Source organism: Marinospirillum alkalitolerans (assembly GCF_045055655.1).
Lineage (GTDB): Bacteria > Pseudomonadota > Gammaproteobacteria > Pseudomonadales > Halomonadaceae > Marinospirillum > Marinospirillum alkalitolerans.
The window spans coordinates 227,071-283,829 of the sequence record NZ_JBANFI010000004.1 but is presented as its reverse complement, the minus strand read 5'-3'; the positions used below and the strand labels follow the sequence as shown (position 1 = coordinate 283,829).

The following is a 56,759-nucleotide window of genomic DNA, read 5'->3' as shown; positions in this document are numbered from 1 at the left end:
CTGCACTGCACAATAAGTCTAATAGTATGCAGGTATAGTGATTAACCTTCTACCTCACCACGTAGCCATTCCACGGTGAAATGGGCCGAGGCATCCTGAGCCAGCAGCTGATTGAGCTCAGGCAGTAATAAGGTGAAGTCATTAGCGAGAGTATAAGGCGGATTGATCACCAGCATGCCACTGCCGGTCATGCCAAAGCCAGTGGTATCTGCGCTGATGCAATGCTCGATGCGTAGGAGGCGGGCGATCCCTGTGGCTTTAAGATCACGGCAGAGCTGCTCTACCTGCTGACGCTGAATCACCGGATACCAGAGTGCGAAGACACCTGTGGCCATACGCCGATAGGCCTGAGCGATGGCCTGTACAACCTGCTGGTACTCGTCTTTGATTTCATACGAAGGATCAATCAGGATTAGGCCGCGCCTTTCTGGAAAAGGCAGGCTGGCCTTCAAACGTGCGTAGGCATCTTGTTTTTCGATGTGAGCACGTGGGTCATCTTGCATCAGCTGGGTGAGTTGTTGCCAATCCTGCGGATGCAGCTCATTGAAAAGCAGGCGATCTTGCGCGCGCGTGAGTTTTTGAAGCCAAGCGGGCGAGCCTGGGTAGTGGCTCAGCTCATGGGTTGGGTTGAACTCTTGCACCAAGGTGCGAAAGCGCAGCAGCAAGGGGTGCTCGATGTGGGTTGCCTCAATCAGGCGTGCTATGCCTTGCTGATATTCGCCGGTCTTTTGTGCTTCGTTGCCGTGCAGAGCATAGAGGCCTGCTCCTGAATGGGTATCAAGGCAGGCATAGGGTTTGTCCTTCTTGTTGAGGTAGTCCACAAGATAGACAAGCACAAGATGCTTAAGAAGGTCGGCGAAATTGCCTGCGTGAAAACTATGTCGATAACTCAGCATCGTGGGTCTCGCTGGTGAGCCGCGCTTGGTTTACAAAGACAGGCGGCGCAAAAAAGAAAACCGCTCAGCCTGTGAGCGGTGTGTTGCGATGTTGCGGAGGCTTCCTAGGTCCAGCCTTGCTCTCTGGCATGCGCATCGAACTCGGTAAAGCCACCAATATGCTGCTCATCAATAAAAACCTGCGGCACAGTGTGGACAGGTTTGCCAATCGTGTGTTCGAGATCAGCCTTGCTGACACCTTCGGCCATCATATCAACATAGCGCCAGGTGGCACCTTTGCTTTGTTCTAGGTGGCCTGCAAGCTGCTGCGCACGCACGCAAAAGGGGCAGCCGGGACGACCAAAAATAACGATGTGCATATCCACCTCTGTTTTACCAAGTCAAAAAAGATCTACGCTGTCGAGTTGTTCACTCTTCAGGAGATGATGGCGGCATTCTAGCAGAAGCGCCAATCTAGAAAAACTAGAAGACTGATCAAGATCAGCTATGACAGTGCGCCCAGCCTTCTGTGAGGGAAGGATCGATTTATTTCTATATTGGTATTATTATGGCCGCGTTTTGAATTGAATAAATCGATTGACTTGTTTTCTTGACTGTCTGATTTTTTATGATGTCTTTTTGTAAAGGAATATTTTCTTGCTGGCCACTGAATTAGCTTGATCTTAATTGCTGTATGTGGGTAAGTGCCTTCGGATTGTTTTAGTGGGTCTTATCTTGTGTTGAAGTTTATACATTATATCCAGGCTCACATTAAAGGAAGATATATGTCATTTTCTGATTTTCTTAAAATGCCTTTTCGCCAACACCATTCCTCGTCTTCTTCGCAGGATTCAGATTCGATGTCGCAGGTGAATGAAGGTGAGACGTTTGAGTTGTTTCTTGCGTTGCGTCATGCCGATCTCAAGCGGGTATCGAAGGCATTAGAAAAGGGGGATAACCCTAACCATCTGGTGCGTGGTGAGATGGTGAATGAGACGATACGTTTAGATGATGAATTGTGGCTGAATCAGCTCTATACCCCGCAAAGAGTGAGCGAGACAGATCTTGAACAAAAGAAAGCCTTCTTTGGTTTGCTGCGTGAAGCAGGCTTGAAAGCGGATTTAACCACTGAATCTGGCTTTACGGCTTTGGATGTCGCCTTGCAAAAGCGTGATGCGGCGATGGCCCGTTTTCTGATTGAGCAGCAGTGGATGGGGCCTATGACGTCCAGAACCCTCTCTTTGCTGCTGATGACCTTGCGTGATGCTGCGCTGATCCGCGCTCTATGCGCTGAGCAGACCACGCCTCCACGGGTTGAGACGGCGATGCTGATTGATTTCTTGCAAAATCGCCCCACTCAGACCCTTGATGAACAGGAAGTAGCGGTGCTGGACTTAATGGTGGAGTGGGGCCTTGATCTGGCTGCCGAGCACGAAGGGCAATCCTTGCTTGCGCATGCCTTGAGTGATCGCCATATCCCGATTGCGCGTGCGTTATTGGCACGGCGTATGGCTCTTGGGTTAGATCCGGAAGCCCTGGCTTTAGCGATCCGCACCATTAACGATGAAGAGCTGGTAGGCGATTTAGTGGCCATGCAGCCAGAAGTGGAGTTTCCCCATATTCATCGTCGTGACTTTACCCAGCAATATGCTGCCGCGACACCCATTACACTGGCTATCCATCACCGCCGCTGGAGTTTAGCCCTGTATTTAATGCAGCGTTTTCCACAGATGCGTGCCTGGTCTGCTGAGCGGCATTTAGCGCTGGATGTGCTAGAGACGCTGCAGGATCAAGCCTGGCCCTTGTATGAGGCGATATTGGCGCGTGAAGTTGATTTAGAGCGCCGAGTGTATGTGAATGAAAAAAGGGATTACGAATGGACTTTACTCTGCGCTTTAGCACATCGTTATGCTTGCAAGCGTGAATTACAAACGCTTTATCTTTCTGCTATAGAGCGTCTTTTAAAAGCAGGGGCTTCAACCTCAGAGTTATATGGTTTCCATCCTGATACCGAGAATGGCTTTAACAATGTGACGCCCTTATTTGCCTTTGTGCTGGGAGATGCCAAGGATCATGGGAATGACTTCACCTATTGCCGTCTGCTATTTGATCTCCTCTTTGACTATGGTGGCAGTGCAGGTGTCCAACAAGGCTCAATGCATGAAACGGCTGTGCAGACGATAGTGCAACGTAGCTATGATTTCTTACCAGAAAAAACCGCAGTCGAGTTTCTGGACTATATCTGGCAGCGTGAAGGGATCGATCTCAAGCAGGTGAATACAGTCGGGAACAGCCTGCTGCTCTCTGCGGCTATGTGTGGTTGGTCTAAGGTGATTGCTTGGCTGCTGGATCATGGTGCTGATTTACACTATGTCGGTGGTTTTGATTATTCCAATGCGATGCATAAAGCCTTATCGAACTATGATGATGTTCAACCAACCCGACGCTTGGCGACGGTGCGGACGCTGCTTGATTATGGTATGGATATTGAGCTGCCCGATCCAGATCCCGAATCTCAAAACACCCCTTTAATGACGGCTTGTCAGTTTGGTATCCAGCTGGTGATTGCTGAGCTGGTTGCACGCGGTGCGCAGGTGAATGCCATCAGTGCAACGGGGATGACGCCCTTGGTGGCCGCCATCACCAGCCAGTACTGCTACGATGTGCACCATTCAATAGAAGGCAGCAAGGCACAGTTGGTACGCTGGCTGGTTGAAAAGGGCGCGGATGTGAATCTGATCACCGATCGACGTGCTCATCCGCTGATTGAGGCTTGCTGGGCAGGGCGTAAGGTCATTTTTAAGGAGTTGCTCCAGCTGGGTGCGGATCTTTATTTGGTTGATCCAGGTTTACGGACACAGCAGACAAGTATCGGCTTTATTCAGCCTGAGACCTTGGGCAGCCAGGGTATGAATACGCTGGGTTATCTGCTCCAACAAGAGCAGCAGGCCGGGCCTTATCTTGATGTGATTACTGAGCTGTTTGGTCATCAGCTGCTTGCTGCTGCGCAGGCCGATATGGCCGCTGGGCGCTTGCCTCAGGCCCCAGAAGGCTGGCAGCAGGGAGTGGTGAAGACGTCTAGCGCGCCTGTCGTGCCTGTTGCCCTAGAGGCGATTCAGACGGAGATCAATTTAGACCTGTCTCTCCCCTTTGGTTTGTTGTTTAAGCGTGCCGTCTCTATTCAAGGGGTGCAGTATCACCTCAGCCTTGATGAGCTGGAGCCGCTGATCGGCCTGTTCACTGCGCAGTGTGGTGATGTGGATTGGTCGCAGCCGAGTGCTTGGGCTTTGCTGATTGAGGCCGCCTTACCGCAGCGGGTGCCCTCGATCGCTTCTTTGGTGGTGATTGATCCAGCACAGAAGTGGACGCTCTTCTTGCCAGGTGAGCTGATTCAAGAGGCCGAACAGGTGCAGGATCTGGATCAGGCTTTGCGTGATCTGTTTGCCACCCCAAGAGCACTGCTTGAGGCCTTGCAAGCCATGAAGGGGCAGCTGGACCCAACTCGCCTGCTGGTGGAGCCAGTGGTCGAACCGAGTGAGGCAGCTGCGCCGCAAGTGCGGATGCCTGTTGCGCAGATGCTCAAGCGTAGTCAGTGTTTTGGCTTGCTGACGATAGATTTTCATTTGCAGAACGCGCCTTTGGATCAGATCAGTCGCAGTCTTGGTAAGCTGGTGGGGCAGGAGATCAGTGGCGAGCAATGGGCGCAGTTGATCAAGGCCCTGGCCGAGCAGCAGTTGGGGGCGATGGCGCAAGAGCTGAAGCTGAACGCGATCGGGCCGCACTTTCATGTGGTGATTGATGCGCAGAGCCCAGCCGGAGCTGATGTGGCTGCAGGCTTTGATGCGCTACTTGAGAGCCTGTTTACCAGTGAAGAAGCTTGTATTCGTCAGCTTTATGCGGTGAGTTCTGCGTTAGAGTCCTAAGCGCAGCGTGAGACGGGGAGCCTTGGCTCCCCTTTTTATGGTCTGTTGATGGGCTGTTGATGGTCTGCCTGGCGCGTCCTGATGCAGGCTCGATGAGCGCAGAGAAGAGGGGGTTCGCTGCTTTATTTGAGCTGCTGCAGGCGCAATCGATTGGCATTGCTGACCACCGTGAGTGAAGACAGGGCCATAGCGGCAGCAGCATAGGCCGGGTTCATCAGCCAACCTGTCAGCGGAAACAGCACCCCAGCTGCCAGCGGAATCCCCAGCGTATTGTAGATAAAGGCACCAAAGAGATTTTGGCGGATATTGCGCAGTGTGGCGCGAGAAATCAGCATCGCATCCGCAACGCCATGCAGCGAGCCGCGCATCAGCGTGATCTGGGCGCTTTCCATGGCGATATCCGTACCGCCGCCGAGGGCAAAACCGACCTCCGCCTGAGCCAGAGCTGGCGCATCATTAATGCCATCGCCAACCATGCCTACCTGAAGGCCAAGGGCTTGCAGCTCCTTCACCTTGGCGGCCTTTTGCTCAGGTTTGACCTGTGCAAAAACCTCATCAATACCCACCTGGGCGGCCACGGCTTGGGCGGTGCGCTGGCTATCGCCAGTCAGCATCATCACCCGCACCCCCGCGGCTTGCAGGCGCGCAATGGCAGCGGCGGAATCGGGTTTGATCGGATCAGCAACGCCAAACAGGGCGGCAGGCTGGTGATCGATGGCAATAAAAAGACAGGTCTGGCCCTGATCTTCCATCGCGCTGGCCTGCTCCAGTACGGCAGCGGGCAGGGTGATGCCTTGCTGCGCCATCAAATCACGATTGCCGATGCACCAGCTTTGTTGATCGATTTCACCGATCAAGCCCAGCCCAGTGAGAATCTCAGGCGGTGCCGTTGTGGGTAGCGTGAGGCCTTGAGCTGCACGGACGATGGCCGCACCAAGAGGATGCTCAGAGGCGCGCTCCAGTGCCGCCACGCCAGCCAGTAGCTGCTGATCGTTGAGCTGAGTGGGTGCGCTGTCTAGGCGTCTTTGCTCAATCAGCTCAGGATGTCCTTGGGTGATGGTGCCGGTTTTATCGAGCAGGATGGCTTGTAAGCGGGTCGCCTGTTGCAGGGCATCGCCTTGGCGGATCAAGACGCCTTGTTCGGCCGCTCGGCCAATGCCGACCATGATCGACATTGGCGTTGCCAGACCCAGTGCGCAGGGGCAGGCAATCACCAGCACCGCCATGCTGGTCATCAGAATATAGGCGCTGGTGGGCTCTGGGCCTATCCACCACCAGATCAGCGCGGTCAACAGCGCCAAGAGCACCACAACTGGCACAAAAACGCTGCTGATTTGATCGGCCAGCTTGCCGATGGCGGGTTTGCTGCCCTGTGCTTGGCGCACTTGTTCGATAATGCGGGCCAGGGCGGTTTCTTCGCCAACCTTACGCACGCGCATGATCAGGCTCCCGCCTTGATTGACGGTACCGGCATGGAGCCAGTCTTTTTTCTGCTTGCTGACAGGCAGCGGCTCACCGGTCAGCATGGACTCATCGACCTGAGTCTGGCCTTCCATCAGTTGGCCATCCACCGGGATGCGCTCTCCGGGGCGAACGCGCACTTTATCGCCGACCTGAATCGAGGCGAGGCGCATGGGTTTTTCATCCCCTTCAGGGGTGATCAGCCAGGCGGTTTCTGGTTGCAGTTGGAGCAAGCGGCGCAGTGCCTGCGAGGCCTGACCACGCGCACGAGTCTCTAAGGCGCTGCCCAGATTCACCAGGCCGATAATAAACGCAGCGGCCTCGTAGTAAACATGGCGGCCTTGTTCGGCGACCAGCTCAGGCCAGAGCACCAGTAGGCTGGAATAGAGCCAAGCCGCGCCAGTGCCCAGTGCAATTAAGGTGTCCATATTGGCGCGGTGATTTTTGAGTGCAATCCACGCGCCTTGATAGATATGGCCACCGCTATAGATCATCACGGCCAGCGTGGCCAGGCCGATCAGCCCCCAGGTGAGGCGGGCTTCTTCTAGCATTGGCAGGTGGCCGGTGAACATCAGCAGCATTTGCGGGATACCCACCGCCAGTGCGACCCAGCTTTGGCGCCAGACCTTCTTCAGCGCTTGGGCTTCTTCGGCTTGGCGCTCTGCTTCGCCATAGTGTGCATCCATCGGTGTGGCGCCATAGCCAGCCTGCTCAATGGCCTGCACCAGCTGCGCCGCTTCGACCTCGCCTTCAACGCGTGCGCTGCGATCGGGCAGGTTGACTTCCACCTGCGTGACACCTTCGACACGGCGCAGGGCCTGCTCGACTCCGGCAACGCAAGCCGCACAAGTCATGCCGCGCAGGGCAAGGCGAATAGACATAAAAGCTCCTTCAAGCGGTGCGTGAATTGGGTTTAGGCTTCTTCGGCCTCAAAGCCGAGTTGATCAATCAGTGCGATGGCTTCTGCTGTGCTGATGCGGCCATCGATATGGGCTGAGTGTTGCGTCACCTCAACTTGATCAACATCATCACGAGTGATGAAGGCTTCTGTCACCTTGTTAATGCAGCCAGAACAGGTTAGACCCAAGAGTTCAAGTTCAACTTTTGCCATTTGCGTGATCTCCATGCAAAAAAAAGAGCAGTATAAAAGAAAGGGCCAGTATATAAGCAAGCCAGGATAAAAGCTTCAGACTGTCAACTGCGCCTGACGTTCCGCCTCCAGTAAGCTGATCATCTGTTTGGCCGCATTAGAAAGCGTGCGCTCGCGGTGATACAGAAAGCCCAGCGGTCGGGTGATCGGTGGGTGGGCCAGCGGCAGCACACTCAGGCTGGTATCGATCAGTGTCTCTGGCAGCAGACTCCAGCCCAGACCGATCGACACCATCATTTTGAGTGTTTCCATATAGTTGGTCGAGAGGGTGACATTCAGATCGAGATCCTGCTCGTGAAAAACCTGCTCAACGATGCCGCGCGTAAAGGTTTGGCGGCCGGGGAGCACAGCATCATGGTGAGTCAAATCACTGAGTTGCAGATGAGAGAGTCGGCTCAAAGGGTGGCCTTGTGCGACCACAAAACGCAGTTGATCTGTCCAGACGGGCACCACCACTAAAGAAGGATCGGGCACAGGAGCCAAGGTCACGATGGCCAGTTCCAAATCACCGCTGATGACGCCGCTATAGGCCTGTTCGGAATCCTGAAAGCGCATATCCAGCTTGACCTGCGGATACAGCTGAGTGAAGCGCTTCAGCAGCGGGGGCAGGCGATGCAGACCAATATGGTGGCTGGTGGCCAGAATGAGTGGGCCTTGAACCTCGCCGCTCAGATTGGCGAGCAGGCGGCGTGTGTCTTCGAGCTCGACCAGCAGGCGGCGCGCGCGGGGTAGCAGTGCGAGGCCAGCTTGAGTCAGCGTGATGCTGCGGCCAATTCGGTCAAAGAGCTTTTGATGCAGCTGTTCTTCAAGGCTGGCTATCCGCTTGCTCACAGCCGGCTGCGTCAAGTGCAGGGCTTGGGCTGCACGCGAGAAGGAGGCCTTTTCGGCAACCTGAATAAAGGCTTGTAGGCTATGTAGATCCATTCTTAATGGTTATCCAGTTTATGAGAATGATGAATTGGCTTTATTCAATCACAGTCGATAAGATACAAGCAAGGGTCGGCAATCAGGCCCACTATTGAGGAGAACAAAAGATGGCACAAACCTTATATGACAAATTGTGGGCCGCCCATTTGGTGAAGCAGCGCGATGATGGCACCGCCTTAATCTATATCGATCGCCACCTGTTGCATGAAGTGACCTCGCCTCAGGCTTTTGAAGGCCTGCGCTTGGCGGGTCGTCAACCTTGGCGCTTAGGTGCCAACCTCGCCACGCCTGATCATAATGTGCCGACAACACTGACTGAGCGCGCTCAGGGCGTCAGCGGTATTGAAGATGAAACCTCGCGCATTCAAGTGCAGACACTGGATGATAACTGCGATGAGTTTGGCATTACTGAATTCAAGATCAACGATGTGCGCCAGGGTATTGTGCATGTGGTTGGCCCTGAGCAGGGCGCGACCTTGCCAGGCATGACATTGGTCTGCGGTGATTCGCATACCGCCACCCACGGTGCTTTTGCTGCTTTGGCGCATGGCGTGGGCACGTCAGAAGTTGAGCATGTGCTGGCCACCCAGTGCTTAATTCAGCGCAAGATGAAAAACATGCTGGTGCAGGTCGAGGGTGAACTGCAAGCTGGAGTGACGGCCAAGGACATTATTCTGGCCGTGATAGGCGAGATCGGCACGGCTGGGGGCACAGGCTATGCGATGGAATTTGCTGGCAGTGCGATCGCGACCTTATCGATGGAAGGCCGCATGACCATCTGTAATATGGCGATTGAAGCTGGCGCCCGTGTTGGTTTGGTCGCTTGTGATCAGATCACGCTTGATTATGTGCAGGGCCGCCCCTTCGCTCCACAAGGTGAGCAGTGGACGCAGGCTGTTGCCTATTGGAAAACGCTGCACTCAGATGCCGCTGCCGTGTTTGATCGTGTTGTGACTTTGGATGCTGCGCAGATCGAACCGCAAGTCAGCTGGGGTACCTCGCCAGAAATGGTGGTGCCTGTGAGTGCTTGTGTTCCTGATCCTGCCCAAGCGGCGGATGAAACCCAGCGCCAAAGCTGGCTGCGTGCACTGGAGTATATGGGCTTAAAACCCCAGCAGAAGATCACCGATATCCAGCTGGATCGGGTGTTTATCGGCTCTTGCACCAATTCACGCATTGAAGATTTGCGTGCAGCCGCAGCGGTTGCCAAAGGGCGCAAGGTGGCTCCCAGCTTGAAGCAAGCACTGGTGGTGCCAGGTTCGGGTTTAGTCAAGCAGCAGGCAGAGCAAGAAGGTTTGGATCAAATCTTTATTGAGGCAGGTTTTGAATGGCGTGAGCCAGGCTGCTCCATGTGCTTGGCAATGAATGCGGATAAGCTGGGCCAGGGCGAGCATTGTGCCTCGACCTCGAATCGTAACTTCGAGGGGCGTCAAGGCTATGGTGGCCGCACCCATTTGGTCAGCCCAGCGATGGCTGCTGCGGCCGCGATTGCAGGTCATTTTGTTGATGTGCGTGAATTCTAAGCGAGGAGCGAAAAATGCAGAAATTTACTCAGTTACAAGGTTTGGTTGCTCCCTTAGATCGCGCCAATGTGGATACAGATTTAATTATTCCCAAGCAGTTTTTAAAGTCCATCAAGCGGACCGGCTTTGGCCCGAACCTCTTTGATGAACTGCGCTATTTAGATGAAGGTTTTCCCGGTCAGGATGCCAGTCAGCGCCCAATCAATCCGGATTTTGTGCTCAATCAGCCGCGTTATCAGGGCAGCGAAATTCTGCTCAGTCGTGCCAACTTTGGTTGTGGCTCCTCGCGTGAACATGCGCCGTGGGCCCTGGTTGATTTTGGCTTTCGTGCGGTGATTGCCAGCAGCTTTGCCGATATCTTCTTCAACAATGCACCCAAAAATGGCCTGTTGCTGATCCAGTTTGACGAAGCCACGATTGAGCGTCTTTTCCAGGAAGTACAGGCGCAAGAAGGCTATCGCTTGCTGATCGACCTGCCCGCTGCACAGGTGACGACACCCTCAGGTGAGGTGTTGTCTTTTGAAGTCGATCCCTTTCGTCAGCATTGCTTGATCGAAGGTTTGGATGATATCGGCCTGACATTGCAAGATGCGGAAGCCATCAAGGCCTATGAAGCCCAGCGTCGCCAAGTGACGCCGTGGATTTTTAACTGATTCAGCGTGATTCTGTCATGCGCGAGCGACTGGTTTAAGGCCACTGATTTAAGAGCCGCTGATTTGCGAATCACAGAATTGCGAACCCTTTAATTGTGAGAGAAAAAACAATGAGCAAAAAGATTTTGGTTTTACCTGGCGATGGTATCGGTCCTGAGATCACCGCGCAGGCCGTGCGGGTTCTTGAGGTCTGTCGAGATACTTTTGGGCTGGCACTGAGCTGGGAGGAGGGCCTGATCGGTGGTGCGGGTTATGAGGCCACAGGTGAGCCCTTGCCTGAGCAGACGCTGGCACAGGCACAGGCTGCGGATGCGATTTTGCTTGGTGCGGTGGGCGGCCCTCAGTGGGATAAGCTGCCAGATATTAGCAAACGTCCAGAGCGCGGCCTGCTGGGTATCCGTAAGCAACTGAATTTGTTTGGCAATCTGCGTCCTGCTATCCTTTACCCGCAACTGGCTGAAGCTTCAAGTCTGAAGCCAGAAATCGTATCTGGTCTGGATATCATGATTGTGCGCGAGTTGACTGGCGGCATCTACTTCGGCCAACCCCGGGGTATTCGCGAGCTGGAAAATGGTGAAAAGCAGGGTTTTAACACCTATGTGTATAGCGAAAGCGAGATTCGCCGTATCGGTCGGGTGGCTTTTGAACTGGCCCGCAAGCGCAATAAGAAGGTGTGTTCAGTGGACAAGGCCAATGTCTTGGAAGTCACCATGCTATGGCGTGATGTGATGGAAGAGGTCGCCAAGGATTATCCCGATGTCGAGCTGTCGCACATGTATGTTGATAACGCCGCTATGCAGCTGGTGCGTGCGCCAAAGCAGTTTGATGTGGTGGTCACTGGCAATATGTTTGGCGATATCCTGTCTGATGAAGCAGCGATGCTCACTGGCTCGATAGGTATGCTGCCATCGGCTTCGCTGGATGAGCAGGCCAAGGGCATGTACGAGCCTTGTCACGGCTCTGCACCTGATATTGCAGGCCAGAACATCGCCAATCCGCTGGCGACGATTTTGTCTGTTGCGATGCTGTTGCGCTACTCCTTTAACGAAGGCGAGTTGGCGCAGAAGATCGAGCAGGCAGTCAGCGATGTATTGGATCAAGGCTTGCGCACAGCCGATATCCTGTCTGCGGGCATGACCCAGGTGGGTACGGATGCGATGGGCACAGCCGTCGTTAACGCGCTGAAGGCTCTTGCACCTTAATCTCGTTGAGCTAAAAGCCGAGCATTGATACCGCCGCCTTGGCCTCATTTCTATAGCAGATCAAGGCGGCACAAAGAGGACATAAAGAAGATGGCAAAATTGACGGTGGGTTTGGTCGGCTGGCGTGGCATGGTGGGTTCAGTGCTGCTTCAGCGGATGCAAGAAGAAGGTGATTTTGATCTGATCGAGGCGGTGTATTTTACCACCTCTCAGGCTGGGCAAGCGGGGCCTGATGGCCAGCCTCTGCAAAGTGCGACAGATCTGGATGCGCTGAAAAAACTGGATGTGATTCTAACTTGTCAGGGCGGCGATTATACCCATAGCGTGTATGGCCCCTTGCGTGCTGCTGGCTGGCAGGGCTATTGGATCGATGCGGCTTCAAGTCTGCGTATGGCCGATGACAGTATTATCGTATTGGATCCTGTTAACCGCAGCGTGATTGATGCTGGTTTGCAGCAAGGTATCAAAACCTTTGTTGGCGGCAACTGCACAGTGAGCCTGATGCTGATGGCCTTAGGTGGGCTGTATGAAAAAGGCATGATCGAGTGGATGACCTCGATGACCTATCAGGCTGCTTCCGGTGCGGGTGCGCAGAATATGCGTGAGCTGCTTAAGCAGATGGGAGCCTTGCGTGATGCGGTGGCACCTGAGCTGGCCAATCCCTCTTCCGCGATTTTGGATATTGATCGCAAGGTGGCGGCCGCGATGCGCTCAGCTGATTTCCCGACAGATCAGTTTGGTGTCCCGCTGGCGGGGAGTCTGATTCCTTATATCGATAAGCAGCTGGACAATCGCCAAAGTAAAGAAGAATGGAAAGGCCATGTTGAAACCAACAAGATTCTTGGCCTGAACGCTCAGCCGATCCCGATTGATGGCTTGTGTGTTCGCATTGGTGCCATGCGCTGTCATAGTCAGGCGTTCACGATTAAGCTCAAGCAGGATGTACCTTTAGACGAGATCCATGATCTGCTCGCCCAGCATAACCAGTGGGTCAAGGTTGTGCCCAATGAGCGTGAGGCTTCTATTCGTGATCTCGGACCCACAGCGGTGACCGGAACCCTGAGCGTGCCAGTGGGTCGCTTGCGTAAGATGAATATGGGGCCAGAGTATCTGTCGGCCTTTTCTGTTGGCGATCAGCTTCTTTGGGGTGCGGCCGAGCCTTTGCGTCGTATGCTACGGATTCTGCTTGAAAACTAGCCAAGCGCACAGGTGATTCAGCACGAGAATCCACGCTGAGTCGGCAAGGCATTGATCAACGGCAGCTTCGGCTGCCGTTTTGTTAATTTGACCATGACAAAGTGAGCAAAAACTGTTAAAAAAAGCCATCATCGATGTAAAGAACCGTGAATGAACCCGCAGGCAGCTCTGGTCGTGAGTGCCGAGGGTGTTCAGAAGCGAGGCACCGAGACAGTCATTGCGCTGCTAGGCCATAGATCAGATCAGTTAGGGGCAGGATATGCAAAGGAAGTCTTTGATAAGGGGTTCGCGGCCATGGGTAGGGATTGCGGCAGGATTGCTGCTGACGCCCATGGGCTTGATGGCAGCTGAACAGGACGTCGGGCTGGTCCCCAGTGAGCGCGCCCTGTCGGCCGAAGAGTGGCGCACAGCCTTGGTGTCAACGCACACCCCAGCTGGGCGTCGAGTGCAAGTTGGGCCACGTGACACGCTGTGGAGTCTGGCGCGTGTGCATCGTCCCGCGAATGACATCACTATCAAGCAAGCTATGTTGGCGATTCGCGATGCCAACCCTCATGCCTTCCCCAGTCGCAATATTAATGAGATGGAAGCCGGTTCCCACCTGATCATTCCTAGCGCTGCCGCCATGCGCAGTCGCACAGCCGCTCAGGCCGAGGAAGAGGTTCGGCGTCAGAATCAACTCTGGGTATCGAGTCGTGCTCCTGAGCCGCCTGCTCCTGTTCGCCCAGCGGCCAGCCGTCCAGCGCCTTCGGTCGCGGCTCCAGCTGCTCAGCCAGCTGCTGAGCGGCCTGTTCCATCGGCGCGGCCTGCTACCCCAGAACCGAGTTTGCAGCTTTCCGCTGCGGCTGCCGAGGCCACAGAGTTGCGCGCCACGCAACAGCGCCTCAATGCAGTGGAAGAAGAGCTGCAAGGCGTTGAGCGTGAGCGGGATGAGTTGGCCGAACGTCTGGCGGATATGCAACAGCAGGTCAATACCTTGCAGTCATTGATTCGCCTGAAGGATGATCAACTGAGTGATCTGGAGCAGCAGCTGATCGATCGGCCGCAGGTGATCGTAGAAGTGCCTGCGCCCCAAGCTGAACCTGTGCGTGTGCCTCCTGTGGCGGCGGCACCACTGCAAGGTTTAGAGGCCGTGAAAGCGCAACCTCTGCCCTATGCGCTGGCAGGGGGTCTGGGCCTGGTGACCCTCTTGTTATTGTGGGGTCTGCTTGCAGCACGTCGTCGTTTGGCGCAAGCGGAGCAGGCGGCTCAGGTCGCGCAAGAAAAGCATAAAACGCTCGAAGAAGATCTGCTGGCGGCGCACAATGCCACCTCTTCTGATTTTGATCTGGATGTGCACGCCCATCCTCTGAATGAACTGGATGAGCTGGAAGCGGGTGATGAGCTTCAGGATCTCAGCGCGGAGCTGGATCAGGACCCCTTGTCCGATGCCGCTTTATCTTCGCTGACTCAGCCGGCGGCATCCGCTGGGGATGACACAGCATCCTTGGCAACAGAACAGCCCATCGATCCACTAATTGAAGCCGAATCCCTGATGGCTTATGGCCGTTTAGAGCAGGCTGCGAAGCTGCTCGAAGCGGCGATTGTGGCCCAGCCAGAGCGTGAAGACCTGCGCCTCAAGCTGCTTGAATTGCTGGTTGAGCTTGATGATCAACCACAGTTTGCTCATCAACATCAGGCTCTTGTGCAAGCGGGTGTCTCTACAGCAGCCATGCATAAAGCGGAAGATCTGGCGCGCTTGATGAGTCAAGCCCAGCAGGAGGCCATTGAGACGCCTGCTGAACCTGCTCTGTCTGAGCCACAAGAGCTGGATTTAGGCGAAATGGATTTAGGTGAAATGGCTTTTGACGAACTGGATCTTGAGGAGCTGGATCTGGCTGACGCTAGCCCCGCTCAGGAGCCTCATTCCAGCCAGCCGATCAATGCGCCAGAGTCTGATGAGTCGCATGCGGCAGATGCCAAGCTGGAGACGTTCGATCTGGATGCTGGGGATTTCAGTGATTTGGATTTAGGCGAGGTTGATTTGGAGGAACTGGATCTAAGCGAGTTTGATCTAGAGACTCCAGCTGCTGACGAGCGCCCTGCAGCCGCACCCGAGGCGGCGCAAAATGAATTGAGTGCAGATGATGAATTGGACCTGCTTTTGGCCGCCACACAAGAGGAGGCACCCGCACCCGCCGCCTCAGTGGCAGTAGAACCAGAGGCAGCCGATTTCGATTTTGAATTAGACTTGGATCAGCCCCTTGAGGCGCAAGAGTTAGAAGCTGATTTGGTTGAGGTTGCGGATTTTGATCCGGTGCAGCCCAATCAGGAGGCCAGTGATTTTCTGTCAGCGCTGGATGGATTAGATCCAGATGATCAGAAGGCTGAAGTGTCGACTCAATCAGTGGCGGATCCTCAAATTGATGCGGAATTGTCCGCCTTGAGTGAAGATCTGTCCGAGTTGGAAAGCTTGATGATTCATGAAGATCTGCAAGGTGCCGATGATCTGGTGGAACTAGAAACACCCGCAGCCCCCGCTGAGTCTCATCCGTTGGAAAGCGATCCACAGATTCAGCCGTCGTCAGCTCAGCAGCAGCCAGAGCAGGATTGGGATCTGGAGCTGGCCACTGATCAGCTCGATGGTCTGGATGCACTGGGTGATCTGGATGATTTAGACTTCGCTGCAGAAGAGAGCGAATGGACCACTCAGCTGGATCTGGCCACAGCCTATATCGAAATGGGCGATAAACAAGGTGCGCGTGATATCCTTGAGAAGATAGTCGAGCTCGCCGATCCAGACCATGCCGCGACGGCGCAGCAGATGTTGGAGCAACTAGGATGATCAAAACCTAAGATGTCGTTTTTTACCCAACCTTCAGAACGCCCCCTTCCAGCGGGGCGTTTTGCCTTAGCTGTAGAATACCAAGGTAGTGCCTATCATGGCTGGCAAACCCAGCAGGGCGTGCCAAGCGTGCAACCTCTATTAGAAAAAGCCCTGACGCTGGTCGCCCAAGAGCCCATAAGCGTGATGTGTGCTGGCCGCACGGATGCCGGTGTTCATGCTTCTGCGCAGGTGGTGCATTTTGATAGTCCCGTTGCGCGCTCCGAGCGGGCATGGGTGCGTGGTGGCAATAATGCACTACCACCTGATATTCGTGTCTTGTGGGCCCGTTCTGTCCCTGAGCATTTTCATGCGCGCCATTCGGCTTTAGCGCGGCGCTATCGCTATGTCTTGCATAATCACATTAACCGTCCAGCCGGTCTGCATAATCTGGTCGCTTGGTGTCATGATGCGCTGGATGTCGAAAAAATGCAGGCCGCTGCAGATTTGCTCGTCGGAGAGAAGGATTTTTCCTGCTTTCGCTCCGCCAAATGCCAATCGCGCATTGCTTGGCGACACATGCACTTTGTGCGTGTTTATCGGCGCGGTTACTGGATTATTGTTGATATTCAGGCGAATGCTTTTTTACATCATATGGTGCGTAATATTGTTGGCACCTTAATGAAGATCGGCACTGGCGAGCGGCCGATAGAGTGGGTGCAAACGCTCTTAGAAGCCAAACAGCGTGCGCAGGCGGGGATGACGGCACCTGCTGAGGGTTTGTACCTGATTGGCGCGCTCTATCCTGAGCGTTACCAGCTCCCTCAGGGGCCACTGGGTCCGCACTTTATGACCCTGCTGGCCGATGAAGACCCTGATGCACCCTATCCCGAGTTTCTGCCCAGCTGGCATCGCAGCGATTTAACGCGCAGCCAATCTGATTTGTATGTGGCTCGCCACCATCCTGAGGCCCTGAGATAGGGCCAATCAATTTTGTTGATGCCTTTTGTCTTGTATCAATGTAAATAAATCTGGCTTCCACTCTTCACTCATCAGACGCTTATGGTAGAGTCTAGTGATCAGGTTCAAGCTTGCTCTTCGCTACTAGGAAGCTGGAGATAGCGCATTGATCAATCAGGAATTTTTATGGCAGTCGTCAGAATTAAAATATGTGGTCTGACTCGTGTAGAAGATGTGCGTTTGGCCGCACGCCTTGGCGTTGACGCACTGGGTTTTGTCTTTTATGCGCCAAGCCCACGCGCGGTGACGCCCGAGCAGGCGCAGATCTTGGCTGCAGCGACACCGCCTTTTGTGACCCGGGTCGGTTTGTTTGTCAATCCTAGCGTGGAGCAGGTAGAGCAGACGCTGCGTCAGGTGCCTTTGGAGCTATTGCAGTTTCATGGTGATGAGCCAGAAGCCTTTTGTCGCCAATTTGGTCGACCCTATATCAAAGCCTTGCGTATGCGTCCTGATGTTCAGCCTGAGCAGGCCGCTTTGGCCTGGCCGAGTGCGCAGGGCTTTTTGTTGGATGCCTATACGCCGGGTGTGCCGGGAGGCACAGGCGCTTGTTTTGATTGGCAGCGTGTTCCACGCAGTCAAGCGCAAAACTGGATAGTAGCCGGTGGCTTGGATGCCGAGAATGTCGCTGCCTGCATCGCGCAGACCCAGCCTTATGCTGTCGATGTTTCAGGTGGTGTTGAGCAGAGTCGGGGTATAAAATGCCCGACTCAATTAGAGGCCTTTATCAAGGCTGTCCGATGTTAAGGGGTAAAGTGCGTGTCTAAATTTGCTGATTTGCTGAATCTGCCCGATGCCACCGGCCACTTTGGGCCCTATGGTGGACGTTTTGTCTCAGAAACCCTGAGCTTTGCTTTGGAACAGCTCGATGAACAGTATACGCGTCTGAGCGCAGACCCAGCTTTTCAGGCTGAGTTTGATCGTGATCTGGCGTTTTATGTGGGTCGTCCTTCTCCGCTGTATCATGCAGAACGCTGGTCGAAGCACCTTGGTGGCGCGCAAATCTGGCTCAAGCGTGAAGATCTCAATCACACTGGCGCGCACAAGGTCAATAACACGGTCGGGCAGGCGTTACTGGCCAAGTATTCAGGCAAGCCGCGTGTGATTGCTGAGACAGGTGCCGGTCAGCATGGTGTGGCAACCGCCACTGTAGCCGCACGCCTTGGTCTCAAGTGTCAGGTGTATATGGGCGCAGAAGATGTCAAGCGTCAAGCCCCGAATGTCTATCGGATGAAGCTGCTGGGGGCTGAGGTGATTCCGGTGCAATCTGGCTCCAAAACCCTGAAAGATGCCATGAATGAAGCACTGCGTGATTGGGTGACCAATGTTGATGATACTTTTTACATCATCGGCACGGTGGCCGGCCCTCACCCCTATCCCAAGCTGGTGCGCGATTTTAATTCGGTTGCTGGGCGAGAAGCTCGTCAACAATGCCTTGAGCAGATTGGCCGCCTGCCAGATGCCTTGATTGCTTGTGTGGGCGGTGGCTCCAACGCGCTGGGTCTTTTCTATCCTTTTATGACCGATGATGACGTCAAGATGTATGGTGTTGAAGCGGGAGGCGATGGCTTGGAAACAGGGCGTCATGCTGCACCGCTGAATGCTGGTCGCCCTGGTGTCTTACATGGTAATCGAACCTATTTGATGGAAGATGCTGCGGGTCAGATTATTGAAACTCACTCCATCTCTGCTGGTCTGGACTACCCAGGTGTTGGCCCTGAACATGCCTATTTAAAAGACAGAGGGCGGGTGCAGTATGAAGTGGCCACTGATGCAGAAGTGATGGATGCTTTTCAGGATCTTTGTGCCTTTGAGGGCATTATTCCGGCGCTGGAATCAAGCCATGCTCTGGCCTATGCCAAGCGCTTAGCGCCCACCTTGAGTGCAGACCAGCATCTGGTCGTTAACCTCTCAGGTCGTGGTGATAAAGACATCATGACTGTGGCTGCCCTGCAGGGTATCACCCTTTAACTTGGCTGGAGAAAAGTATGAGCCGTATTCAACAGACCTTTGCTCAGCTGAAAACCCAGCAGCGTAAGGCTTTGATTCCCTATATCACTGCAGGCGATCCTGCGCCTCAGTACACTGTGGGCTTGATGCATGCCTTGGTCGCTGCCGGAGCCGATATCATTGAGCTGGGTGTTCCTTTTTCTGATCCTATGGCCGATGGTCCGGTGATCCAAAAAGCCTGTGAGCGTGCACTCAAGCATGGCACCACCAGTCGAGATATCTTTAAGATGGTGGCGGCCTTTCGTGAGCAGAATCAACACACCCCAGTGGTGCTGATGGGCTACCTGAATCCGATTGAAGCCATAGGTTATGGTGCTTTTGTGGATGAAGCTGCCCAAGCCGGTGTCGATGGTGTGCTGGTGGTCGATCTGCCGCCAGAAGAAGGCGTTGAATTTGCTGCCTTGTTAAAAGCACAAGATCTGGATGCCATCTTCTTGTTAGCACCAACGACAACGCGTGAGCGCGCGGCCAAGATTTGTGCTGCTGGCAGTGGTTACCTCTACTATGTGTCCTTGAAAGGGGTGACTGGCTCAGCGCAGGTCGATGTGGCTGCAGTCGAGGCCAAGCTGAAAGACTTTGCTGATCTGACCGAGCTGCCTTTAGCGGTGGGTTTTGGTATTCGTGACGGCCAAACAGCGGCGGCCTTAGCCAGTGTCTCTGATGGTGTGATCGTCGGAAGTGCCTTGGTGAGCCGAATAGCCGAGCTGGCCGATCGGCCAGAGGAGATCGCCCCTGTGATCAGTGGCGTGCTGGCTGAGATGCGCCAGGCCTTAGATGCTTGAGTGATTCGCCCTGTGCTGAAGACAGGGCAGTCGGTCAGTCAGGGTGGAAAAAGTTACACTCTGGCTGGCCGCCTGCGGTAAAATACCCCGATAGATTGTTTGTTCATCTCTAGATTGACCCTCTTGATAAAACAGGATGACCTGCTGTATGAGCTGGCTAAATCGTATTGTTCCCTCCATTATTCGTTCCGAATCCGCTGATCGCAAAGCCAATGTGCCAGAGGGCTTGTGGCGCAAATGCCCTAAGTGTGATGCAGCACTCTATCGCCCAGAGCTTGAAAAACACCAGCATGTCTGCCCCAAGTGCGATCATCATATGCGTATTACCGCGCGTAAGCGTTTAGATGCTTTCCTTGATGCAGGCACCGCTACAGAGCTGTTTGCTGAGCTGGAGCCAGTGGATCGTCTGAAATTCCGTGATACGAAAAAATATAAAGATCGCCTCACTGCCGCGCAAAAAAGCACCGGTGAAAAAGACGCGCTGATTGCCATGCGCGGTCAGTTGAAGACCCAACCTGTTGTTGCTGTCGCGTTTGAATTTAATTTTATGGGCGGCTCGATGGGCTCTGTTGTGGGTGAGAAGTTTGTGCGCGCAGCTGAGTTGGCCTTACAGGAAAAAATCCCTTTGATCTGCTTTGCTGCCTCAGGCGGTGCGCGGATGCAGGAAGCGCTCTTCTCTTTGATGCAGATGGCCAAAACCTCGGCGGCGCTGGAGCGTTTAAAGCAGGCAGGTGTGCCTTATATCTCTGTGCTGACTGATCCTGTCTATGGTGGCGTTTCGGCTTCGCTGGCCATGCTGGGTGATTTAAATGTTTCTGAGCCCTTTGCCTTATGTGGTTTTGCCGGTCCGCGTGTCATCGAGCAAACTGTGCGCGAGAAGCTGCCAGAAGGCTTCCAGCGAGCAGAGTTCCTACTCGAGCATGGCACCGTTGATATGATTATTCATCGTCATCAGATGGCCGATAAGCTGGCGGGGCTGCTCAGCAAAATGACCTATTACCGCGCGGCCTAAGCAGTGAAACCTGTCTTCCCGCAAGATCTGGCCAGTTGGCTGGATCATCTGGAGCAGCTGCATAGTCAGGAGATCGATCTTGGGCTGGAGCGGGTGCATCAAGTCGCCCAGCGTCTTGCCTTGCCGCTGCGCTCTGAACAGCGCCAGGCCCAAGTGATCATGCTGGCCGGAACCAATGGCAAGGGCTCAACCCTAACGCTGACTCAGGCCTTGGCTCAAGCCGCCGGATGTCGGACGGCCAGCTATACTTCTCCGCATTTTCTGCACTTTAATGAGCGTATTCAGCTGGATGGCCAGCCAGTCAGCGATGCGTTGATTATTGATGCTTTTGTTCAGATAGAGCAAGCTCGTCTAGCGCCCACTCCCATCTCGCTAAGTTACTTTGAGTTTGCGACCCTTGCCGCTCTCGTGATTTTTAGTGCCAGTGATGCTGATCTATGGCTGCTGGAAGTCGGTTTAGGCGGGCGTTTGGATGCAGTGAACCTGGTCGATACGGATCTGGCGATCATCACCACAGTCGATTTAGATCATCAGGCTTTTCTCGGTGAGACGCGTGAGGCGATAGGTGCAGAAAAAGCAGGCATTCTGCGCCCTGGTCGGCCAGTTGTCTTGGGCAGTCGTGTGATGCCACACAGTGTCCTCCAGCAGGCTGAGCAGCTGGGTTGTCCTGTCTACCAGCTGGGTAGGCAGTTTGAACATCAAACAGCACCCGATACATTAACTTGGCAATGGCAAAGCAAGCAGCCTCAGTCTTGCCGTTGGGATGCCTTACCGATCAGTCCCTTGCCCTTGGATAATCTGGCCAGCGCCTTGCAACTGGCGGCGCTCAGCGGTTGGCAGTTGGATCAGCAGCAGATTGCGGAAGTCATCCGCACGACCCAGTTGACTGGGCGTATGCAGCGTCTTGGACCTTGGTTGTTGGATGTGGCACATAATCCCCATGCAGCCCATTATTTGGCACAGCGCCTGAGTCAGGCTCAGCCTGTTCGGCGCTTGGCCTTGTTGGGTGCGATGGCGGATAAAGACCTAGAGGGCGTGCTGGAACCTTTACTGCCTTGGATCAGCGCTTGGGTCGTCACGGCCTTACCCACACCACGCGCTTGCTCCGCAGCTGAGTTGGCTGCACAGGTTGAGCAGCTGGGTGGGCAGGTCCTTTATCTTGGCGAGGAGGCTTCGGGCGAGGCAGTGCATCGTTTCTTGGTCGCTGAGCTTGAATCTGGACGTTATGACGAGGTGCTGGTTTTCGGATCCTTTTTCACTGTTGCCCAGCAGTTGCATTGGCTCAGTGGTTCAACGGAGCAGGTCTCATGCGCTACGGCCTGAAGGAGCGTCTGGTCGGTGCGATTGCCCTGATCGCTCTGGCGGTGATCTTCTTGCCTTTTTTGTTGCAACCACCTGGCGAAACCCTACAGGAGGGACGTGCGCTGGTGCCTGCGCCGCCTCCTTCTTTGGTTGATGAGAGCGAAGCCCGTTTACCCCCTGTGCCGCCATCGAACGCAGCCAGTGTTGATCCGGTCAGTGTTGAGTCTGCGCCGCCGCGCGAGGCCCCAGCAGAAACCAGTCCCCAGCGCTTTGTTTCGCCAGTGGCAACAGCACGTTCCTCCCACTCGGGTTTGGCCTTGGCGGAATCTGGTCAGGCCGAAGCTTGGGCGATTCAGGTGGCGAGTTTTGGTGAACAGGCCAATGCCGTGCGTCTGGTGACACGCCTTGAAGCGCAGGGCTATCGTCCCTACTGGCGTTCTATTCGCTCTATGGCCGTGGTGTTTGTTGGCCCTTATTTAGATCAGGAAGAAGCACGCCGTCAGCAGGATCGCCTGTTGCAAGACAGTCAACTGAGAACCTTGCTGGTGCGTTATGTGCCGGTGCATGAAGCACGCGCGCAAGGCAGCTTACCTGAACAAAACCCACCTCAGTAATGGATGAGAGGCTGCTATGAATTATCTTGATCTGGCCATTGTATTATTGCTTCTGGCCTCGGTCTTACTGGCCTTTTGGAAGGGCTTCGTTGAACAGGCCCTGTCTCTGGCCGGCTGGGTTGTGGCCTTTTTGGCTGCGACCCATCTTGGTCATGAGGTCGCGCCGGTCTTTGCTCATTTTCTTGCTGATCCTGGTCTGCAATTGGCGGTCGCCTATCTGGTGATCGCACTGGTTGTGTGGCTGGCCAGTAAGGTGGTCAGCAAAGCTTTGGCCACACTGGTACAAAAGATTGGCTTAGGTAAGCTCGATCGCTTGCTTGGGATCCTCTTTGGTGTGATCCGTGGTTTCGTATTGGTTTTGCTGCTGGTCGCCATCGCCAGCCTGACCGATTTACGCTTTCATAATCAGTGGCAAACTTCGCAGTTGATGCCTTATTTCGAGCAGGTTCGAGATAGAGCAGCTGCCCATCTTGATGACTATATCAGTGAATAGGTGAACGCTTCATGTGCGGAATTGTAGGTGTCATGGCTAATGAGCCAGTGAATCAAATGTTGTTCGATAGCCTGACTGTGCTTCAGCACCGGGGTCAGGATGCTGCAGGAATCATGACCTGCGACCGTGGCCGTTTTTATCTGCGCAAAAGCAACGGCATGGTGCGTGATGTTTTTCGCACGCGGCACATGAAGCGTCTGGTCGGCGAAATGGGCATTGGCCATGTGCGCTATCCCACAGCAGGTTCATCTAGTGAAGCTGAATCTCAGCCCTTTTATGTCAACTCGCCCTATGGGATCGCTTTGGCGCACAATGGCAATCTGACCAATTCAGAAAAACTGAGTGAAGAACTCTTTCGCACCGATCTGCGTCATATCAACACCAATTCAGATTCTGAGGTGCTGCTGAATATCTTTGCTCACGAGCTGGGCAAGCAAGGCATGACCTTGAGTGCGCAGGATATTTTTGCGGCCGTCAGCCGTGTGTATCAGCGCTGCGAAGGGGGCTATGCTGCGGTGGCGATGATCAGTGGTTATGGTCTTCTCGGCTTTCGTGATCCTAATGCTATTCGCCCCATCGTTTTTGGTCGTCGCCTGACACCACAAGGCATCGAGTATATGATCGCCTCAGAAAGCGTGGCACTGGATGCAGCTGGCTTTGATCTGGTACGCGATTTAGCACCGGGTGAAGCGATTTTTATCGATCAGCACGGCCAGCTCCATAGTCAGGTTTGCACCCCTCAGGCGCGCCTCTCGCCTTGTATCTTTGAGCATGTCTATTTGGCTCGCCCTGATTCGATCATGGATGGCATTAATATCTACCATGCGCGTATGCAGATGGGTCAGAAGCTGGCAGAGAAGATCCAGCGTATTAAGCCTGATCATGATATCGATGTCGTGATTCCGATCCCTGACACCAGTCGTACCTCAGCATTAGAGCTGGCGCAGCATCTGGGTGTCACCTATCGCGAAGGCTTTATCAAAAATCGCTATATTGGCCGCACTTTTATTATGCCGGGCCAGACCCTACGCAAGAAGTCGGTGCGTCAGAAGCTGAATGCGATTGGCATGGAGTTCAAGGGTAAAAATGTGCTGCTGGTGGATGATTCCATCGTGCGGGGCACGACTTGTAATGAAATTATTATGATGGCGCGTGATGCGGGTGCGAAGAAGGTGTATTTCGCTTCTGCTGCGCCGGCTGTGCGCTATCCAAATGTCTATGGTATCGATATGCCTGCGGCAAAAGAGCTGATCGCGCATGGCCGTACTGAGGACGAAGTCGGTGAATTAATTGGTGCAGATTGGCTGATCTACCAAGACTTGCAGGATCTGGTGGATGCCTGTCAGGAGCTGAATCCAGCGATTCAGGATTTTGATTGCTCTGTGTTTGATGGGCGTTATGTCACAGGTGGTATTGATCACGCCTATTTAAATCGTCTCGAATCTCAGCGCAATGATCTGGCCAAGCAGGATGCAGGTGATAACGCGGCTATTGAGTTACATAACGATCCTGATCAGGAGTAACCATGAACGATTCTGCCTCTTGGGGCGCGGCAACGCGTGCTTTACGCACTGGGCATCAGCGCACTGAACAGCGTGAACATGCTGAGCCGATTTTTACCACTTCAAGCTATGTTTTTGACTCTGCTGCCCATGCGGCAGAGTGCTTTGCCAACGAAACTGGCGAACATAACATCTATTCACGTTTTACCAACCCAACGGTCAGTATTTTTGAACAGCGTTTGGCGGCGCTAGAGGGCGCAGAGCGTGGTGTGGCGACCAGTTCGGGTATGGCGGCGATTCTGAGTGTTTGCCTGGCTTTTTTGGAGCAGGGCGATGAGGTGGTCTGCTCACGTAGTGTCTTTGGTTCAACGGTTGGCCTCTTCAGCCGCCTAATGAGCCGCTATGGCATCACCACGCATTTTGTGGAGTTGAATCAGATCAGTGCCTGGGAAGCAGCCTGCAACGCACGGACCAAGCTTTTCTTTGCTGAAACCCCCTCTAATCCATTATGTGAGCTGGTTGATCTCTCTGCGCTGAGCCAGTTAGCTCGGTCGCGTGGTGTCAAGCTGGTGGTGGATAACTGCTTTTGTACACCCGCCCTGCAGCAACCTCTGGCTCTGGGAGCCGATATCGTTGTGCATTCGGCCACTAAGTACTTGGATGGTCAAGGGCGCATGGTGGGGGGCGCGGTTGTTGGCTCGCAAGAAGATATGGCCGCTGTTTTCGGTGTCGTGCGCACGGCTGGGCCTTGTATGAGCCCATTTAATGCCTGGGTTTTTCTGAAGGGGCTGGAAACCTTAGCGCTGCGCATGAAGGCCCACTCAGAAAATGCACTGAATTTGGCGCTCTGGCTTGAGCAGCAGCCTGGCGTGGCGCGGGTGCACTATGCGGGTTTGCCTAGCCATCCTCAGCATGCTTTGGCGCAGCAGCAGATGCGTGCTTTTGGTGGCGTGCTGTCTTTTGAGATGGCCGGTGGACGCGAGGCCGCTTGGCGTGTGATCGATGCAACACAGATGCTTTCGATCACGGCAAACCTTGGCGATGCCAAAACGACCATTACCCATCCAGCGACCACCACCCATGCTCGCGTTGCACCAGAGGCACGTTTGGCGGCGGGTATTACTGATGGTTTGGTGCGCATTGCCGTTGGTTTAGAAGATCTGGCGGATCTCAAAGCTGATCTGTCACGCGGCTGGATCGCCTAGGCGAATGCCTCTTCTTGCCGTCATTAATTTTGCTTAAGTGAGTTAAAAAGTGGCTGTTTAAGTGGATCCTGCCTAAAAGGAGACCGGCTATGCCGCGTGCTTTGCCTGCTTTTTCTTGTCCGCTTCAGTTGCTGGATACCTTGGAAGCTCGCTTTCCCTTAGCGGAGGCGGGCAAGGATCAACCCCAGCATCTTCAGATCTGGTTGAAGGCCTGTGCTGATTATCTGGCTGTGGCACCGGATCAGATTGAAATACGCTGTGACTCTTTATTGCAGGCCTTGGCAGCCCAGCCTGAACGCACGGCCATCTTAGGTACGGCCTTGCATCAGTGGTTGTTACAGGTCCAGCTTTATCCTGCGCTGGTGCGTCTTGGTATTCCGTCTCGACGGGGCCTGGTGCGCGAGCTTTTTGCCCGCCTTTATGATCGTCTCAACCCGCCCCCGCGTGATCTGGGCAGTGCTTATGATGCCTTGGCACTGCTGCTCAGCGGGCACGCCAGTCATCAGGGTTTGGCGCAGCTGAGCACTGACACTTGGCGACGTTGCTATGCCTTGTTGTGTGCCGGTGTGGATGCTGAACTCCTTGAGCAGACACGGCGACACTGGCAGCAGGATGCCCTCTATGCGCTGGAGATGTTGGCGATCTGGGTCGCTGCTGAAGAGATCGAGCCTGAGCTGATTCGTATCGATCCGCGCTTGGTCAATATCGACTCAGCCTTTATTGCCTTACAGCGCGAACTGCATCTTTTTGCTCAGCATCAGCTGTTGGAGATGCGAGAACCCGGACAGCCTGAGTTTGATGCAGGCCATCTGTGGGTGATGCTGGATCAGTGCCATGATCAGGTTGCGCGCTTGCGCCGCAAGGGTGCTGGAGCAGCGGGGTTTAATCTTGCGGTGGCCCATTTGATCGAACGTCTTGAGCAGACCTTGCAGCGCCTAGAAAGGCTCTTATCGCTGCTGGCGACGCGAGACCCAGAGCAGCGCTTGGCTTCGGCTCTGGCACTGTGGCAGCAGCTGGTGAGCGCCACGCTTGAAAAACGCAGCCTGAGTCGTGTTTGGGCTAAAAGTGTGCAGCTGCTGGCCAAAAGCATTACCCAAAATAAAAGCGATCATGGTGAAGAATATATCGCGCGTGATGCCAGCGCCTATTGGCGTTTGATGCGTTCTGCCGCTGGCGCGGGTGTGATCATTGCCTGCATGGCGCTGATCAAAATTCAGATAGAGAGCTGGGGCTGGGCGCCCTTGGCACAGGCCTTGGCAGTCAGCCTGAACTACGGCCTGGGCTTTGTGCTGGTGCATCTGTTGCATTTTACTATTGCCACCAAGCAGCCCGCCATGACTGCCGCCAGCTTTGCCGCTGCGGTGGAGCAGGGAGAGCGAGGGCGTGCGGCACATAAAAAGCTAGCCAGCCTGCTGATTGATGTGAATCGCTCCCAGTGGGCGGCTGTCTGGGGGAATGTCAGCACCGCCGTGCTGGTCGCCGTGAGCCTCGCTGGACTCAGTCTGGTGTGGCTAGAGCGACCGCTACTGGATATGCAGCAGGTGGCCTACCAGCTGGCTGCGATTCATCCCTTGGCCGGTTTGGCGCTGCTCTATGCGGCGATTGCTGGGGTGTGGCTCTTTTGCTCTGGGGTCATTGCTGGCTATTTTGATAACCGTGCCGATTATCTACAGCTGCGTGTGCGCTTAGAGCAGCATCCGCGTTTGGCGTGGTTGCAGCCTGAACGCCGTGCCAGATTCGCGGCCTATCTGCATGAGCACTCAGGGGCGATACTGGGCAACTTTTTGTTTGGCATGATGCTGGGTATGACAGGCTATCTGGGTTATCTGCTGGGTGTGCCTTTGGATATCCGTCATGTGGCTTTTTCTTCAGCCAACCTAGGCTATGTCTGGGTGAGTGCGCCGCTCTCTGTCTTGGAGCTGCTGCTGAATCTATTCTTTGTACTGCTGATTGGCTTTGTGAATCTCTGGGTGAGCTTTGTGCTGGCGCTCTTGGTGGCTTTGCGTTCACGCGGCGTCAAAATGGGGCGCTGGTCGAATCTGGCCCGCAGCTTGATCGATCAGATCAAGGCGCAGCCTTTGCGCCTGTTCTTTCCTTTGGTGTCCTCACGCGGGCGTGATGATTCAGATGCAGCATCGCGCTAGGCGATGCGAGGCTAAAGGGCCAGTGCCACTCGCTGTGTCGGTCTGATACAACGAGTGGCCTGTGCTGCACTAAGCCAGCTTTTGTGCTAACAGCTGGTTGACGGTTTGTGGATTGGCAGTGCCTTTGGAGGCCTTCATCACCTGACCAACAAAGAAGCCAATCATCTTGCCGCGCTTATCTGGCTCTGCGCTGCGATACTGCTCAACCTGAGTCGGGTTGTCAGCAAGGACTTGGTCGATAATCGCCTCGATGGCGCCGGTATCGGTGACCTGCTTCAGGCCGCGCGCATCAATGATCTCATCTGCGGTATGGCCTTCACCTGACCAGAGGCCAGCAAAGACCTGCTTGGCAGCCTTACCATTGATGGTGTCATCCTGTAAGCGTTTGATCAGACCCGCCAGCTGCTCAGGGGCAACAGGTGCCTGCTCGATATCCAGACCTTCACGATTGAGCTGGGCAGCCAGTTCTCCGGTGATCCAGTTGGCCGCTAATTTGGCATCGCCACACAGCTCAACCACCCGATCAAAATAGTCAGCCAGCGCACGGCTGCTAGAGAGCACGCCGGCATCATAGGCTGATAGGCCCAGCTGTTCAGTAAAGCGCTGGCGTTTTTGCTCTGGCAGCTCTGGCAGCTGAGTGCGCAGATGCTCGATATAGGCGGCATCCAGAACGACGGGCAGCAGATCCGGGCAGGGGAAGTAGCGATAGTCGTTGGCTTCTTCCTTAGAGCGCATCGCACGGGTTTCATCCAAATCAGGATCGTAGAGGCGAGTTTGCTGAATCACGCGGCCACCGTCTTCGATCAGCTCAATCTGACGCTGAATCTCATGGTTGATGGCTTTTTCAACAAAGCGGAAGGAGTTGACGTTTTTGATTTCGCAGCGTGTTCCGAGTGCCTCTTGCCCCTTAGGGCGAACAGAGACGTTGGCATCACAGCGCAGCGAGCCTTCAGCCATATTGCCATCGGAAATACCCAGATAAGTCACCAGCGCATGAATCGCCTTTAAATAAGCGACGGCTTCTTTGGCTGAGTTCATATCAGGATCAGAAACGATCTCCAGCAGGGGGGTGCCAGCACGGTTCAGATCCACGCCGGTCATGCCATGAAAGTCTTCATGCAGGCTTTTTCCTGCATCTTCTTCAAGGTGGGCATGGTGGATACGAATGCGCTTGGTGCCGCCATCTTCCAGTGGGATATCAACATAGCCAGGACCCACAATCGGTTCTGCCATCTGGCTGGTTTGATACCCCTTAGGTAGATCTGGGTAAAAGTAGTTCTTGCGCTCAAAAACTGAGCGTTGTGGAATGGCCGCATGGGTGGCCAGACCAAATTTAATAGCCATCTCAACGGCTTTTTCATTCAGTACGGGCAATACCCCAGGCAGGCCGAGATCAATGACGCAAGCCTGGGTGTTGGGCTCGGCCCCATAGGTGGTGCTGGCGCCAGAGAAAATCTTGGAGTGTGTTGCAAGCTGGACATGGACTTCAAGCCCGATCACCGCTTCCCATTGCATAGTTGCTCACCTTTATCTTTAAACAGTGCTGGATGACACCAGGCTTGGTGTTTGTAAGTGGAAATCTGTGACCTTTTGCAGCTGATGCGCCACGTTCAGCAGACGGCCTTCATCAAAATGGTTGCCAATCAGCTGTAGACCAACGGGGCGGCCTGCAACCTGACCAACGGGTGCCGAAAGGGCGGGCAGGCCCGCGAGGTTGACACCAAGGGTGTAGATGTCTTCAAGGTACATCTGCACTGGATCACTGGTTTTACTGCCCAGATCAAAAGCAGGGCTGGGTGTGGTTGGCGCCACCAGCAGATCCACTTCGTTAAAGGCTTTCATAAAATCTTGCGTGATCAAACGGCGTACCTGCTGGGCCTTGCGATAGTAGGCGTCATAAAAGCCTTCCGACAGGGCGTAGGTGCCCACCAGAATGCGGCGCTGGACTTCCTCGCCAAAGCCTTCACTGCGTGAGCGCTTGTAGAGGTCTTCTAGATCTTTGGGATCGGCGCAGCGGTGGCCAAAGCGGACACCATCAAAGCGTGACAGGTTGGAGCTGGCTTCTGCGGGGGCGATCACATAGTAGGCAGGAATCGCCATGCGTGTGAGCGGCAGGCTGACTTCTTTAATTCGTGCGCCCAGTTTCTCCAGCTCACGGATCGCAGCTTGAATGCGCTCTGCCACTTCAGGGTTAAGATCCGCGCCAAAATACTCTTGCGGCAAGCCGAGTGTCAGCCCCTGAAGGGGTTCATCGAGCAGGCTCTGGTAGTCAGGAACGGCGCGCTGGATGCTGGTGGAGTCCTTGGGATCAAAGCCCGCCATCTGCTGTAGTAGCAAGGCGCAGTCTTCTGCAGAGCGTGCCATAGGGCCTGCCTGATCCAAGCTGGAGGCATAGGCAATCATCCCCCAGCGTGATACGCGTCCATAGGTGGGCTTAAGGCCAGTGATACCGCAAAAAGCTGCCGGTTGACGAATCGAGCCGCCAGTATCCGAGCCAGTCGCGGCTGGGACCATGCGCGCAGCCACGGCCGCAGCGGAGCCACCTGAAGAACCACCGGGAACAGCTTGGAGATCCCAAGGGTTTTTACAGGCACCGTAGAAGGAGTTCTCGTTGGAGGAGCCCATGGCAAACTCATCCATATTGGTTTTACCGATCGAGATGGCTCCGGCCTGTTCAAGCTTCTCGACCAAAGTGGCCGAGTAGGGCGCAGTGAAGTTATCGAGCATTTTCGAGGCACAGCTGGTTTTAACGCCCTGAGTGCAGAAGAGATCCTTGTGTGCAAGCGGGATGCCGGTCAGCGGTGTGGTGTCTTCAGCCGCGATACGGCGATCTGCCTGCTGGGCTGCGGCCAAGGCCTGATCTTCAGTGAGGGTGATCAGTGCATTGATGCGTGGATTAAGTTGCTGGGCGTTTTTTAAAAAAGCCTGGGTCAGCTCGACGCTGGAAAACTTACGCTCGGCAAGGCCCTGGGCTAGTTGTTGAAGGCTGAGGTCTAGCATGCAATGTCCTAAAATCGGTTAGTAAAGCTGCAGCAGTTTAAGCAGCTGAGTCCAAGAAGGGGTAGACATCATTCGATGACGCGCGGCACCAAAAACAAACCCTGCTCGACAGCTGGAGCCTGGCTTTGTAGCAATTCGCGCTGATTCACTTCAGTGACTTCATCAATGCGCAGCCTTTGGGTGGCATCCATAGGATGGGCCATCGGCTCGATATCTGTGGTGTCCAGGCTTTGCATCTGATCCACCAGATCAAGAATATTGGCTATGGCTTGGGTGGTAGTGGCGGCCTTGTCTTCAGCAAGGCTTAAGCGCGCTAGATGGGCGGCTTTATATACATCATCAGTGGTTAACATTCACGGATCCTCGGCGTCTAGGTGTATCCAAGCTCAAAGTTGTTAAGAATAACATATTTACCCAAGACACACGGTGTTGATATTGATCAGCCAGATGTCGCTTTATCGGGGTTTTTTAACGCATTTTTGTAACGGCTATTTTTATCTGCCGCGTTTGCCTGTAAAGTTGTTGCCCTGAACCCACTGGATTGCTAGAGTTCCGCCAAGTGTAGGGATTCATTAGGATAGGTCACCATAAGCATGATTAAACGTCTCAGAGGCTTTTTCTCCAGCGATTTGTCAATCGATTTAGGAACAGCAAACACTCTTATTTATGTTCGCGGCAAGGGTATCGTGCTCAACGAGCCTTCGGTTGTTGCCGTTCGTCACCATGGTAATCAGCGCAGTGTGGCCGCGGTTGGTTTTGATGCCAAGCGTATGCTCGGTCGGACACCCGGTAATATTACGGCGATTCGCCCCATGAAAGATGGTGTGATCGCCGATTTTCATGTAACCGAGAAAATGCTGCAGCACTTTATCTCTAAGGTCCATGATAATAGCTTCTTTACACCCAGCCCGCGCGTGCTGGTGTGTGTTCCCTGTATGTCGACCCAAGTTGAGCGTCGCGCCATTAAAGAATCAGCCTTAGGTGCTGGTGCGCGTGATGTCTTTTTGATTGAAGAACCTATGGCGGCTGCGATCGGTGCTGGTCTGCCGGTTGAAGAAGCCCAAGGCTCGATGGTGGTGGATATCGGTGGTGGCACGACAGAAATTGCCATTATCTCGTTAAATGGTGTGGTCTATTCTGAATCAGTCCGTATTGCTGGTGATCGCTTTGATGAAGCCATCGTGGCTTATGTGCGTCGTCATTATGGTAGCCTGATCGGGGATGCCACGGCTGAAAGAATCAAGCAGGAAATTGGCTGTGCCTACCCAGGCAGCGAGATGAAAGAGATCGATGTGCGCGGTCGTAATCTGGCTGAAGGGATTCCGCGCAGCTTCACGCTGAACTCCAACGAAATTCTCGAAGCGCTGCAAGAGCCGCTGGCTTCTATTGTGCAGGCCGTGAAGAGCGCACTGGAGCAATCACCGCCTGAGCTGGCCTCGGATATCGCTGAGCGCGGATTGGTGTTGACTGGCGGTGGTGCACTGCTGCGTGATATTGATAAGCTGATCGCTGAAGAAACCGGCTTGCCCGTCATTATCGCGGAAGATCCGCTGACCTGTGTCGCGCTAGGTGGTGGCCGAGCTTTAGAGCTGATTGATCAGCAAACCTTTGATATGCTAGCAACAGACTAGATCTCTAGGATCAAAAGCAGCGCTTGAGTCGCTGCTGATCATGACGCTCCCAGCTTTGGGAGCGTTTCTGTGTTTGGGCCTGCACTGAAGCGCTACCGTCTTATCAGTGCCGCCTTGTCTTTGATGCCCTAGCCTGAGGATAGAGTTATTAAGCAGCTGTTCGCCAAGGGTCCTTTTCTCGGTTATCGCCTACTCGGTGCGCTAGTACTGAGCCTGACCCTGATGTTTGCTGAGCACCGCTGGGCCGAAGTTGCTTATGTGCGTTCTTGGGCCACGGTGGTGGTCACCCCCGTGCAGTGGGCGGCGGATGTGCCGAGTCGCTTTGTTGCTTGGCTGACCGACAGTCTGACCAATCGTAATCGCTTATTGGAAGAAAACCGTGAGCTGCGCTCTCAAGCCTTGCAGTTGGCTGAGCGTAGTCAAGCCATGTCGGCGGTGGTCGCGGAGAACATCCGCTTACGTGAGCTGCTGAATGCTGCTGAGCGTGTCGAAATGGACTTTTTGACCGCAGAGCTGATCGGCATTAACTATGATCCCTTCTCTCAGCAGGTGATTCTGAATCGTGGTCGTCAGGATGGGGTCTATCTCGGGCAGCCTGTTGTGGATGCCAGTGGCGTGATGGGGCAGGTGGTGTCGGTCAGTCCTTATACCAGCCGTTTGTTGCTGATCTCGGATGCGCACCATGCCATTCCGGTTCAGATCAATCGTAATGGGGTGCGTCTGGTGGCCCAAGGTTCAGGGCGTGCAGATCGTCTTTATCTTCCGCATGTGCCAGAAACGGCGGATGTCGAGGAAGGTGATTTGCTGATCGCCTCTGGGCTAGGGGGGCGCTTCCCGTTTGGCTATCCTGTGGCCCGCATTACGCAGATCAGCCACCAATCTGGCGAACCTTTTTTGCATGTTGTGGCCGAACCTCTGGCCCAGCTGGATCGCAGTCGCTATGTGTTGCTGCTTTCTCACCCACTTCGGGGGCCTGATCCAGCGGCACCTGCAGTTGAGGCTGAACGAGGACTCTAATGGCAAAGAATCAATTTGATGGCTTTTGGGTGATTCAGCTCAGTCTGTTGTTGGCACTCTACCTTCAGGCTCTGCCCATGCCACCTGCGCTACTTTATTTTCGACCTGAATGGCTGGGGCTGGTCTTGCTCTTCTGGTCGCTGAGCCTGCCGCAGCGTGTCGGGATTTTTCATGGTTTTTTCTGGGGCCTGATGCTGGATCTGATTGAAGGCACTCTGTTGGGACACAATGCACTGGCTTTTGCCTTACTGGGTTATTTAGGTAATCGCTTTTATCAGCGAGTGCGGATGTATTCTCTGCCTAAGCAGGCTGCCTTGGTTTTTGTCCTGCTCAGTATCGTGCAGCTGGTTTTTCAGTGGTTGCAGGGTATTTTTGGACCTATGGCGGGGATCAGTTATTTGCTGCTGCCCTCGTTGATTTCTGCTGTGCTCTGGCCTTGGCTTTTTACGCTGATGCAAGGCCTCAAGCGCCGCTTGAGCCTGATCTGATTTGAAAGAGCTGGAGTCGAGTTAATGAGCGAAGAACTGCTGATCAATATCACCCCGATGGAAACCCGCGTTGCGCTGGTCGAAAACGGTGTGCTGCAAGAAGTCTATATTGAGCGAGTCCGTCGTCGTGGTATCGTCGGTAACATCTATTGCGGCAAGGTCGTGCGTGTTTTGCCCGGTATGCAGGCGGCTTTTGTCGATATCGGCTTGGATCGTGCCGCTTTTATCCATGTTGCTGAACTCACGCATCCCTTGCTGAGCAATCAAGAAGAGCCGAATATCGCGGCCTTGCTGCATGAAGGGCAGCGCTTGGTGGTTCAGGTTACCAAGGACCCCATAGGTACCAAGGGCGCACGCCTGACAACCCATCTTTCTTTGCCATCCCGTTATCTGGTTTATATGCCCAAGACCGCGCATGTTGGGGTGTCGCAGCGCATTGAGCAGCATGAAGAGAGAGAAAGACTCAAAGCTCTGGTCACTCAAGCCAGACAAGAGTTGCAGCTGGATGAGGCCAGTGGTTTTATCCTGCGCACCGCCGCCGAAGGGGCAGGCAGTGAAGAGGTGCTGGCGGATATTCATTTCCTGCACCGTGTCTGGTTGGCCGTGGAAAGACGCTTGGCGCGTGATCAGGGGATTCGCTGTGTGTATGAAGACCTGCCGCTTTTTATGCGCTCGATGCGTGATTTTGTACGTCCAGAGCTGGAGAAGATTCGCATCGATTCACGCGAGAATTATCAGCGCCTGCTGGAGTTTGTGCATGAGTTTGTCCCAGGGCTTGAAAGCAAACTCGAATACTACCCAGGCGAGCGGCCGATTTTTGATCTCTATAGCGTCGAAGATGAGATCCAAAAAGCCCTTGGGCGCAAGGTGCAGCTTAAGTGTGGTGGCTATCTGGTGATTGACCAAACTGAGGCCATGACCACGATAGATGTCAACACGGGTGCCTTTGTGGGGCATCGCAATCTTGAAGAAACCATCTTCAAAACCAATCTCGAAGCCGTTTCAGCCATCGTGCGCCAACTGCGTTTGCGTAATCTGGGTGGCATTATCATTATCGATTTTATTGATATGGACGATGCTGAACATCAGCGTCAGGTCCTGCGTTTGCTTGAGAAAAGCCTTGAGAAGGATCATGCCAAAACCAAGCTTTCTGGTGTGACTGAGCTAGGATTGGTGCAGATGACGCGCAAGCGTACGCGCGAGAGTCTGGAGCAGGTGATGTGTGAGCCCTGTTCCCTGTGTCAGGGTCGAGGCAGCCTGAAAACCGCTGAATCTGTCTGCTATGAAGTATTGCGTGATTTGCTGCGTGTTGATCGAGCCTATAGCGGTGAGGCCTATTTGGTCATGGCCAGTCAGGCTGTGGTTGATCGCTTCCTGGATGAGGATTCGGCCGCGATTGCGGATCTTGAGGCCTTTATTGGCAAGCCGATCCGCTTTCAGGTCGAAAGCCTTTACAGCCAAGAGCAGTTTGATATCGTGCTCCAGTAGGCGTTATGTCCCCCCTCGCCACGCGACGTCTTTTCTTTTACCTGCTGACACTGCCGCTTTGGTCAGCGGCTCTTCTGTTGATCCTCACCGCTCTGCTGGTGATCAGCCTGCGTGCAGTCTTCTATTTTAGCCATGCTTGGCAGGATGAGCTGCTAGAGCAGATTAACCAGCGCTTGGATGGCGAGCTGCAGGTCAGTCACTGGCAGCTGAGTTTAGAACAACTTAATCCGCGTTTGGATCTTCAGGGGCTGCTCTGGATCGAGCCAGATGGCGAGACCATCTTTGCCTTGCAAGATCTCACTTTAATCCTCGATACCTGGCAGAGCCTGATCACGCTAACGCCGCAGCTTAAAAAAGCCAGCATCACGGGTGTGGATTTCTATCTTGATGAATCCACCCAGGGCTGGCAGGGGCGTTTTCAAGCCGTGACAGAGCACAGAGAGGCAGAGTCAGATACTCTGTCAGAGGCCAGTCAGCGTGGACAAGCCATATTGGATTGGCTGCTGCGTCAAGGTGAGCTCGATCTACAGCAGCTCCATCTCCATCTCCAACCGTTGGATCACCCAGCACAAACGCTGGTCGCACAGAGTCTGCACTATCAAGCCTGGTCTGGCGGGCGCGAGCTGGAGTTCATACTCGATCTACCGCAGCTAGGCGATGATCAGCCGCGCTTGGTACTGACTGTCTTTGGTGATGCCTTTTCTGGTCGACCAGAGAAGCTGGAAGCCTACTTACGACTCCCGCAATTAGATCTGGCCGATTGGTTGGCTTTATGGCCAGAAGATTGGCCGCAGCCGCCTGCTGCACAGCGTGCTGAGTCTCTTGAGGCCTGGTTCCACTATGACCAAGGTGAGTGGCGGCTCCAGCTCCAGCTTGAGGGTTTGGTGATCACCGCACCTGAGGGAGCGACTTTGACTCTGGCGCATGCTGAGCTAGAAGCGCAGCGCCTAGCAGAGTGGCAACGGCTTGATTGGAAACTGCACGATCTGGTGCTGGATGCCGCACCGGCGGTTGATTGGTACGGATCGATTCAGCGTGATGCGCAGTGGATGACGCTGCGTCTGGAATCGCTTGAATTGAGCCTGATCGCGCCTTTTCTGCACCACTTTGCTCTGATGCCTGAAGCGCTGGACCCGCTGCTCAGCGATCTGGCACTCACGGGCCAGTTGCAGCAGCTGCTTTGGCAAGCACCGGCTGATCAGCTAGAGGACTGGACACTGAGTGCCACCTTGGATCAAGTGGGTGTGGCGGCTTGGGCTGGAGCCCCCGAGGCGCAGGGCGTTATTGGACAGCTGTGGGTGCGGCCTGATCAGGGCTGGGTTGATTTGCAAGGCGCGCCGCTGGTGTTTGGTTTTCCTCAGTTCTATAGCCGTAGCTGGCCGGTTGCCGCAGCATCAGGGCGAGTGGCCTGGCAGCAGCAGGAGGGTGGCTGGCAGGTGCTGGGGCGGCCATTGAGTGTCTTGCTGGCGGATGAAGACGAGTTAGAAGCAACGCAGGTGTCGGGTGAGTTTGCCCTTTTTATTCCCTCGGTCGGCGATCCGCATTTTTATTTGAATCTGGGCTTGGCCGAGGCACAGGCCGCTCAGTATGCTCGCTTGGTGCCGGGACGCCTATTGCCTGAGACCTTGATGGACTGGCTTGAGATGGGGATTCAAGGCGGTCGTGTGCGCCAAGGGGCCTATTTGATGAGTGGTCATCTTGGCGCTGGGCTGCCACTGACTGTGCAGCTGGCTCTGGATGTTGATCAAGTTGCATTACGCTTTGATGCTGATTGGCCTCAGGCTGAGCAGCTTGTGGGTCAGATCCGCTGGCGAGATGATCAGCTCAAGATAGACTTGCCACAAGGTCAGCTGGCGGGGGTCGATCTGGCGAATCTGCGCCTAGAGGGGCAATTAGAAGAAACTGGCCTGCTGCTGGATCTCCACGCGCAGTGGCAGGCTGATCTGGCTGTATGGCCCTGGTGGATGCAGGCCACACCCTTGCAGCAGTGGGTGCCAGAGCTGCTGACCCTGTGGCAGTATTCAGGCGCAGCAACAGGCGATTTTAGCCTGCAGCTGGATCTCGCTCAGCCGCAGGTTGTGACGGGGCTGCATCTTGATGCAGGGATTGAGGCTGCGCAGTTGGATTGGCCGGATCTGTCACTTCGGCTAGAGGCGATAGAAGGCAGGCTGGCCTTTGACTGGCATCAAGGACTTTCTAGTAGGGGCTTGAGCGCGCGCTGGGGTGAGGCGCCAGTGAGGGTTGATTTTGCAGGCCAGGACCCTTGGCTGCTCAACTGGACAGTGGATGATTTAGAGGTGGCCGCGCTGGCCGAGGCGCTTCAGCTGACGCCACCCGCAGGGCTTGAGGGCGCGACTTCTGCATCGGGCCAACTCATCTGGCGGCCACAACAGCTGGCGCTGACGGTGCAGAGTGATCTACAAGGCTGGCAATGGCTGGGGCCACTGGATTTTGCCAAGTCAGCGGACCAGACGCGGCCTCTGGCGCTGACGCTGGATTTGATTTCTGATCCTTGGCGTCTTGATCTTCAGCTGGGTGAAGATCTGGCTTTAGCGGCTTGGTTGAGTGGCGCACAACCCGCTCTGCACCTTGCCTGGTATGAGCACCAGCCTCAGCCAGCTGAGCTGGATCTGGCGGCAGGTCAGCTACAGGTATCGATTGAGCAGCCACGGATTGATCTTGCTGATTGGCAGGATCTTCTCCCCACTCTGATTGCAGAAGAAACAGCCGAAAGAACAGGCGAAGCACCGATGGCATGGCAGTATCGCCTGCAGGCTGCCTTAGGCCAACTCTGTTATCAGCAGCAGTGTCTGGAAGAAGTGCAGCTGGAGGCCGAGCAGCAGGCTGATTTATGGCGTGTGCGCTGGAGAGCAATCGAGACGGCAGGCGAGGCTTATCAGCTGATCCCGACTCAGCCGTGGCAGGTTGAGGTCGAGTTTGTGCATTGGCCAGAAATGCAGGCCGATCCCAGCGAGCCGTTGGCATGGGAACCAGGTGAACGGCGTGCCGCTTTGATGGCCGAAGCCGCTCCTGACCCTTGGGCTCATCTGGGCGCCTTGTCTCTTCCAGAGATGGATTTGACAGTGGACGATCTGCGTTGGGGTGTCAGGCGTTTTGGACGTTGGCAGGCTCAGTTGCGTCCTTTAAGCGCGACCGAAGGCTGGCAGATCGAAGCTCAGGCTCAGCTTGAAGCCAGTCGTTTTATCGGACATCTGCACTGGGATCGTGCACGAGAGCAAACGCAGTTTTCTTTGCAGCTCGCAGGAGAGGATATCGCGCCGGCACTGAGCGCCTTGCTGGCCCAACCCGCTAGTGTGACCAGTCGCCAGCATGATTTGAGTATGACTGGCCACTGGAGTGGCTCACCGGCTGCCTTTTCCTTGATGGCCTTGCAGGCCCAGCTGGGGGTTGATCTGCGTCAGGGGCGCTTCCCTCAGGTGGAGGGCGGTGCGCGTGAGGCCAGTCGTCTGCTGGCCTTGCTCAATCCGGTGCGGCTGCTCAGGCGTTTACAGCTCGATTTCTCAGATGTGACGGAGCAAGGCTTTGCCTATGAGCGGGTGCAAGGTCGTTATCGGCTGACAGAAGGCAGAGTGACCACTGAAACGCCCTTGGTGATGACCAGCGCGGTGCCGCGTTTGACCCTGAGAGGGGAGATAGATTTAATCGAGCGCACGCTGGATCAGGAAATGAGCTTGGTCTTGCCAGTTGGGCAAACCCTGCCTTTGGCGGCTGTTCTGGCCGGTGCGCCTCAGGTTGGGGTGGTCTTGTGGCTGGTGCAGCGCTCAGTTGGGGGGCTGCTGGATAATCTGAGCCAAGCCCACTATCGCATTACTGGGCCGTTAGCCGACCCAGATATTCGTTTGCAGCGCTTGTTTTAAGAGGCCTCTGATTAACTACTGCGCTCATTCGTCTGGAATGAATGCTGTCCTGACTTGCGCCCGTGACCTTGATCAGAGGTTCCTTAAATCGATTCACTCAGCTTAATGCTGACTGTGGCGGGTTTAAAGCGGCTGGGGTTTTTCGGCTAGATCGCGCAAAAGACGGAAGATTTTGCGTGCTTGCGCTGGAGGTTTGCCCTCGGCGCGTTCCTTGCGTGCGTTACGAATCAGCTGGCGTAGCAGCTGAACCTCACACTCAGGCCATAAGGCCACAAACTCCTGTAATGCGCTGTCCTCTGTGATCAGACGTTCGCGCCAGTGTTCAAGTTGTTGGAAATGCTGAGCATAGGCATCTGAGCTGGCATCAAAGCGATCGACTCCCAGCTGAATGCGTTCATGATCAGCCGAACGCAGCAGCTTACCTATGCGTTGCAGCAGGCGGCGTCGGGCTTCGTGAGAACTAATGCGATGATATTCGCGCAGGGTCTCAAGAAGCAGGTCATCCAGTGGTAATTGCTTGAGCTGCTCTTTATTTAAATCAAGCAGTTTTTTACCCAAATCTTGCAGGGCGAGGGCTTGGCGCTTGAGTTCACTCTTGCTCGGACCGGAGTCCTCATGGGTATCCTGCTGGGGGGCTGACATTGACTTAGTCTTCCTCATCAAATCGATCTAGTATCAGCTGCTCTAGCGCGTGCATAGCAGCTTGTTCGTCTTCGCCATCGGCACGCAGGCTGATTTCAGTGCCACAAGGGGCTGCCAGCATTAGCAGCTGCATGATGTTGCGTGTACTGGCAATCTTGTTATCAAGGCAGATTTCTGTTTTGGCGGCAAAGGGCTGGCAGCATTGTACAACCTTTGTCGCTGCGCGTGCATGGAGTCCGCGCTTATTGATCAGCGTGATTTTTTTTTCGATCATGATGTTCTTCGTACAAGGAGCGGACTTCATCGGCTCAGCTGGGCGCGTTTAGTGCGGGCCAGATGAGAGATCTCGGTGGCGTACTTTAACATCTGCATGTAAGGGTGCAAAGTCACGGCCAAGCTGTTCGGCCAGATAAACGGAGCGGTGTTGCCCCCCCGTACAGCCTATGCCCACCGTGATATAGCTACGGTTGCTATCGATATAGGGTTGCAGCCAGGTCTCGACAAAGGTGCGAATCGAGGCCTGCATGGCTTGGGTGGCCTCTTGTGCGGCGAGAAACTGCTGCACACGGGCATCTAGGCCGGTGAGTTCACGCAGGTTGACATCCCAGTAGGGGTTAGGCAGGCAGCGTACATCAAACAGCAGATCGGCATCCAAGGGAACGCCGCGCTTAAAACCAAAGGACTGAAACAACAGGGTCGTTGGCTGCTGCTTGGTCGAGCCCACCTGCTGGGTGATGCAGCTACGCAGCTCATGCACACTGAGACGGGTGGTATCAAAGGTGGTGCTGGCAAGACTGGCCAGTGGATCAAGTAAGCGCTGTTCTTCTTCTATTGCTTCGAACAGTGAAAGCTGCCCATCGCGCGTCAAGGGATGGCGACGCCGTGTCGCAGAAAAGCGCTCCATCAGCGTTTTGGCGCTGGCATTGAGATAAACCAGATGCCATTGAATACCAGTGAGGGCCAGCTCTTGTAGTAGGTCAGGAAAGGCGGCGAGATCGCTAGGGAGATTACGCGCATCAATACTCACGGCAAGACGGCTGAGTTGGTGCTGGTGCTGTTGCGCCAGTGGCATCAGTAGACTCGCAGGGAGGTTATCAATGGCATAATAACCCAGGTCTTCAAGTGCATGCAGGGCGGCGCTTTTGCCTGATCCTGAGCGACCACTAATAATCACTAGCTGCATCACGCGCCTCCCTTGAGTTCGATTCTACCCAGAGCTTGAGGCTTCCAGGGGTGAGGTAATCAGTTGATGGAGTTGTTCAGCGACATCTGTTTTACGCAATGCCTTGCGCAGGTCTTCATCGGAGAACTTTTGCGCGAGCTCTGCCAGAGTTTGCAAATGGGCTTCATTGGCTTCTTCTGGTACCAGCAGCACAAAAATAAGATCAACGGGTTGGCCATCGATGGCATCAAAATCAATTTTGTCGCGTAAACGAATAAAAGTGCCTACGGCTTCGGAGCAGTGGCGCATGCGACAGTGAGGCAAGGCAATGCCCTGCCCGATACCTGTACTGCCCAGTTTTTCGCGGGCAATGAGACTTGAAAAGACCTCCTCGGCATCCAGCTGTGGAATCTGCTGGGCGATAAAGCGGCTGAAGTATTCAAGAACTCGTTTTTTGCTCCCTCCAGGCACCCCTGCCAGGGTGCGCTCGAGGGTCAAGATATCATTAAGTGGCATATCGGGTAGGGCAGCAATAATTAGTGAGTGGCGCCTTGGAGGCGAGCCTGGTTCTTTTCTTTATGCTTGATCAACTGGCGATCCAGCTTGTCAACCAGCTGGTCGATAGCGGCATACATGTCTTCGGTTTCGCCGCTAGCGTGGATTTCTCCACCGGCCACATTGAGGGTCGCTTCAGCGATCTGACGGAGCTTATCGACAGTCAGTGTGACTTGCACATTGGTGATCTGGTCAAAATGACGTTCTAGCTTGGCAAATTTAGTTTCAACATATTCACGCAAGGCGTTAGTCAGTTCAACGTGATGTCCAGTGATGTTCATTTGCATAAGAAAGCTCCTTGTCTTGAGTAGCATGAGATTTCATTGTAACCCTTTTTCAATGAAAGCAAAGCCTTGCTGGTCGCTCAGGGGCTAAAAATATCGCTTGACAAAGTGTGGGATGAAGAGGCTATCCAAGGCGTTTGCGTTCACTGGAAGGAGGAATATTCATCGCTTCTCGATACTTGGCAATGGTTCGGCGCGCAATCTGGATACCGGCTTCAGCGAGCAGCTCTGCCAGTTTATTGTCAGAAAGGGGCTTCTTAGGTGGCTCATTGTTGATCAGCTTCTTCAGCATGGCGCGAATGGCCGTTGAAGAGGCCTCGCCTCCTTGGGCTGTTGCCACATGGCTGGAGAAGAAGTATTTGAGTTCAAAAATACCTTTAGGCGTGTGCATGTATTTTTGCGTGGTGGCGCGTGAAATCGTTGATTCATGCATGTCGATCGCCTGGGCGATATCGGCCAGAATCATTGGTTTCATATATTCTTCGCCATGTTCAAAGAACTCCTGCTGGCGCTCAACAATCTTGCTGCCGACCTTGAGGAGCGTCTCGCTGCGGCTTTGCAGGCTCTTGATCAGCCACTGGGCTTCTTTGAGATGTTCTTTAAGGTACACATTGGTCTCACTGTGATCAGCGCGGCGAATCAGGTCTGAGTAGCGGGATTGGATGCGTAGCTTAGGCTGGCTTTCAGGATTCAGCTCAACACGCCAGCCCAGTTCAGTCCGTGTGACCAGTAGATCTGGAATTACATACGCAGCGGGTTCGCTTTCGATTCTGCTGCCAGGGCGTGGATGAAGGGATTGGATCAGCTGAATGACTTGCTGGAGTTCAGCTTCACTGTTCAGGCGCAGGCGTCTTTGTAAAAAGCGATAATCACGATTGGCCAGCACCTCCAGATATTGATCAGTCAGGCGCAGAGCTGCGCTACGCCAAGGGGTATCGCTGGGGAGCTGCTCAAGTTGTAGCAACAGGCATTCGCGCAAATCGCGCGCGCCTACACCTGTGGGGTCAAAATGCTGGATGAGTTTCAGGACAGCTTGCACGTCTTCAAGCTCTAGGTCGCCCAGAAGATCCGGCTCCTGGATTTTGAGTGCCTCAGTTAAGGCAGCCAGGTCTTCAAGCAGATAGCCATCGCTGTTGATGCTATCGATCAGTGCCTCGCCAATCAGGCGATCAGGTTCGTGGTGGACATTCAGGTTGAGCTGCCAGAGCAGGTGATCCTGTAGACTGAGTGCTTGACTGTCGCTAGCATAGTCTTCTCGATCTTCTTCCATCTGCGCTGAACTGGAGCCGCTGCTTTCAGGTGTGTAGATGTCATCCCAAACGGTATCGATCTCCAGCTCTTGAGGGATGCTGGTTTCCTGCCAGTCATCCTGAGCAGCGTGATCTACTTCTCTTTCTCTGCTGGATTCATCTGAGGCGCTGTCTTGGTGGTGGCTGGCCGTGTCCTCGAGTGGGCTGCTGGCTGCGGGTGTGTCATCCAGTTCTTGCTCTTCGAGTTCGAGTAGCGGATTAGACTCCAGTGCCTGCTGGATTTCTTGTTGTAAATCCAGCGTCGAGAGTTGTAGCAGATAGATGGCCTGCTGCAACTGAGGTGTGATGACAAGGCTTTGTGAAAGATTGAGTCCAAGACTGGGTTTCATCGACATAGTGCCCTAAACCTAAAAGCAAGAGGAAAGGTGGCTGCCTCAACAACCAAGCCATCTCTGTCGCCACTGAGGTCGGGCGTCAGAGGGTTTTTATCAGAGCGGGTCAACAAAAGGGTGCTAAGAGCGCTTAAATGACCAGATCTGCAGCGATTCAGGGTTGCTGGTTGGCGCTGAATCGACTCCGAGGGCCAGCATAGCAATTATTATGCCATTCGCTCAAGTGTTTTAAAGTCTGCGCTGTTCACAAGAGCGCTTCAGGTTGGTTGGAAAGAGAGCTTCAGGTTGGTTGGAAAAGGAGCCTAAGCCTTGAAACCCTCGCCCAGATAAACGCGGCGCACATCTGGATGGTGAAGAATCTGCTCGGCATTGCCTTCTGCAATAATGCGCCCTTCACTGACAATGTAAGCCCGTTCGCAGATTTCGAGTGTTTCGCGGACATTGTGATCGGTGATCAAAACGCCGATGTTTCTGGCTTGCAGCTGGCGAATAATGCCCATGATTTCTGCAACCGAGATAGGATCAACACCGGCAAAGGGCTCGTCTAGCAGGATGAAATCTGGCTCATTGGCCAGAGCGCGGGCAATTTCAACACGCCGCCGCTCTCCGCCAGAGAGGCTCATGCCTTTGCTGTGGCGAATATGGGTGATGGAGAACTCTTCTAGCAGCTGATCGGCGAGCTGCTGGCGTCGTGCTGGGCTGAGCTCTTTGCGCAGTTGCAGGATGGCCAGTAGGTTCTGCTCGACGGTTAGCTTACGAAAGATCGAGGCTTCCTGAGGGAGATAGCCCAAACCAACACGGGCGCGTCCATGCATCGGCAGCGCGGTAATATCCTGCTGATCCAGCCTCACTTGTCCGCCATCGGCTTTCACCAGGCCAACAATCATATAAAAAGAAGTGGTTTTGCCTGCCCCGTTAGGACCAAGCAGGCCAACGATTTCGCCTTGCTGTACTTCAAGGCTGATATCGCGTACCACGGGACGCTTTTTATAGCTTTTTTGTAGATGTTGAGCGCTGAGGCGCTTGCGGGATGCTGGTTTGGACATTAGGGGTTCTCACGGCGCTGAGGAGTGAGGATGATCTCGACACGGGAATCCGAGCTGGATTCAGGCAGCTGTTCGGCTTGTAGATCTTGGGTGGTGAGGTGATAAATCAGGCGGTGGCCTTGAAAGCTATCCTCACCTTGAATTAAACGTGCACGCCCGGTCAGGGTGATGGTTTCGGCGGCTGGGTGATAGTCTATCACTTCAGCCCAAGCCTCAACGATGGGCTGGTCGAGCTGGGGTTGATCGCGCATATAGGCCAAGGGGGTCTGACCTTCGGCGATGGCCTGCTCTAGCTCGCCTTGGGGTCCGCGAATTAAACGCAGGGTGCTGGCTTCGATCTTGAGTTCACCCTGTGTCACTTCGACTGTACCGCGATAGGTGGCTGTTTGTGTGTGCTGCTGCCACTCCATCTGCTGCGCTTGGACACGAATCGGTGCTTCTCGGTCTTCAGGCAGGGCTAGGGCATGGCTGGCGAGCAAGCTGAGGCTGAGTGTCCAAGCCAGATGTCGTGCAAAAAGGATCATGGTGCAAAGTCCTCGGTCGTTGTTGGCAGGATGAGATACTCACCCTCAACAGCTTGTAAAAGTTGCAGATGGCCCTGTTCTAAATCAGCCTCAAGGCCAATAGCAAGGGTCTGCCCAGCTTGGCTGATCAACGCGACAGGATCGGGAGTCCAAGCGCGTTGGGCCGCCTGATCGATCCAAAGACGTTCGGTCAGCAGGCTGGGTTGATAGGGGGAGTTGGCTTCTTCGGGGGCGAGTTCAACAGCCTCAGTAAGGAGAAGTTGCTCCTGCTGCCATGTGCCGTGCTCGGCGCGCCATGTCCAGCGATCTGAGCCTGCGCGATAGCTGCCTCGGGGTTGTGACATCAGCAGGTGCTGCTCACTGTACTGGATGGCTTGCGCGGCATAGGCCTGCTGCTCAAGTTGCCCTATCGCATCAAACTGGCGCAGCTGGAGCTGCTCGATCACGGCCTCGGGTTCACCCTGTTGATCAGGCAGCTGTGCTCTTTGCAGTGTGGTTTCTTGGCGCTGGGTGATCCAGACCAACAACAAGCCAAGCAGCAGCAAGCCTGCCAGCCCAAAGGTTTTTTGCCATGCTGCTGAGCGGAAGCCCGCTGCAAACTGAAAACCCATTAGCTCAGTGTATTGTAAAGGTAGTGATGTAAGCAGGCTGTCCAGGTGCCTTGAGCCTGCATGATCAGATCGCAGAGTTCGCGAACAGCACCCTGACCACCCGCGCGCTGGGTCACATAGTCGCTATGCTGCTGCATATAGCTGGGGGCGTTGCTGACGGTGGCACCAAAACCGGCTTTTTTGATCGCAGAGAGATCGGGAAGATCATCGCCGCAATAGCCAACCTGCTGCCAGCTGAGACCCAGTTGCTCGCGCACTTGATTGAGCGCAATCAGCTTGTCTTCACGGCCTTGCTGTAAATGGGTGATGCCAAGCGAAGCCGCTCTTTGGGCGACCAGTGTGGATTGACGCCCCGTAATAATAGCCAGTTCAACCCCGCTGGCTTGCAGCAGCTTAAGACCCTGGCCGTCTTGCGTGTTGAAGCCTTTGAGTTCTTCGCCCTGATTGCCGAAATAGAGTGTGCCATCGGTGAGCACGCCATCGACATCGAGTGCCAGAAGGCGCAAAGGGCGAAGTTTTTCTAGAACGCTGGCTGAAGAATCCATGAGGCTCCTGTTGTGCTTGATCAGTTTAAATCACACCGGCTTTTAAAAGGTCGTGCATGTTCAGTGCGCCCACCAGCTGCTGTTGTTGATTGACAACAGGCAAGGCGCTGATTTTGTTCTCTTCCATAACATGTACGGCCTCTGCAGCCAGCTGCTCTGGATACACGCGTTTGCCTTCTGGCGTCATCACCTGATCCACACGAGTCTGATGCAGATCCAGTGACAGGTCGAGAACACGGCGTAAATCGCCATCGGTAAAGACACCTAGCAGTTGATTCTGTTCGTTGGTGACGCAGGTAAAACCCAGTCCGGTTCGCGTGATTTCCAGCAAGGCTTCGCGCAGGCTGGCCTGCGGCAGAACGCGCGGCACCTGCTGATCTTGATGCATGATATCCGCAACGCGCAGCAGCAAGCGTCGACCAAGGCTGCCACCAGGATGCGAGAGAGCAAAGTCATCTGGGCCAAAACCTCGCGCTTCGAGCAGGGCAATGGCGAGGGCATCCCCCAAAGCCAGCGTTGCTGTTGTGCTCGATGTGGGTGCGAGATTCAGAGGGCAGGCTTCGCGGCTAATGCTGGCATTTAAGTGTAAGGTGGCCTCGCGCGCGAGTGTGGAGTAGGGCGCGCCAGTGATGCTGATAATCGGAATGCCAAGACGCTTGAGTAGCGGCAGCAGCGAGGTGACTTCCTGTGTTTCACCTGAGTTGGAGAGGGCCAGCACAGCATCTTGACGCGTCACCATGCCAAGGTCACCATGGCTGGCTTCGCCTGGATGCATGAAAAAAGCAGGTGTGCCTGTGCTGGCGAGAGTGGCTGCAATTTTATTGCCAATATGGCCAGATTTGCCCATGCCGGTCACAATCACGCGGCCGGTTAATCCAAGCAGGAGGTCGCAAGCTTGATCGAACTGGTGATCCAGTTGTCCAAGCTGTTCCTGCAGCGCCAGAATCTCAAGTTCTAAAGTGCGTCTTGCTGAATCTAAGTGTTTCTTGGTCATGGTCATTACTTATGCGGGCAGTGTGGCATGAGGCAGAGAAGATGCGCTGCACAACGCCTCTTTGTGAATGCGTTGAATCCAGCTAGTATACCTTTTTTACGCCTGAGGATGGAGTCCTAAAATGAGTGATTCAAGTCGAACAGCTGAGCGTGATCCGCAGTTGGCTCCCCTGTCGGTTGATGCCCTTCCTCAGCCTGTGGTGGAAGTGGCCGGTGTCAGTTTTAGTCGAGGCACCCAGGTTATTTTTTCACAGCTCAATCTTCAGATCCTACCTGGCCAGATCACCGCAATCATGGGGCCCAGTGGTACAGGTAAAACCACGCTGCTTAAATTGCTCGGTGGGCAACTGCAACCTGAGGCAGGCAGTATTCGGGTTTTTGGGCAGGATGTGGCGCACTTATCGCGTTCGGCGCTTTTTGCGTTGCGCAGCCGTATGGGGATGTTGTTTCAATCTGGGGCCTTGTTCACGGATATGAGCGTTTTTGAGAATGTGGCCTTTCCACTGCGTGTGCATACTCAGGATACGGAAGAGCAGATTCGGCAAAGGGTGCTGGCTAAGCTACATGCGGTGGGTTTGCGTGGGGCCTCAGATTTAATGCCCTCTGAACTTTCTGGTGGTATGACGCGTCGTGTTGCCTTGGCGCGTGCAATCGTGCTGGACCCCGAGCTATTAATGTATGATGAGCCTTTTGTGGGGCAGGATCCTATCTCGATGGGGGTGCTGGTCAAGCTGATCAAAAGCCTGAACCAAGAGCGACGCCTGACCTCGATTATCGTTTCACATGATGTGCATGAAACCCTGAGTATTGCGGATCAGGTCTATCTTTTGGCAGGTGGCCGAGTCATTGCTTCAGGCTCACCTCAGGATTTATTGGCTTCTACTGATCCCAGTGTGCAGCAGTTTATTCACGGCCTGCCAGATGGGCCAGTGCCCTTTCATTACCCAGAAGAACCCGCAGGTGTTGCGGATAAGGCATCTGATGCTTTGATGAAGGAGACCAGTCTTTGATCGCGTTTCTTGCCCAGCTTGGGCGCTCAACCCTCGCGCTTTTAGCCGCTTTGGGGCGTTCAAGCCTCTTTTTGTTTTATTCCTTGTGGGGCTGGCCTAGCCGTCAAGGTGCCCGTTTGCTGGTGCAACAGCTCTACAGCGTTGGTTTCTTATCGCTGATCATTATTTTGGTCTCGGGGCTTTTTATTGGCATGGTGCTGGCGCTACAAGGCTATACCATATTGGTTGATTTTGGTGCCGAGCAGGCCTTGGGACAGATGGTGGCCTTGAGCTTGACACGCGAGCTGGCGCCTGTTGTTGCCGCCTTGCTCTTTGCCGGTCGTGCTGGTTCGGCCCTGACGGCTGAGATCGGCTTGATGAAAGCCACGGAGCAACTTTCGAGTCTGGAGATGATCGGGGTTGATCCGCTGAAACGCATTATTGCGCCTCGCCTGCTGGCCGGCTTGATCAGTCTGCCCTTATTAACGCTGATCTTTGCTACTGTTGGTGTCGGTGGCGGATGGCTGGTCGGTGTTGATTGGCTGGGCGTGGATGCCGGAGCCTTCTGGAGTAATATGCAGGCCGCTGTTGATTTTCGTCAGGATGTCTTAAATGGAATGATCAAAAGCCTGGTGTTTGCTTTTGTGGTGACCTGGATCGCTGTTTTTCAGGGTTATGATCTGTTGCCTACCTCGGAAGGGATCAGTCGTGCCACGACCAAAACAGTGGTTTATTCCTCGCTGGCCATTCTCGGCCTGGATTTTATTTTAACTGCCTTGATGTTTGCTCAGATTTAATGGAGAAGAGAATGCGCCAACAGATCAAAGTTGAAGTCGCTGTCGGGAGTCTGGTGCTCTGTGGTGTGCTCGCCTTGGTGTTTATGGCTTTGAAAGTCAGCGGATTAACGCTCGATACCGCGCGCCAAGATTTTCAAGTTGAAGCCTATTTTGGTGATATTGGGGGATTAAAGCCGCGCTCTAAAGTCACCCTAGCTGGCGTGGCTGTTGGGCGGGTGGTCAGTATTGATCTGGATGAGCAGTGGTTTGAAGCGCGTGTTGTGCTGGCGCTGGATGCGCGTTTACGCGATCTGCTCAGTGAAGACACGGCCGCCGCTATTCAAACAGCAGGCTTGCTAGGTGATAACTATATCAGCCTGACCCCTGGTGTCGAAGAGGCACGCTTACAGCCAGGTGGCGTGATACGCGATACCCAATCGGCCCTGATTTTAGAGCAGTTGATCAATCAGTTTATTAGCGGATCTTTAGGAGATTAATGATGATGCTGAACAAGCCGTGGCGGCGCTGGGTTGCTGCCTTGCTGCTGATGTTCTTTGCTGGCGTCGCGCAGGCTGGGTCTCTCGCACCTTATCAGGTGGTTGAGCGGGGTGTGCAAGCTATTACGGCCGCTTTTGAGGCAGAAAGCCCTTATTTTGAAACGCAGCCAGAGCGGCTTTTTGAGGCACTCAATAGCGCGATGGAGCCCTATGTGGACTTTCGTCAGATCAGTCTGCGCGTCATGGGCGGGCGTTATGTGCAGGCGGCCACCCCCGCTCAGCGAGATCGCTTTGCTGAGGTCTTTCAGGACTCGCTTGTGCGCACCTTTGCACGCGGTCTAATGACTTTTGATTATCGTGAATTTGATCTGGATATCACCCCGCGTCCGCCGCGCTATGAAGATCAAGACCATGTTGATGTGATGGTTGTCGGCCGCGATGGCCAGCGCTATCCAGTGGTGTTTACGCTCCGCCAGCGCGATGGTGAATGGAAGGTCATCAACTTGATTGTCAACGGGGTTAATCTGGGGCTCACACTGAATAGCCAGTTTGATCGTGCCATGCGTGAGCAACGCCGCAACTTTGATCGTGTGATCGCCCAGTGGAGTGTTGAAGGTGTGATCGAGGAGCTAGAAGAGCAAATACAGCAGCAGCCCTGAATAAGCGGTTTTTTGAGATCTCTCCGAGGGTTAAGGCTGCTCGTGAGGGTGTTTTCAGTTATTATGCTGACATTCGCTGCATTGTGTCATCCGCTCTGCCCTGCGTGGGCAGGCATGGGCACAAAAGGCGTTGTAGATCAAAAGACCTGAGAGACACGTTGCGCCCTGCTTTAATCAGGGCATGAAAGAGGAAAACCCGATGCAAGCTCAAGAGTTAAAAGCCCTGTTAGAAAGTCGTCTGCCAGAATGTGAATTTGTTGTGAAAGGCGATGATGGTCGTCATTTCGAAGTGATCGCCATAGGTGAGGTTTTTGCCAGCTTGCCCAGTCCGGTGAAAAAACAGCAGTTGGTTTTTTCTGCCTTAAGTGAAGAGTTTGCCAATGACACCTTGCATGCTATGGCACTCAAAACGATGACGCCTGAGCAGTGGAGTCAGGTCAAAGATCTTCAAGTCGGTTAAGGCAGGTTCATGGATAAATTAAAGATACAAGGTGGTGCGCCCCTGCAGGGAGAAGTCTGGATCTCAGGCGCGAAAAACTCAGCCCTGCCTATTCTTGCTGCCAGCCTGTTAGTCGATGGTCCGGTCTCGATCGGCAATTTGCCGCACCTGCATGATATCACCACCATGATTGAACTCTTGGGTGGCATGGGTGTGCAGGCGGTGGTGGATGAGAAGATGTCGCTGGAGTTAGATGCCAGCCATGTCGATCGTTGCATTGCACCTTATGAGCTGGTGAAAACCATGCGGGCCTCGATACTGGTGCTAGGTCCCTTGATGGCCCGTTTTGGCCATGCTGAGGTCTCCTTGCCGGGTGGTTGTGCGATTGGAAGCCGGCCTGTGAACCTGCACTTGAATGGCCTCAAGCAGATGGGAGCAGAGATTCGTGTCGAAGAAGGCTATATTCGCGGCCAGATCAACGGGCGTCTGCAAGGCGCGCGTATCGTCTTTGATGTGGTGACCGTCACCGGCACTGAGAACCTGATGATGGCTGCTGTACTGGCAGAAGGCACCACCGTGCTCGAAAACGCAGCACGTGAACCTGAAGTGGTCGATCTGGCTGAATTTTTGAACGCCATGGGCGCGAAGATCAGCGGTCAGGGCACAGATACCATCACCATCGAAGGTGTCGAGGCGCTCCAAGGTTGTCATTATGATGTGATCTCGGATCGGATCGAAGCGGGTACTTTTTTGGTGGCAGCAGCGGCAACGCGTGGTCGCATTAGAATCAAGCAAACTCGGACGGATATTCTCGATGCGGTGCTCGCCAAGCTCAAAGAAGCGGGTGCCAAAATCACCCTGGGCGATCAATGGATCGAACTGGATATGGAAGGCCGTCGCCCTCAAGCCGTCAGTATTAAAACAGCACCCTATCCAGCCTTTCCAACCGATATGCAGGCTCAGTTTATGGCCTTGAATGCAGTGGCAGAAGGGACGGGCACCGTGGTGGAAACCATCTTTGAAAACCGCTTTATGCATGTGCAGGAAATGCTGCGCATGGGTGCGGATATTCAGGTTGAAGGCAATACTTCGGTAGTCAAGGGGGTGGATCGTCTGACTGGTGCACCGGTGATGGCAACCGATCTGCGTGCCTCAGCCAGTCTGGTGATTGCAGCGCTGGTGGCGGAAGGCGAGACACTGGTCGATCGCATCTATCACATTGATCGCGGCTATGAATGTATCGAAGAAAAGCTGATGCTGCTCGGTGCCAAAATTAAACGTGTCGCCAGTTAAGCGAGGAAAAGCATGTCACCTACACTCACCCTCGCGCTGTCTAAAGGCCGTATTCTTGATGATACTCTTCCTTTATTGGCAGCCGCGGGTATTGAACCTGCAGAAGATATTAAAAAAAGTCGTAAACTGGTTTTTGAAACCAACCTGCCCGGTGTGCGTCTGCTGATTTTGCGTGCCACGGATGTGCCGACCTATGTCGAGCTCGGGGCAGCCGATCTGGGTGTCTCAGGTAAGGATGTTCTGATGGAGCAGGGCAGTGATGGTATCTATGAGCCCTTGGATCTCAAGATTGCTTCCTGCCGCCTGATGACCGCAGGTTTGAAGGGCGTCGCCCAGCCACAGGGTCGCCGTCGTGTGGCGACTAAGTTTGTGAAGCTTGCCAAGCGCTGGTATGCCGAGCAAGGCATACAAGTGGATCTGATCAAGCTCTATGGTGGTATGGAGTTGGCACCGCTGATGGGCTTGGCTGATGAGATCGTGGATATCGTGGATACGGGCAACACCTTGGTGGCCAATGGTTTAGAGCCCCGAGAGTTTATTGCTGATATTTCATCGCGCCTGATCGTGAATAAGGCCTCGATGAAAATGAAATATCAGTCCATCCAACCCCTGCTGGACCGACTCAGAGAAGCGGTTGAGCAGAGAGCCTTGGCTCACAGTTAGAGGAACGCCATGACTGACTCACTTGATTTGCGCCGTTTAGTGGCCTCGGCTGCTGATTTTGATGCCACTTTAGATGCACTGCTGGCCTGGGAAGGCGTCTCGAATGACCAGGTTCAAGGTCGTGTCGAGCAGATTATTGATCGTATTCGCCATCAAGGTGATGCGGCTCTGGTGCAATTAACCCAAGAGCTGGATCGTCATCCTGCAACAGAAATGAGTGCGCTTGAAGTTCCGCAGTCTGCGCTGGAAGCGGCTTTTCATGGCTTACCTGCACCAAGACGCGCGGCATTAGAAGCGGCAGCAAAAAGAGTGACCGCCTACCATCAACGTCAAAAGCAGGACTCCTGGTCCTACACAGAAGCGGATGGCACGATGCTGGGTCAGCAGGTGATGCCACTGGATCGTGTGGGTGTTTATGTGCCAGGAGGGAAGGCGGCTTATCCCTCGTCTGTCTTGATGAATGCTCTGCCCGCTGCGGTTGCAGGCGTTAAAGAAATCATTATGGTAGCACCAGCGCCTGGTGGAGAGTTGAATCCGCTGGTGCTGGCTGCAGCCTGGTTGTGCAAGGTGGATCGCTTTTTTGCCATTGGCGGTGCGCAGGCTGTTGCGGCGCTGGCTTATGGTACTGAAACCGTCCCCCGTGTCGATAAAATTGTCGGTCCAGGCAATATCTATGTCGCCACAGCCAAGCGTGCGGTTTTTGGTCAGGTGGGGATAGATATGATCGCTGGCCCATCTGAAATTCTGGTGGTGGGTGATGGGCAGACCAATCCAGACTGGATCGCGATGGATCTGTTTTCTCAGGCTGAGCATGATGAAGAAGCGCAATCTATTCTCGTCAGCTGGGATGCATCATGGCTGGATCAGGTTGAAGCCAGTATTCGTCGCTTACTGCCGACGATGGAGCGTGCGGAGATCATTCGTGCTTCGCTGGAAGCACGCGGTGCTTTGATTCAGGTGGACTCACCTGAGCAGGCCATTGAGATGATTAACCGTATCGCACCTGAGCATTTGGAGCTTTCAGTCGCCGACCCGCATAGCTGGTTGCCACAGATTCGCCATGCTGGTGCGATCTTTATGGGACGCTACACGGCAGAAGCCATAGGTGATTACTGTGCTGGGCCGAACCACGTGCTGCCAACTTCAGGCACTGCACGTTTTTCTTCACCCTTAGGAGTGTATGACTTCCAGAAGCGCTCATCCTTGATCTTCTGCTCACCTGAAGGGGCAGATCATCTTGGACGGATTGCGGCTGAATTGGCCGAAGGTGAGTCTCTGACCGCCCATGCGCAATCAGCGCGCTACCGTGTGCGTGAAGCCCAGCCATAAAGGCCTCTTTGCTTGGGCCGTCCTTGTAGAAAACGCTGCCGAGTGCGGCGTTTTCTTTTTCTGGGGGCACGGGTCGCTCAGTTGGGTGCGTGGCGTTCTGTTTTCTATTCACCAATCGGGTGTTAATTGGCGTGAGCTGGGGCACTGGCGGGGCGCTGGCCCACTTCGGCCTCGACAGAGAAGGCCTCGCCATCCCGTTCTAGTGCGAGGGTGACTCGCGTGCCTGGGCGCAGGCGGGCAAGATCATTAATAACGCGGCGTGCGCTGCGTACAGATTCACCGTTCAGTTGGAGTAAACGATCACCAGGTAGTGCACCGGCCTGATGGGCAGGGCCATTGCGCAACAGGCCGTTAATCATCAGGCCGCGATGGGTTTCCTGTAGATCCATGCCGAGCCAGCCGCGCACCACATAACCCTCATTAATCAAATCCAGCATGATCTGCTGTGCCTGCTGTGAGGGAATAGCAAAGCCTATGCCTTGTGAGCCGCCTGTGCGTGAGAAGATAGCTGTATTGATGCCGAGTAGCTGACCATAGGGGTTGATTAAGGCACCACCTGAGTTGCCTGGGTTGATGGCCGCATCGGTTTGGATAAAGTCTTCATAGGTATTGATACCCAGGCTGTTGCGCCCTAGCGCACTCACTATCCCTTGTGTCACTGTCTGCCCGACACCAAAAGGATTGCCGATCGCCAGCACGACATCACCAACTTGGAGCGTATCCGATGAGGCGAGGCTGATCGCGGGCAGGGCATCGAGATCAATCTTGACGACAGCTAGATCAGAATCAGGATCACTGCCAATAATGCGTGCAAAGGCTTCACGGCCATCCTGGAGTGCGACGCGAATCTCGCTTGCATTTTGGATCACATGATGGTTCGTCAGGATATAGCCTTCGCTGCTGACCAGCACGCCAGAGCCGAGGCTTGATTGCATGCGCTGCTGGCGCGGAATATGATCTGGCCCATAAAAGCGCTGGAGAAAAGGGTCGTTAAAAAGAGGATGCAGGGGCTGCTCAATACGGACAGTGCTATAGATATTGACCACCGCAGGGGCGGCCAAACGTACGGCTTCCGCATAGGAGACTGGGCCTTGCTGGCGGGGTAGCTGCAAGGGCGCGCTTGCCCGTACTTCGGCAACCCGTTCGGTTGCTTCGCTTGCGCCAGGGTGTATAGTCTCAGCCAGCCAGGGAAAGGCTTGCAGCAGGAGTGCGGCAAGCAGCAGGCCGCTGACAATCGGCCATATGAGCTGGGGTCTTAAGAGGCGGCGCATGATGGGTTCCTTTGGGCTCGTCCTGCAGGGTCAAAACGTTATGATGAACAATGAAAATGAGATGGTGATATGTCGATCGCGTTAACGCAACTAGTACAACAGATCAATGCTTGGCTCAATGTAGAGCAGTTTCAGGATTACTGTCCGAATGGGCTGCAGGTTGAGGGTCGAGATAGGGTGCGCCGTGTGGTCACGGGGGTGACCGCTAGCCAAGCCTTGATCGATCGCGCGGTCGCAACGCAAGCGGACGCTATTTTAGTGCATCATGGTTATTTCTGGAAGGGAGAAGCAGCGCCGCTGATCGGTTATAAGGGGCGGCGCATCAAGAGCTTGATGCAGGCTGATATCAGTCTGCTGGCCTATCACCTGCCTTTAGATGAGCATCCGTTGTGGGGTAATAATCAGCAGCTGGCGATCATCATGGGCTGGGAGGTCGAAGGCAGTATGGCCGGCGAAAGCTGGCAATATGGTTTGCATGGCTGCCTGCCCACCCCCTTATCTGCGCAGCAGTTTGCGGATAGGTTGGCTCAGCGGTTAGGGCAGCCGCCTCTGCATCTGGCTGGGCATCAGCGTCCGCTGAAGCGCATTGCTTGGTGTACCGGCGCTGCACATGCTGGTCTGGTGCGTGCTGCTGAGCTGGGTGTGGATGCCTATGTGACAGGTGAGGCCAGTGAGCAAAGCCTGCATCTGGCGCGTGAGCTGGGCGTGGATTTTTTTGCAGCTGGTCATCACGCAACAGAGCGCGGTGGCGTGCAAGCCTTGGGGCAGGTATTGGCTGAACAGCTAGGATTGGAAGTTGAGTTTGTTGATCTGCCCAATCCTGTTTGAGTGGCTGATTTTCCAAAAAAAGAGCCGCAATGACGGCTCTTTTGCTGAGGTGGTTTGTTCAGCTGCCAGCCTGGCGTTATGCCATGGCTGATTAGTGACGTGGTGGCTCAAAAACCTGAGGCTTCAGGCCAAAATCTTCTGCAAGTGTGCCGCGCCCTTGCTGTGGGTCTGAGTAGTCCTTGGGTGGGGCAATGTCTTCAGGTGTCTCCTGCAGGTCTTCTAGGTGGCTTGGTTCGCTCGCCTTGCTGGCCTTGTCTTCGGTCAGGCGTTGAACAACCGATTGATCACTGCACAGGTACTCGGCGTCTTTGCGTACATGCTGCTCCATTTCCTGAAGCTGCTTTGAAAGTGCATTGAGTCCATCTGCTGTCCGTGAAAAATGGTCATTGAGCCCCTCGCGCAGCTGGTTGAGTTCGAGCTCTTTCTCGGTCAGCTTATGCTGCACGCGCAGGTTGTGGGCAGCATTGGCATGGGTGAAGTGGTAGGCCAGTGCCCCCAGGCCAGCGCCGATCAAGAAAGCGAGTAAAGTCAAAATCCAAGAGGTGTCGGCCAGAGTCACAGGCAGCTCCTTGTGTCAGAGACAGGAATAAAGGGTTGGTGCTTTGACTGACATTATAGCGGTGAGTTCAGGTCAAGGGTCAAGCCTTATGCAGTACCGCACCGCTGCACTTTGGTCTTGATCTCTTGGGGAGTGGGTTGAACTGGCGTATAATC

At 54.4% G+C, this 56,759-nt stretch carries 52 protein-coding genes; 31 read left to right on the top strand and 21 right to left on the bottom strand.

Features of this window, described 5'->3' with window-relative positions:
• Nucleotides 1–41: 41 nt before the first annotated feature.
• A complete protein-coding gene (locus V6U78_RS08220; RefSeq protein WP_405339288.1) occupies nt 42–836 on the bottom strand; it encodes a 23S rRNA (adenine(2030)-N(6))-methyltransferase RlmJ in 795 nt (264 codons plus the stop codon).
• A gap of 164 nt (nt 837–1,000) precedes the next feature.
• Nucleotides 1,001–1,255: a GrxA family glutaredoxin gene (locus tag V6U78_RS08215; protein ID WP_405339286.1), complete on the bottom strand. Its 255-nt coding sequence runs from the start codon at nt 1,253–1,255 to the stop codon at nt 1,001–1,003.
• Between the two features lie 405 nt (nt 1,256–1,660).
• Here V6U78_RS08215 and V6U78_RS08210 point away from each other — a divergent pair, with 405 nt between their 5' ends.
• A complete protein-coding gene (locus V6U78_RS08210; RefSeq protein ID WP_405339284.1) occupies nt 1,661–4,798 on the top strand; it encodes an ankyrin repeat domain-containing protein in 3,138 nt (1,045 codons plus the stop codon).
• 122 nt (nt 4,799–4,920) lie between these two features.
• On the opposite strand, the gene V6U78_RS08205 is transcribed toward V6U78_RS08210, so the two are convergent.
• From V6U78_RS08205 to V6U78_RS08195, 3 genes are all read right to left on the bottom strand, one after another.
• On the bottom strand, nt 4,921–7,140 hold the full coding sequence (locus V6U78_RS08205; protein ID WP_405339282.1) for a heavy metal translocating P-type ATPase: 2,220 nt from the start codon (nt 7,138–7,140) through the stop codon (nt 4,921–4,923).
• 32 nt (nt 7,141–7,172) lie between these two features.
• Nucleotides 7,173–7,370, bottom strand: a complete 198-nt coding sequence (locus tag V6U78_RS08200) for a cation transporter (RefSeq protein WP_405339280.1) — start codon at nt 7,368–7,370, stop codon at nt 7,173–7,175.
• A 75-nt stretch (nt 7,371–7,445) separates the two neighbouring features.
• A complete protein-coding gene (locus tag V6U78_RS08195; RefSeq protein WP_405339278.1) occupies nt 7,446–8,333 on the bottom strand; it encodes a LysR family transcriptional regulator in 888 nt (295 codons plus the stop codon).
• Nucleotides 8,334–8,443: 110 nt separating this feature from the next.
• Here V6U78_RS08195 and leuC point away from each other — a divergent pair, with 110 nt between their 5' ends.
• From leuC to V6U78_RS08115, 16 genes are all read left to right on the top strand, one after another.
• Nucleotides 8,444–9,859, top strand: coding sequence for a 3-isopropylmalate dehydratase large subunit (leuC, locus tag V6U78_RS08190; RefSeq protein ID WP_405339276.1), 1,416 nt, complete (start codon nt 8,444–8,446; stop codon nt 9,857–9,859).
• 14 nt (nt 9,860–9,873) lie between these two features.
• Nucleotides 9,874–10,512: a 3-isopropylmalate dehydratase small subunit gene (gene leuD / locus V6U78_RS08185; RefSeq protein ID WP_405339274.1), complete on the top strand. Its 639-nt coding sequence runs from the start codon at nt 9,874–9,876 to the stop codon at nt 10,510–10,512.
• A 110-nt stretch (nt 10,513–10,622) separates the two neighbouring features.
• Nucleotides 10,623–11,714: a 3-isopropylmalate dehydrogenase gene (leuB, locus tag V6U78_RS08180; protein ID WP_405339272.1), complete on the top strand. Its 1,092-nt coding sequence runs from the start codon at nt 10,623–10,625 to the stop codon at nt 11,712–11,714.
• A 90-nt stretch (nt 11,715–11,804) separates the two neighbouring features.
• Nucleotides 11,805–12,911 (top strand): aspartate-semialdehyde dehydrogenase, encoded by a 1,107-nt coding sequence (gene asd / locus V6U78_RS08175; protein WP_405339270.1) that lies wholly within the window; start codon nt 11,805–11,807, stop codon nt 12,909–12,911.
• Between the two features lie 331 nt (nt 12,912–13,242).
• The gene (locus tag V6U78_RS08170; RefSeq protein WP_405339268.1) at nt 13,243–15,735 is read left to right on the top strand and encodes a FimV/HubP family polar landmark protein; all 2,493 of its coding nucleotides are present in this window, start codon (nt 13,243–13,245) and stop codon (nt 15,733–15,735) included.
• A 12-nt stretch (nt 15,736–15,747) separates the two neighbouring features.
• Nucleotides 15,748–16,695 (top strand): tRNA pseudouridine(38-40) synthase TruA, encoded by a 948-nt coding sequence (gene truA / locus V6U78_RS08165; protein ID WP_405339266.1) that lies wholly within the window; start codon nt 15,748–15,750, stop codon nt 16,693–16,695.
• Nucleotides 16,696–16,860: 165 nt separating this feature from the next.
• Nucleotides 16,861–17,478 carry a phosphoribosylanthranilate isomerase gene (locus V6U78_RS08160; RefSeq protein ID WP_405339264.1) on the top strand — a complete coding sequence of 206 codons (618 nt, stop codon included), beginning with the start codon at nt 16,861–16,863 and terminating at the stop codon, nt 17,476–17,478.
• 12 nt (nt 17,479–17,490) lie between these two features.
• The gene (trpB, locus tag V6U78_RS08155; protein ID WP_405339262.1) at nt 17,491–18,702 is read left to right on the top strand and encodes a tryptophan synthase subunit beta; all 1,212 of its coding nucleotides are present in this window, start codon (nt 17,491–17,493) and stop codon (nt 18,700–18,702) included.
• A 17-nt stretch (nt 18,703–18,719) separates the two neighbouring features.
• Entirely contained in the window at nt 18,720–19,523 is an 804-nt protein-coding gene (gene trpA, locus V6U78_RS08150) for a tryptophan synthase subunit alpha (protein ID WP_405339260.1), read from the top strand.
• 148 nt (nt 19,524–19,671) lie between these two features.
• Nucleotides 19,672–20,535: an acetyl-CoA carboxylase, carboxyltransferase subunit beta gene (gene accD / locus V6U78_RS08145; RefSeq protein WP_405339258.1), complete on the top strand. Its 864-nt coding sequence runs from the start codon at nt 19,672–19,674 to the stop codon at nt 20,533–20,535.
• A 3-nt stretch (nt 20,536–20,538) separates the two neighbouring features.
• Nucleotides 20,539–21,858 (top strand): bifunctional folylpolyglutamate synthase/dihydrofolate synthase, encoded by a 1,320-nt coding sequence (locus V6U78_RS08140; protein WP_405339256.1) that lies wholly within the window; start codon nt 20,539–20,541, stop codon nt 21,856–21,858.
• The gene (locus V6U78_RS08135; protein WP_405339254.1) at nt 21,843–22,451 is read left to right on the top strand and encodes an SPOR domain-containing protein; all 609 of its coding nucleotides are present in this window, start codon (nt 21,843–21,845) and stop codon (nt 22,449–22,451) included. The genes V6U78_RS08140 and V6U78_RS08135 overlap by 16 nt, the downstream gene beginning before the upstream one ends.
• A gap of 16 nt (nt 22,452–22,467) precedes the next feature.
• Entirely contained in the window at nt 22,468–22,944 is a 477-nt protein-coding gene (locus tag V6U78_RS08130) for a CvpA family protein (protein ID WP_405339252.1), read from the top strand.
• An 11-nt stretch (nt 22,945–22,955) separates the two neighbouring features.
• Nucleotides 22,956–24,467: an amidophosphoribosyltransferase gene (gene purF / locus V6U78_RS08125; protein WP_405339250.1), complete on the top strand. Its 1,512-nt coding sequence runs from the start codon at nt 22,956–22,958 to the stop codon at nt 24,465–24,467.
• Between the two features lie 2 nt (nt 24,468–24,469).
• A complete protein-coding gene (locus V6U78_RS08120) occupies nt 24,470–25,651 on the top strand; it encodes an O-succinylhomoserine sulfhydrylase (RefSeq protein WP_405339248.1) in 1,182 nt (393 codons plus the stop codon).
• A gap of 89 nt (nt 25,652–25,740) precedes the next feature.
• Nucleotides 25,741–27,795: a recombinase gene (locus tag V6U78_RS08115; protein WP_405339246.1), complete on the top strand. Its 2,055-nt coding sequence runs from the start codon at nt 25,741–25,743 to the stop codon at nt 27,793–27,795.
• 69 nt (nt 27,796–27,864) lie between these two features.
• On the opposite strand, the gene gatB is transcribed toward V6U78_RS08115, so the two are convergent.
• The 3 genes from gatB to gatC all read right to left on the bottom strand — a co-directional run bounded on the left by gatB (nt 27,865) and on the right by gatC (nt 31,148).
• Complete coding sequence (gene gatB / locus V6U78_RS08110) at nt 27,865–29,310, bottom strand: Asp-tRNA(Asn)/Glu-tRNA(Gln) amidotransferase subunit GatB (RefSeq protein WP_405339244.1); 1,446 nt, start codon at nt 29,308–29,310, stop codon at nt 27,865–27,867.
• Nucleotides 29,311–29,328: 18 nt separating this feature from the next.
• Complete coding sequence (gatA, locus tag V6U78_RS08105; protein WP_405339242.1) at nt 29,329–30,795, bottom strand: Asp-tRNA(Asn)/Glu-tRNA(Gln) amidotransferase subunit GatA; 1,467 nt, start codon at nt 30,793–30,795, stop codon at nt 29,329–29,331.
• Between the two features lie 68 nt (nt 30,796–30,863).
• Nucleotides 30,864–31,148, bottom strand: a complete 285-nt coding sequence (gene gatC, locus V6U78_RS08100) for an Asp-tRNA(Asn)/Glu-tRNA(Gln) amidotransferase subunit GatC (RefSeq protein ID WP_405339240.1) — start codon at nt 31,146–31,148, stop codon at nt 30,864–30,866.
• Between the two features lie 240 nt (nt 31,149–31,388).
• Here gatC and V6U78_RS08095 point away from each other — a divergent pair, with 240 nt between their 5' ends.
• The 5 genes from V6U78_RS08095 (at nt 31,389) to V6U78_RS08075 (ending at nt 39,297) form a co-directional block, all read left to right on the top strand.
• Nucleotides 31,389–32,426: a rod shape-determining protein gene (locus tag V6U78_RS08095; protein ID WP_405339238.1), complete on the top strand. Its 1,038-nt coding sequence runs from the start codon at nt 31,389–31,391 to the stop codon at nt 32,424–32,426.
• A gap of 147 nt (nt 32,427–32,573) precedes the next feature.
• Nucleotides 32,574–33,443 carry a rod shape-determining protein MreC gene (gene mreC / locus V6U78_RS08090; protein WP_405339515.1) on the top strand — a complete coding sequence of 290 codons (870 nt, stop codon included), beginning with the start codon at nt 32,574–32,576 and terminating at the stop codon, nt 33,441–33,443.
• Complete coding sequence (gene mreD, locus V6U78_RS08085; RefSeq protein ID WP_405339236.1) at nt 33,443–33,931, top strand: rod shape-determining protein MreD; 489 nt, start codon at nt 33,443–33,445, stop codon at nt 33,929–33,931. Before mreC ends, mreD begins: the two co-directional genes overlap by 1 nt.
• Nucleotides 33,932–33,955: 24 nt before the next feature.
• Nucleotides 33,956–35,419: a ribonuclease G gene (rng, locus tag V6U78_RS08080; protein ID WP_405339234.1), complete on the top strand. Its 1,464-nt coding sequence runs from the start codon at nt 33,956–33,958 to the stop codon at nt 35,417–35,419.
• Between the two features lie 5 nt (nt 35,420–35,424).
• Entirely contained in the window at nt 35,425–39,297 is a 3,873-nt protein-coding gene (locus V6U78_RS08075; protein ID WP_405339232.1) for a YhdP family phospholipid transporter, read from the top strand.
• Between the two features lie 123 nt (nt 39,298–39,420).
• On the opposite strand, the gene yjgA is transcribed toward V6U78_RS08075, so the two are convergent.
• The 11 genes from yjgA to V6U78_RS08020 all read right to left on the bottom strand — a co-directional run bounded on the left by yjgA (nt 39,421) and on the right by V6U78_RS08020 (nt 47,308).
• Nucleotides 39,421–39,939: a ribosome biogenesis factor YjgA gene (yjgA, locus tag V6U78_RS08070; RefSeq protein ID WP_405339230.1), complete on the bottom strand. Its 519-nt coding sequence runs from the start codon at nt 39,937–39,939 to the stop codon at nt 39,421–39,423.
• 4 nt (nt 39,940–39,943) lie between these two features.
• Complete coding sequence (locus V6U78_RS08065) at nt 39,944–40,213, bottom strand: HPr family phosphocarrier protein (protein WP_405339228.1); 270 nt, start codon at nt 40,211–40,213, stop codon at nt 39,944–39,946.
• A 48-nt stretch (nt 40,214–40,261) separates the two neighbouring features.
• Nucleotides 40,262–41,122, bottom strand: a complete 861-nt coding sequence (gene rapZ / locus V6U78_RS08060) for an RNase adapter RapZ (protein ID WP_405339226.1) — start codon at nt 41,120–41,122, stop codon at nt 40,262–40,264.
• Nucleotides 41,123–41,146: 24 nt separating this feature from the next.
• Entirely contained in the window at nt 41,147–41,617 is a 471-nt protein-coding gene (gene ptsN / locus V6U78_RS08055; protein ID WP_405339224.1) for a PTS IIA-like nitrogen regulatory protein PtsN, read from the bottom strand.
• A 20-nt stretch (nt 41,618–41,637) separates the two neighbouring features.
• Nucleotides 41,638–41,943 carry a ribosome hibernation promoting factor gene (hpf, locus tag V6U78_RS08050; RefSeq protein WP_405339222.1) on the bottom strand — a complete coding sequence of 102 codons (306 nt, stop codon included), beginning with the start codon at nt 41,941–41,943 and terminating at the stop codon, nt 41,638–41,640.
• 121 nt (nt 41,944–42,064) lie between these two features.
• Complete coding sequence (locus V6U78_RS08045) at nt 42,065–43,585, bottom strand: RNA polymerase factor sigma-54 (protein WP_405339220.1); 1,521 nt, start codon at nt 43,583–43,585, stop codon at nt 42,065–42,067.
• 299 nt (nt 43,586–43,884) lie between these two features.
• Nucleotides 43,885–44,628, bottom strand: coding sequence for an LPS export ABC transporter ATP-binding protein (lptB, locus tag V6U78_RS08040; RefSeq protein WP_405339218.1), 744 nt, complete (start codon nt 44,626–44,628; stop codon nt 43,885–43,887).
• Nucleotides 44,628–45,152: a lipopolysaccharide transport periplasmic protein LptA gene (gene lptA, locus V6U78_RS08035; protein ID WP_405339216.1), complete on the bottom strand. Its 525-nt coding sequence runs from the start codon at nt 45,150–45,152 to the stop codon at nt 44,628–44,630. The genes lptB and lptA overlap by 1 nt, the downstream gene beginning before the upstream one ends.
• Entirely contained in the window at nt 45,149–45,763 is a 615-nt protein-coding gene (gene lptC, locus V6U78_RS08030) for an LPS export ABC transporter periplasmic protein LptC (RefSeq protein WP_405339214.1), read from the bottom strand. The genes lptA and lptC overlap by 4 nt, the downstream gene beginning before the upstream one ends.
• Nucleotides 45,763–46,308, bottom strand: coding sequence for a KdsC family phosphatase (locus tag V6U78_RS08025; RefSeq protein WP_405339212.1), 546 nt, complete (start codon nt 46,306–46,308; stop codon nt 45,763–45,765). Before V6U78_RS08025 ends, lptC begins: the two co-directional genes overlap by 1 nt.
• A 25-nt stretch (nt 46,309–46,333) precedes the next feature.
• A complete protein-coding gene (locus tag V6U78_RS08020) occupies nt 46,334–47,308 on the bottom strand; it encodes a KpsF/GutQ family sugar-phosphate isomerase (protein ID WP_405339210.1) in 975 nt (324 codons plus the stop codon).
• 115 nt (nt 47,309–47,423) lie between these two features.
• Between V6U78_RS08020 and V6U78_RS08015 the strand changes: the two genes are divergently transcribed.
• From V6U78_RS08015 to hisD, 8 genes are all read left to right on the top strand, one after another.
• Nucleotides 47,424–48,311, top strand: a complete 888-nt coding sequence (locus tag V6U78_RS08015) for an ABC transporter ATP-binding protein (RefSeq protein WP_405339208.1) — start codon at nt 47,424–47,426, stop codon at nt 48,309–48,311.
• Nucleotides 48,308–49,087, top strand: coding sequence for a lipid asymmetry maintenance ABC transporter permease subunit MlaE (gene mlaE, locus V6U78_RS08010; RefSeq protein WP_405339206.1), 780 nt, complete (start codon nt 48,308–48,310; stop codon nt 49,085–49,087). Before V6U78_RS08015 ends, mlaE begins: the two co-directional genes overlap by 4 nt.
• An 11-nt stretch (nt 49,088–49,098) precedes the next feature.
• Nucleotides 49,099–49,563 (top strand): outer membrane lipid asymmetry maintenance protein MlaD, encoded by a 465-nt coding sequence (gene mlaD / locus V6U78_RS08005; protein WP_405339204.1) that lies wholly within the window; start codon nt 49,099–49,101, stop codon nt 49,561–49,563.
• Between the two features lie 2 nt (nt 49,564–49,565).
• On the top strand, nt 49,566–50,222 hold the full coding sequence (locus V6U78_RS08000; protein ID WP_405339202.1) for an MlaC/ttg2D family ABC transporter substrate-binding protein: 657 nt from the start codon (nt 49,566–49,568) through the stop codon (nt 50,220–50,222).
• Nucleotides 50,223–50,421: 199 nt separating this feature from the next.
• Nucleotides 50,422–50,682 carry a BolA family protein gene (locus V6U78_RS07995; protein WP_405339200.1) on the top strand — a complete coding sequence of 87 codons (261 nt, stop codon included), beginning with the start codon at nt 50,422–50,424 and terminating at the stop codon, nt 50,680–50,682.
• A gap of 9 nt (nt 50,683–50,691) precedes the next feature.
• Nucleotides 50,692–51,954 (top strand): UDP-N-acetylglucosamine 1-carboxyvinyltransferase, encoded by a 1,263-nt coding sequence (gene murA / locus V6U78_RS07990; RefSeq protein WP_405339198.1) that lies wholly within the window; start codon nt 50,692–50,694, stop codon nt 51,952–51,954.
• Nucleotides 51,955–51,966: 12 nt separating this feature from the next.
• Nucleotides 51,967–52,617: an ATP phosphoribosyltransferase gene (gene hisG, locus V6U78_RS07985; protein WP_405339196.1), complete on the top strand. Its 651-nt coding sequence runs from the start codon at nt 51,967–51,969 to the stop codon at nt 52,615–52,617.
• A gap of 9 nt (nt 52,618–52,626) precedes the next feature.
• Nucleotides 52,627–53,946: a histidinol dehydrogenase gene (gene hisD, locus V6U78_RS07980; protein WP_405339194.1), complete on the top strand. Its 1,320-nt coding sequence runs from the start codon at nt 52,627–52,629 to the stop codon at nt 53,944–53,946.
• A 122-nt stretch (nt 53,947–54,068) separates the two neighbouring features.
• Here the strand turns inward: hisD and V6U78_RS07975 are convergent, their stop codons facing one another.
• On the bottom strand, nt 54,069–55,217 hold the full coding sequence (locus V6U78_RS07975; protein ID WP_405339192.1) for a trypsin-like peptidase domain-containing protein: 1,149 nt from the start codon (nt 55,215–55,217) through the stop codon (nt 54,069–54,071).
• Between the two features lie 69 nt (nt 55,218–55,286).
• On the opposite strand from V6U78_RS07975, the gene V6U78_RS07970 reads away from it, so the two are divergent.
• On the top strand, nt 55,287–56,045 hold the full coding sequence (locus V6U78_RS07970; RefSeq protein WP_405339190.1) for a Nif3-like dinuclear metal center hexameric protein: 759 nt from the start codon (nt 55,287–55,289) through the stop codon (nt 56,043–56,045).
• Nucleotides 56,046–56,136: 91 nt separating this feature from the next.
• Here V6U78_RS07970 and V6U78_RS07965 read toward each other — a convergent pair whose 3' ends face one another.
• On the bottom strand, nt 56,137–56,604 hold the full coding sequence (locus V6U78_RS07965) for a YhcB family protein (RefSeq protein WP_405339188.1): 468 nt from the start codon (nt 56,602–56,604) through the stop codon (nt 56,137–56,139).
• Between the last annotated feature and the right edge of the window lie 155 nt (nt 56,605–56,759).

What these genes read in the sequence shown, in the direction of transcription:
- leuB (WP_405339272.1), top strand. Translation starts at nt 10,623, where the DNA reads ATGAGCAAAAAGATTTTGGTTTTACCTGGCGATGGTATCGGTCCTGAG.
- V6U78_RS08205 (WP_405339282.1), bottom strand. Translation starts at nt 7,140, where the DNA reads ATGTCTATTCGCCTTGCCCTGCGCGGCATGACTTGTGCGGCTTGCGTT.
- V6U78_RS08200 (WP_405339280.1), bottom strand. Translation starts at nt 7,370, where the DNA reads ATGGCAAAAGTTGAACTTGAACTCTTGGGTCTAACCTGTTCTGGCTGC.
- V6U78_RS08120 (WP_405339248.1), top strand. Translation starts at nt 24,470, where the DNA reads ATGAACGATTCTGCCTCTTGGGGCGCGGCAACGCGTGCTTTACGCACT.
- hpf (WP_405339222.1), bottom strand. Translation starts at nt 41,943, where the DNA reads ATGCAAATGAACATCACTGGACATCACGTTGAACTGACTAACGCCTTG.
- mlaD (WP_405339204.1), top strand. Translation starts at nt 49,099, where the DNA reads ATGCGCCAACAGATCAAAGTTGAAGTCGCTGTCGGGAGTCTGGTGCTC.
- V6U78_RS08020 (WP_405339210.1), bottom strand. Translation starts at nt 47,308, where the DNA reads ATGACCATGACCAAGAAACACTTAGATTCAGCAAGACGCACTTTAGAA.
- asd (WP_405339270.1), top strand. Translation starts at nt 11,805, where the DNA reads ATGGCAAAATTGACGGTGGGTTTGGTCGGCTGGCGTGGCATGGTGGGT.
- mreD (WP_405339236.1), top strand. Translation starts at nt 33,443, where the DNA reads ATGGCAAAGAATCAATTTGATGGCTTTTGGGTGATTCAGCTCAGTCTG.
- V6U78_RS07975 (WP_405339192.1), bottom strand. Translation starts at nt 55,217, where the DNA reads ATGCGCCGCCTCTTAAGACCCCAGCTCATATGGCCGATTGTCAGCGGC.
- V6U78_RS08195 (WP_405339278.1), bottom strand. Translation starts at nt 8,333, where the DNA reads ATGGATCTACATAGCCTACAAGCCTTTATTCAGGTTGCCGAAAAGGCC.
- V6U78_RS08130 (WP_405339252.1), top strand. Translation starts at nt 22,468, where the DNA reads ATGAATTATCTTGATCTGGCCATTGTATTATTGCTTCTGGCCTCGGTC.
- V6U78_RS08160 (WP_405339264.1), top strand. Translation starts at nt 16,861, where the DNA reads ATGGCAGTCGTCAGAATTAAAATATGTGGTCTGACTCGTGTAGAAGAT.
- ptsN (WP_405339224.1), bottom strand. Translation starts at nt 41,617, where the DNA reads ATGCCACTTAATGATATCTTGACCCTCGAGCGCACCCTGGCAGGGGTG.
- gatB (WP_405339244.1), bottom strand. Translation starts at nt 29,310, where the DNA reads ATGCAATGGGAAGCGGTGATCGGGCTTGAAGTCCATGTCCAGCTTGCA.
- lptA (WP_405339216.1), bottom strand. Translation starts at nt 45,152, where the DNA reads ATGATCCTTTTTGCACGACATCTGGCTTGGACACTCAGCCTCAGCTTG.
- lptC (WP_405339214.1), bottom strand. Translation starts at nt 45,763, where the DNA reads ATGGGTTTTCAGTTTGCAGCGGGCTTCCGCTCAGCAGCATGGCAAAAA.
- hisD (WP_405339194.1), top strand. Translation starts at nt 52,627, where the DNA reads ATGACTGACTCACTTGATTTGCGCCGTTTAGTGGCCTCGGCTGCTGAT.
- leuC (WP_405339276.1), top strand. Translation starts at nt 8,444, where the DNA reads ATGGCACAAACCTTATATGACAAATTGTGGGCCGCCCATTTGGTGAAG.
- gatA (WP_405339242.1), bottom strand. Translation starts at nt 30,795, where the DNA reads ATGCTAGACCTCAGCCTTCAACAACTAGCCCAGGGCCTTGCCGAGCGT.
- V6U78_RS08095 (WP_405339238.1), top strand. Translation starts at nt 31,389, where the DNA reads ATGATTAAACGTCTCAGAGGCTTTTTCTCCAGCGATTTGTCAATCGAT.
- trpA (WP_405339260.1), top strand. Translation starts at nt 18,720, where the DNA reads ATGAGCCGTATTCAACAGACCTTTGCTCAGCTGAAAACCCAGCAGCGT.
- accD (WP_405339258.1), top strand. Translation starts at nt 19,672, where the DNA reads ATGAGCTGGCTAAATCGTATTGTTCCCTCCATTATTCGTTCCGAATCC.
- V6U78_RS08215 (WP_405339286.1), bottom strand. Translation starts at nt 1,255, where the DNA reads ATGCACATCGTTATTTTTGGTCGTCCCGGCTGCCCCTTTTGCGTGCGT.
- yjgA (WP_405339230.1), bottom strand. Translation starts at nt 39,939, where the DNA reads ATGTCAGCCCCCCAGCAGGATACCCATGAGGACTCCGGTCCGAGCAAG.
- V6U78_RS08075 (WP_405339232.1), top strand. Translation starts at nt 35,425, where the DNA reads ATGTCCCCCCTCGCCACGCGACGTCTTTTCTTTTACCTGCTGACACTG.
- V6U78_RS07970 (WP_405339190.1), top strand. Translation starts at nt 55,287, where the DNA reads ATGTCGATCGCGTTAACGCAACTAGTACAACAGATCAATGCTTGGCTC.
- gatC (WP_405339240.1), bottom strand. Translation starts at nt 31,148, where the DNA reads ATGTTAACCACTGATGATGTATATAAAGCCGCCCATCTAGCGCGCTTA.
- V6U78_RS08065 (WP_405339228.1), bottom strand. Translation starts at nt 40,213, where the DNA reads ATGATCGAAAAAAAAATCACGCTGATCAATAAGCGCGGACTCCATGCA.
- murA (WP_405339198.1), top strand. Translation starts at nt 50,692, where the DNA reads ATGGATAAATTAAAGATACAAGGTGGTGCGCCCCTGCAGGGAGAAGTC.
- rng (WP_405339234.1), top strand. Translation starts at nt 33,956, where the DNA reads ATGAGCGAAGAACTGCTGATCAATATCACCCCGATGGAAACCCGCGTT.
- V6U78_RS08115 (WP_405339246.1), top strand. Translation starts at nt 25,741, where the DNA reads ATGCCGCGTGCTTTGCCTGCTTTTTCTTGTCCGCTTCAGTTGCTGGAT.
- V6U78_RS08015 (WP_405339208.1), top strand. Translation starts at nt 47,424, where the DNA reads ATGAGTGATTCAAGTCGAACAGCTGAGCGTGATCCGCAGTTGGCTCCC.
- truA (WP_405339266.1), top strand. Translation starts at nt 15,748, where the DNA reads ATGTCGTTTTTTACCCAACCTTCAGAACGCCCCCTTCCAGCGGGGCGT.
- purF (WP_405339250.1), top strand. Translation starts at nt 22,956, where the DNA reads ATGTGCGGAATTGTAGGTGTCATGGCTAATGAGCCAGTGAATCAAATG.
- V6U78_RS08210 (WP_405339284.1), top strand. Translation starts at nt 1,661, where the DNA reads ATGTCATTTTCTGATTTTCTTAAAATGCCTTTTCGCCAACACCATTCC.
- hisG (WP_405339196.1), top strand. Translation starts at nt 51,967, where the DNA reads ATGTCACCTACACTCACCCTCGCGCTGTCTAAAGGCCGTATTCTTGAT.
- V6U78_RS08045 (WP_405339220.1), bottom strand. Translation starts at nt 43,585, where the DNA reads ATGTCGATGAAACCCAGTCTTGGACTCAATCTTTCACAAAGCCTTGTC.
- V6U78_RS08000 (WP_405339202.1), top strand. Translation starts at nt 49,566, where the DNA reads ATGATGCTGAACAAGCCGTGGCGGCGCTGGGTTGCTGCCTTGCTGCTG.
- lptB (WP_405339218.1), bottom strand. Translation starts at nt 44,628, where the DNA reads ATGTCCAAACCAGCATCCCGCAAGCGCCTCAGCGCTCAACATCTACAA.
- V6U78_RS07995 (WP_405339200.1), top strand. Translation starts at nt 50,422, where the DNA reads ATGCAAGCTCAAGAGTTAAAAGCCCTGTTAGAAAGTCGTCTGCCAGAA.
- rapZ (WP_405339226.1), bottom strand. Translation starts at nt 41,122, where the DNA reads ATGCAGCTAGTGATTATTAGTGGTCGCTCAGGATCAGGCAAAAGCGCC.
- V6U78_RS08025 (WP_405339212.1), bottom strand. Translation starts at nt 46,308, where the DNA reads ATGGATTCTTCAGCCAGCGTTCTAGAAAAACTTCGCCCTTTGCGCCTT.
- leuD (WP_405339274.1), top strand. Translation starts at nt 9,874, where the DNA reads ATGCAGAAATTTACTCAGTTACAAGGTTTGGTTGCTCCCTTAGATCGC.
- V6U78_RS08135 (WP_405339254.1), top strand. Translation starts at nt 21,843, where the DNA reads ATGCGCTACGGCCTGAAGGAGCGTCTGGTCGGTGCGATTGCCCTGATC.
- V6U78_RS08170 (WP_405339268.1), top strand. Translation starts at nt 13,243, where the DNA reads ATGGGCTTGATGGCAGCTGAACAGGACGTCGGGCTGGTCCCCAGTGAG.